The sequence below is a fragment of the Commensalibacter communis genome (genome assembly GCF_947179015.1).
Taxonomy (GTDB): Bacteria; Pseudomonadota; Alphaproteobacteria; order Acetobacterales; family Acetobacteraceae; genus Commensalibacter; species Commensalibacter communis.
Window position 1 is genome coordinate 1 of record NZ_CAMXCM010000008.1, and the last position, 57,671, is coordinate 57,671.

At 34.9% G+C, this 57,671-nt stretch carries 42 protein-coding genes (1 of these 42 running past the window's edge); 16 read left to right on the forward strand and 26 right to left on the reverse strand.

Translation table 11 applies throughout. From position 1 onward, the window contains the following. Nucleotides 1-110: 110 nt before the first annotated feature. On the reverse strand, nucleotides 111-1,115 hold the full coding sequence (iolG, locus tag PQG54_RS10390; RefSeq protein ID WP_271790479.1) for an inositol 2-dehydrogenase: 1,005 nt from the start codon (nucleotides 1,113-1,115) through the stop codon (nucleotides 111-113). 335 nt (nucleotides 1,116-1,450) lie between these two features. On the opposite strand from iolG, the gene PQG54_RS10395 reads away from it, so the two are divergent. Together PQG54_RS10395 and PQG54_RS10400 are read left to right on the forward strand one after the other, a co-directional pair. Next, nucleotides 1,451-1,840: a tautomerase family protein gene (locus tag PQG54_RS10395; protein WP_271790480.1), complete on the forward strand. Its 390-nt coding sequence runs from the start codon at nucleotides 1,451-1,453 to the stop codon at nucleotides 1,838-1,840. 60 nt (nucleotides 1,841-1,900) lie between these two features. Next, a complete protein-coding gene (locus PQG54_RS10400; protein ID WP_271790481.1) occupies nucleotides 1,901-2,935 on the forward strand; it encodes a Gfo/Idh/MocA family protein in 1,035 nt (344 codons plus the stop codon). A 285-nt stretch (nucleotides 2,936-3,220) separates the two neighbouring features. Here PQG54_RS10400 and PQG54_RS10405 read toward each other — a convergent pair whose 3' ends face one another. Next, a complete protein-coding gene (locus PQG54_RS10405; protein WP_271790482.1) occupies nucleotides 3,221-4,045 on the reverse strand; it encodes a sugar phosphate isomerase/epimerase family protein in 825 nt (274 codons plus the stop codon). Nucleotides 4,046-4,144: 99 nt separating this feature from the next. Further along, nucleotides 4,145-5,614: a sugar porter family MFS transporter gene (locus PQG54_RS10410; RefSeq protein WP_271790483.1), complete on the reverse strand. Its 1,470-nt coding sequence runs from the start codon at nucleotides 5,612-5,614 to the stop codon at nucleotides 4,145-4,147. A 536-nt stretch (nucleotides 5,615-6,150) separates the two neighbouring features. On the opposite strand from PQG54_RS10410, the gene PQG54_RS10415 reads away from it, so the two are divergent. From PQG54_RS10415 to PQG54_RS10435, 5 genes are read left to right on the forward strand one after another with little or no spacing between them, the layout of a single operon-like run. Then, nucleotides 6,151-8,055 (forward strand): bifunctional 5-dehydro-2-deoxygluconokinase/5-dehydro-2-deoxyphosphogluconate aldolase, encoded by a 1,905-nt coding sequence (locus PQG54_RS10415; protein ID WP_271790484.1) that lies wholly within the window; start codon nucleotides 6,151-6,153, stop codon nucleotides 8,053-8,055. Between the two features lie 30 nt (nucleotides 8,056-8,085). Next, entirely contained in the window at nucleotides 8,086-9,945 is a 1,860-nt protein-coding gene (gene iolD, locus PQG54_RS10420; RefSeq protein ID WP_271790485.1) for a 3D-(3,5/4)-trihydroxycyclohexane-1,2-dione acylhydrolase (decyclizing), read from the forward strand. A 23-nt stretch (nucleotides 9,946-9,968) separates the two neighbouring features. Beyond that, nucleotides 9,969-10,856 (forward strand): myo-inosose-2 dehydratase, encoded by an 888-nt coding sequence (gene iolE / locus PQG54_RS10425; protein WP_271790486.1) that lies wholly within the window; start codon nucleotides 9,969-9,971, stop codon nucleotides 10,854-10,856. A 10-nt stretch (nucleotides 10,857-10,866) separates the two neighbouring features. Beyond that, nucleotides 10,867-11,667, forward strand: coding sequence for a 5-deoxy-glucuronate isomerase (gene iolB / locus PQG54_RS10430; protein WP_271790487.1), 801 nt, complete (start codon nucleotides 10,867-10,869; stop codon nucleotides 11,665-11,667). Between the two features lie 11 nt (nucleotides 11,668-11,678). Continuing rightward, complete coding sequence (locus PQG54_RS10435) at nucleotides 11,679-12,815, forward strand: Gfo/Idh/MocA family protein (protein WP_271790488.1); 1,137 nt, start codon at nucleotides 11,679-11,681, stop codon at nucleotides 12,813-12,815. Nucleotides 12,816-12,879: 64 nt separating this feature from the next. On the opposite strand, the gene PQG54_RS10440 is transcribed toward PQG54_RS10435, so the two are convergent. After that, the gene (locus tag PQG54_RS10440; RefSeq protein WP_271790489.1) at nucleotides 12,880-13,890 is read right to left on the reverse strand and encodes a ParB family protein; all 1,011 of its coding nucleotides are present in this window, start codon (nucleotides 13,888-13,890) and stop codon (nucleotides 12,880-12,882) included. A 5-nt stretch (nucleotides 13,891-13,895) separates the two neighbouring features. Continuing rightward, on the reverse strand, nucleotides 13,896-15,140 hold the full coding sequence (locus tag PQG54_RS10445) for a ParA family protein (RefSeq protein WP_271790490.1): 1,245 nt from the start codon (nucleotides 15,138-15,140) through the stop codon (nucleotides 13,896-13,898). Between the two features lie 199 nt (nucleotides 15,141-15,339). On the opposite strand from PQG54_RS10445, the gene PQG54_RS10450 reads away from it, so the two are divergent. Together PQG54_RS10450 and repM are read left to right on the forward strand one after the other, a co-directional pair. Next, complete coding sequence (locus PQG54_RS10450; RefSeq protein WP_271790491.1) at nucleotides 15,340-16,209, forward strand: MurR/RpiR family transcriptional regulator; 870 nt, start codon at nucleotides 15,340-15,342, stop codon at nucleotides 16,207-16,209. Between the two features lie 245 nt (nucleotides 16,210-16,454). Then, nucleotides 16,455-17,144: a replication initiation protein RepM gene (gene repM / locus PQG54_RS10455; protein WP_271790492.1), complete on the forward strand. Its 690-nt coding sequence runs from the start codon at nucleotides 16,455-16,457 to the stop codon at nucleotides 17,142-17,144. Between the two features lie 296 nt (nucleotides 17,145-17,440). On the opposite strand, the gene PQG54_RS10460 is transcribed toward repM, so the two are convergent. The 13 genes from PQG54_RS10460 to PQG54_RS10525 form a co-directional block, all read right to left on the reverse strand. After that, nucleotides 17,441-18,379, reverse strand: coding sequence for a LysR family transcriptional regulator (locus tag PQG54_RS10460; RefSeq protein ID WP_271790493.1), 939 nt, complete (start codon nucleotides 18,377-18,379; stop codon nucleotides 17,441-17,443). 530 nt (nucleotides 18,380-18,909) lie between these two features. Beyond that, a complete protein-coding gene (locus PQG54_RS10465; protein ID WP_271790494.1) occupies nucleotides 18,910-20,292 on the reverse strand; it encodes a carbohydrate porin in 1,383 nt (460 codons plus the stop codon). 70 nt (nucleotides 20,293-20,362) lie between these two features. Then, on the reverse strand, nucleotides 20,363-21,298 hold the full coding sequence (locus PQG54_RS10470; RefSeq protein WP_271790495.1) for an ABC transporter permease: 936 nt from the start codon (nucleotides 21,296-21,298) through the stop codon (nucleotides 20,363-20,365). Further along, entirely contained in the window at nucleotides 21,298-22,344 is a 1,047-nt protein-coding gene (locus PQG54_RS10475) for an ABC transporter permease (protein WP_271790496.1), read from the reverse strand. Before PQG54_RS10475 ends, PQG54_RS10470 begins: the two co-directional genes overlap by 1 nt. Before the next feature lie 9 nt (nucleotides 22,345-22,353). Next, nucleotides 22,354-23,955 carry an ABC transporter ATP-binding protein gene (locus tag PQG54_RS10480; RefSeq protein WP_271790497.1) on the reverse strand — a complete coding sequence of 534 codons (1,602 nt, stop codon included), beginning with the start codon at nucleotides 23,953-23,955 and terminating at the stop codon, nucleotides 22,354-22,356. Then, the gene (locus PQG54_RS10485; protein ID WP_271790498.1) at nucleotides 23,952-25,040 is read right to left on the reverse strand and encodes a BMP family ABC transporter substrate-binding protein; all 1,089 of its coding nucleotides are present in this window, start codon (nucleotides 25,038-25,040) and stop codon (nucleotides 23,952-23,954) included. Before PQG54_RS10485 ends, PQG54_RS10480 begins: the two co-directional genes overlap by 4 nt. 54 nt (nucleotides 25,041-25,094) lie before the next feature. Beyond that, nucleotides 25,095-25,949 carry a 2-oxo-4-hydroxy-4-carboxy-5-ureidoimidazoline decarboxylase gene (gene uraD, locus PQG54_RS12465; protein ID WP_370866918.1) on the reverse strand — a complete coding sequence of 285 codons (855 nt, stop codon included), beginning with the start codon at nucleotides 25,947-25,949 and terminating at the stop codon, nucleotides 25,095-25,097. Nucleotides 25,950-25,960: 11 nt separating this feature from the next. Next, a complete protein-coding gene (gene puuE, locus PQG54_RS10500) occupies nucleotides 25,961-26,851 on the reverse strand; it encodes an allantoinase PuuE (protein ID WP_271790499.1) in 891 nt (296 codons plus the stop codon). Then, nucleotides 26,851-28,086: a pyridoxal-phosphate-dependent aminotransferase family protein gene (locus tag PQG54_RS10505; protein WP_271790500.1), complete on the reverse strand. Its 1,236-nt coding sequence runs from the start codon at nucleotides 28,084-28,086 to the stop codon at nucleotides 26,851-26,853. The genes puuE and PQG54_RS10505 overlap by 1 nt, the downstream gene beginning before the upstream one ends. Further along, complete coding sequence (locus PQG54_RS10510) at nucleotides 28,083-29,327, reverse strand: allantoate amidohydrolase (RefSeq protein ID WP_271790501.1); 1,245 nt, start codon at nucleotides 29,325-29,327, stop codon at nucleotides 28,083-28,085. Before PQG54_RS10510 ends, PQG54_RS10505 begins: the two co-directional genes overlap by 4 nt. Then, complete coding sequence (locus PQG54_RS10515) at nucleotides 29,320-30,669, reverse strand: AtzE family amidohydrolase (RefSeq protein WP_271790502.1); 1,350 nt, start codon at nucleotides 30,667-30,669, stop codon at nucleotides 29,320-29,322. Before PQG54_RS10515 ends, PQG54_RS10510 begins: the two co-directional genes overlap by 8 nt. A gap of 2 nt (nucleotides 30,670-30,671) precedes the next feature. Then, a complete protein-coding gene (locus PQG54_RS10520) occupies nucleotides 30,672-30,842 on the reverse strand; it encodes a hypothetical protein (protein ID WP_271790503.1) in 171 nt (56 codons plus the stop codon). A 23-nt stretch (nucleotides 30,843-30,865) separates the two neighbouring features. Beyond that, on the reverse strand, nucleotides 30,866-32,311 hold the full coding sequence (locus PQG54_RS10525) for an NAD(P)-binding domain-containing protein (RefSeq protein ID WP_271790504.1): 1,446 nt from the start codon (nucleotides 32,309-32,311) through the stop codon (nucleotides 30,866-30,868). A gap of 610 nt (nucleotides 32,312-32,921) precedes the next feature. Here PQG54_RS10525 and PQG54_RS10530 point away from each other — a divergent pair. The 3 genes from PQG54_RS10530 to mdoH are packed head-to-tail and all read left to right on the forward strand — an operon-like array spanning nucleotide 32,922 to nucleotide 37,355. Then, on the forward strand, nucleotides 32,922-33,956 hold the full coding sequence (locus tag PQG54_RS10530) for a hypothetical protein (protein ID WP_271790505.1): 1,035 nt from the start codon (nucleotides 32,922-32,924) through the stop codon (nucleotides 33,954-33,956). 5 nt (nucleotides 33,957-33,961) lie between these two features. Then, nucleotides 33,962-35,077 (forward strand): polysaccharide biosynthesis/export family protein, encoded by a 1,116-nt coding sequence (locus PQG54_RS10535; protein WP_271790506.1) that lies wholly within the window; start codon nucleotides 33,962-33,964, stop codon nucleotides 35,075-35,077. A gap of 7 nt (nucleotides 35,078-35,084) precedes the next feature. After that, nucleotides 35,085-37,355 (forward strand): glucans biosynthesis glucosyltransferase MdoH, encoded by a 2,271-nt coding sequence (gene mdoH / locus PQG54_RS10540; RefSeq protein WP_271790507.1) that lies wholly within the window; start codon nucleotides 35,085-35,087, stop codon nucleotides 37,353-37,355. A gap of 22 nt (nucleotides 37,356-37,377) precedes the next feature. Here mdoH and PQG54_RS10545 read toward each other — a convergent pair whose 3' ends face one another. Continuing rightward, a complete protein-coding gene (locus PQG54_RS10545; protein ID WP_271790508.1) occupies nucleotides 37,378-41,667 on the reverse strand; it encodes a calcium-binding protein in 4,290 nt (1,429 codons plus the stop codon). Nucleotides 41,668-42,949: 1,282 nt separating this feature from the next. Here PQG54_RS10545 and PQG54_RS10550 point away from each other — a divergent pair. Next, nucleotides 42,950-43,462 (forward strand): LysE family translocator, encoded by a 513-nt coding sequence (locus PQG54_RS10550; protein ID WP_271790509.1) that lies wholly within the window; start codon nucleotides 42,950-42,952, stop codon nucleotides 43,460-43,462. A gap of 114 nt (nucleotides 43,463-43,576) precedes the next feature. On the opposite strand, the gene PQG54_RS10555 is transcribed toward PQG54_RS10550, so the two are convergent. After that, the gene (locus PQG54_RS10555; protein ID WP_271790510.1) at nucleotides 43,577-44,995 is read right to left on the reverse strand and encodes an aminotransferase-like domain-containing protein; all 1,419 of its coding nucleotides are present in this window, start codon (nucleotides 44,993-44,995) and stop codon (nucleotides 43,577-43,579) included. A 269-nt stretch (nucleotides 44,996-45,264) separates the two neighbouring features. Between PQG54_RS10555 and PQG54_RS10560 the strand changes: the two genes are divergently transcribed. The 3 genes from PQG54_RS10560 to PQG54_RS10570 are packed head-to-tail and all read left to right on the forward strand — an operon-like array spanning nucleotide 45,265 to nucleotide 46,366. Further along, nucleotides 45,265-45,825, forward strand: a complete 561-nt coding sequence (locus PQG54_RS10560) for a recombinase family protein (RefSeq protein WP_271790511.1) — start codon at nucleotides 45,265-45,267, stop codon at nucleotides 45,823-45,825. A 54-nt stretch (nucleotides 45,826-45,879) separates the two neighbouring features. Then, nucleotides 45,880-46,101: a DUF6290 family protein gene (locus PQG54_RS10565; RefSeq protein WP_271790512.1), complete on the forward strand. Its 222-nt coding sequence runs from the start codon at nucleotides 45,880-45,882 to the stop codon at nucleotides 46,099-46,101. A 1-nt stretch (nucleotide 46,102) separates the two neighbouring features. Next, nucleotides 46,103-46,366: a type II toxin-antitoxin system RelE family toxin gene (locus PQG54_RS10570; RefSeq protein ID WP_271790513.1), complete on the forward strand. Its 264-nt coding sequence runs from the start codon at nucleotides 46,103-46,105 to the stop codon at nucleotides 46,364-46,366. A gap of 136 nt (nucleotides 46,367-46,502) precedes the next feature. Here the strand turns inward: PQG54_RS10570 and PQG54_RS10575 are convergent, their stop codons facing one another. The 6 genes in view from PQG54_RS10575 to PQG54_RS10600 are tightly spaced (at most 17 nt apart) and all read right to left on the reverse strand, a layout consistent with a single transcriptional unit that may run on beyond the window. Then, nucleotides 46,503-47,873 carry an isochorismate synthase gene (locus tag PQG54_RS10575; RefSeq protein ID WP_271790514.1) on the reverse strand — a complete coding sequence of 457 codons (1,371 nt, stop codon included), beginning with the start codon at nucleotides 47,871-47,873 and terminating at the stop codon, nucleotides 46,503-46,505. Further along, nucleotides 47,863-48,186 carry an isochorismate lyase gene (locus tag PQG54_RS10580; protein WP_271790515.1) on the reverse strand — a complete coding sequence of 108 codons (324 nt, stop codon included), beginning with the start codon at nucleotides 48,184-48,186 and terminating at the stop codon, nucleotides 47,863-47,865. The genes PQG54_RS10575 and PQG54_RS10580 overlap by 11 nt, the downstream gene beginning before the upstream one ends. A 17-nt stretch (nucleotides 48,187-48,203) precedes the next feature. Continuing rightward, entirely contained in the window at nucleotides 48,204-48,986 is a 783-nt protein-coding gene (locus PQG54_RS10585) for a thioesterase II family protein (RefSeq protein ID WP_271790516.1), read from the reverse strand. Beyond that, nucleotides 48,983-50,098: a saccharopine dehydrogenase NADP-binding domain-containing protein gene (locus tag PQG54_RS10590; RefSeq protein ID WP_271790517.1), complete on the reverse strand. Its 1,116-nt coding sequence runs from the start codon at nucleotides 50,096-50,098 to the stop codon at nucleotides 48,983-48,985. The genes PQG54_RS10585 and PQG54_RS10590 overlap by 4 nt, the downstream gene beginning before the upstream one ends. Then, nucleotides 50,095-55,527, reverse strand: a complete 5,433-nt coding sequence (locus PQG54_RS10595) for a non-ribosomal peptide synthetase (protein ID WP_271790518.1) — start codon at nucleotides 55,525-55,527, stop codon at nucleotides 50,095-50,097. The genes PQG54_RS10590 and PQG54_RS10595 overlap by 4 nt, the downstream gene beginning before the upstream one ends. Continuing rightward, a protein-coding gene (locus tag PQG54_RS10600) for an amino acid adenylation domain-containing protein (RefSeq protein ID WP_271790519.1) crosses the window boundary here: on the reverse strand, nucleotides 55,527-57,671 show its 3' portion. It continues 1,281 nt past the right edge of the window; the window shows 2,145 of its 3,426 coding nt (coding positions 1,282-3,426); the start codon falls outside the window, past its right edge; it ends in the stop codon at nucleotides 55,527-55,529. Before PQG54_RS10600 ends, PQG54_RS10595 begins: the two co-directional genes overlap by 1 nt.

Here is a 57,671-nt window from a genome sequence, read left to right on the forward strand (position 1 = left end):
TTAATCTCTGAATAATATTCATACAGTATAAGTGCTTGGCTCTATTTTACAATAGAGCCAAGCCCCCTTTTCATATAATATAAAATATAACCAAAAAATTAATCTGAAATTTAAATCTCAGCTAAACGAATCACACGGTTTTCAAGAATAGAGCGGCTTGCTGCTTCTGCAAGTATTAATGCCTGTTTACCATCTTCAAAACTGACTTCTGGCTTTTTCCCTTGCTCAACAGCATCTACAAAAACACTAATTTCGTTATTAAATGCTTCGCCATAACGATCAATAAAAAAATTCATCAAAGCTGGTTTTTGATCTGTAAAATGTTCATTATACAAACGCATATTGTTCATCGGATGATTTTCGGAAATAGCCATTCCTTTAGACCCAAAAGCCTCTACACGTTGGTCATATCCGTATACTGCACGGCGTGAATTATTAATGATGCATTGTTTTCCAGAAGCTGTTTTCATGACAATAGTTACTGTATCATAGTCATGACAACGTTCCATTAAAGCGCTATTAACAAGACGAGAACCTGTTGCAGAAATTTCTGTAATATTTTCCCCAAGGATAAAACGTGCCATATCAAAATCATGAATGGTCATATCACGCAAAATACCGCCTGATACTTCGATGTAAGCATCAGGTGCCATGTCTGGATCACGTGAAGTAATAATCACTTGGTGTACATCTCCAATAGCTCCTGCTTCGATGGATTTTCTCACAGCACGATGACCTTTATCAAACCTTCGGACAAATCCAAGCATAATTGGAATATCAGTACCTTTAATTTTTTGTTCGCAAGCTTTTACACGATCCAAAGATAAATCAATAGGTTTTTCACAAAAAATGGCCTTTTTAGCCGCAACAGCTTGTTCAATTAAATCAGCGTGGGTGGCAGTCGAAGTCGCAATTAAAACGGCGTCTACTGCAGAAGAGGAAAACACATCACCCACAGATTGGAATTGTTTAACATAATGTTTGCCAGCAACTTCTTGTGCAGCTGCAATATTAACATCGAATACACCTGCTAGCTTTGCTTTGGGATGAGCGACAATATTATCAACATGCATACGGCCGATACGACCTGTGCCAAGGACAGCAATATTTAGCATTGGATTTTCTTTCGTTGATTAAATCGGTATTAAATACTTTCCTAAAATAGAAAAATATTTTTAAATTTACGATCTATTATAATTTTTAGATAATGAAAATTATGTGAATAATGATCTTCTTTTTGATAGTTATTATGCTCAAGAATAATCAATTTACATAAATAATTCAGATCATTAGTAGGTCTTTTAAGTAACTGCCTAAAATTTAATTGTATCAATTAAATTTTGCAATCACGTACAATTTATTAAAAATGAAAAATTTTTTCTATTTTGAGTAAGATATATATTTTATATTTACTATTCGTTATATTTCATTAAACTCAAAAGGGTTAAAAATGCCTCTTATTCGTATTGATGTTGTCGAAGGTAGAAACCAGCAAGAATTGAATATGTTAAAAGAAACAATTCATCGTGCAATGGTGATTGCTTTTGAAGTTCCTGAACGAGATAGATATCAAATTTTAACACAGCATAAACCTGGATTTCTAGTTGCCGAAGATACAGGATTGGATATTCCAAGAACTGATAAATTCGTTTTAATCCAAATGATTTCCAGACCTAGATCCGCTGAACAAAAAAAGAAATTCTACAGTCTTGTTTGCCAGTTATTAAAAGAAAATTGTGGAATTGAAGCCTCTGATGTGATGACGAGTATTGTTGTGAATAGCGACGAAGATTGGTCTTTTGGATTAGGAAGAGCCCAGTTTTTAGAGGGTGATTTATAAGCGCCTTCTTAAAAAACAAACAAACCGTAATTTACGCGTAACCTTATAAGGAGATTGACGATGAATACGACAAACCAACATGATAAAAAGTTAAGAATTGGTGTGATTGGGACTGGTGCTATTGGTGTCGATCATATTCGAAGATGTACACATACATTATCTGGTGCGGAAATCGTCGCCGTAAGTGATGTAAACATAGATAACGCAAAGAAGGCTGTTACTCCACATAACCCCAATGCCAAAGCCTATGAATCGGGTCATGATGTGATTAATGCAGAGAATGTCGATGCAGTCATGGTTACTTCTTGGGGGCCAACGCATGCCGAATATGTTTTATCCGCAATTAAAGCTGGAAAATTTGTATTTTGTGAAAAACCATTAGCAACAACAATCGAAGATTGTGACAAAATTATTCAAGCTGAACAAGCGCATGGTAGTCGTTTGGTGCAGGTAGGATTTATGCGTCCCTACGACAAAGACTATCGTGCATTGCGAAAAATGATTGTTGATGGTGCTATTGGCACGCCTTTGATGGTTCATGCGGCACATCGTAATCAAAATGTCGGGGAAAACTATGTGACGAGTATGGCAATTTTCGACACATTGATTCACGAACTTGATGTATTAAGATGGTTATTAGATGATGATTATATTTCTGCACAAGTTATTTTCCCTCGTCAAACAAGCCATACACACGCCAAATTACGCGATCCTCAAATCGTTCTATTAGAAACAAAATCTGGCGTTCGTATCGATGTAGAAGTCTTTGTTAACTGTCAATATGGATATGATATTCAATGTTCTGTTGTGGGTGAAAAGGGAATTGTTAGTTTACCAGATCCTGCTGCGGTTGCATTGCGTTCTGATGCAAAATTATGCACTCCAATTTTAACAGATTGGAAAGAGCGTTTTATTGATGCGTATGATATCGAAATCCAAGAATTTATCGATGGATGTAAAACTGGCAAAATTAAAGGCCCGAGCTCTTGGAATGGATATGTTGCTGCGGTTGCTGCCGAAGCTTGTGTCAAAGCACAAGAAACACAAGCAATAGAAGCAATTTCAATTCCAGAACGACCCGCAATGTATAAATAACTAATTCAACTTAAAATTTGACTTATTTATCTTCTAACTATTAGATGCACATAAAAGTATATTTAAGGATCCAATGAACAGTTTAATAACCATCAATCTATAAAAATGGTTTTAAAATTGTTCATTGATTTTTTAGGATATTGTTGAAACTATTAAGATTATTATTAATGTTGATGCCAGACAGTCTGCATAGTGAATGACGACATAATAACTTATTAAACAAATCACACACATGTCACGTTCAAAATTATATAATATTAAATTTAGTCAGGATATTTGTTAATATCAATTATTGAATGCACGAATGGCATTCACTGACTTTTTTAACTGTTGTTCTAAAATCTCTTTGAAACCTTCTCCTTTATTCGTATTGAATGGATCTGGCCCTGGTGCAGCAATTTCGAGAATAATCGGTCCCTGATATTGAATATCATTTAATGCTATCATTTGCGATGTAAAATCAGTATGCCCTTCACCGATAGCACCACGATTAGAATCTGCAGCATGATAAAGGCCAATATATTCTCCGGCTTCCCGTAAAGAAGCCGCCGGATTAGCCTCTTCTATATTCATATGATAGGCATCTGCAAGCAATCTTAAATTGGGGGATTTTACATGTTCGATCAAATTAAGACCTTCTCTTAATGTACGAACTTGATGGCTTTCATACCGATTTAATACTTCAAAAACAATTTCTGTATTAACCTGTCGCGCCATGTTACAAATTTGTTTTATACTTTCGACAAGAAGATTATTTTCCTCCTCTTGGTTACTAACTGGTCGTATACGTTGTACTAATCCATGACAAGAAATTAATGGAGGGCTAGGCGTTTGATTTATTTTCAATACCCAATCAATTAATTGCTTATAATAATCAACAGCGTCTTGTCGAATAATCCGATCAGGATGGGAAATATCAGCATCACCAGGAGTAATAGAAAATATTTGCAATCCTTGATCTGCAAATATTTTACCAGCTTGCACAGGATCAATCGAGTGAATATTCCCATGTAATTCAACACCATTTAATCCAATGTCTTTTACACGGCGTGCAGTTTCTTCAATCGGTTCATTGTCAAAAATCCACGTACAACATCCAATATTACGCATATTAGCCTCTTATTTTAAAACTGATTTGAAATTGATGATGGAATCATATTGCCTCCACCCTGTTAAAAACAGGGTGAAGGCAATATAAATAAGTTACTTTTATAATGCTTTGACAGGAATCTGATTTCTCATTTGTTTTTTATTTTTACGATCCAACCAAATTTGTTGTATTTCTTCCAAACTACGTCCTTTGGTTTCTGGAACAAAGAAGATCACAAAGAAAGTTCCTAAAACCCCCATGATTCCGTAGATAATAAATGGAAAACCATGATTGAACACCGCATTCAAAGAAGCATTGCCATCCATTATTTTAAAGGACCAAGAAACAAATAAATTCACTGTCCATTCGATAAAAACAGCTAAGCTCATTGCTCGGCCTTTAATGGCTGTTGGAAATAATTCTGCCAATAAAACCCAAGCCATTGGCCCCCATGAAATTGAAAAGCTGGCACAGTAAAAAAGAATCATAAAGACAGCAATCATACTGTTTAACTTAAACATAAAAGTTGCAGCCAGCCCCAGCATAGCTATCGCTTGTAAAATACTACCAACGATTAACAATGGCTTTCTACCAACTTTATCAACCATTTTCATGGCAATTAAACAGAAAATTACAGTGACTACCCCAACAAAAATTGTTTGGAATAATGCACCTCTTTCGCCAAAACCCATATTTTTGAACATTTCTGGAGCGTAATACATAACTGCATTAATTCCAACTAATTGTTGGAAAGCAGCAACCCCAATCCCCACAAGAACTGCAGCTGCACCAAATTGAAATAAAGATCCCAATTCGATATTTTTATTAAGGCTGCTTTTGATTTCCGCAGCGGTTTGATGAGCCTCATTTGGATGGAAAATATTATGCAACACTTTTAATGCATCTTCGTCACGATTTTTTAACATCAACCAACGAGGCGTTTCAACCGCAGGAACCAATAACAATAAAAAGATAAAGGCTGGAATAATTTCCGAAACAAGCATAATTCTCCAGCCTGTTGTCATCAACCAATCATGATCTCCAAGGCTAGCAATAAACCAGTTTACGAAATAAACGCCTGCTTGACCACTTACAATCGCAATCTGATAATAGATAATCAAGCTACCCCTAATTGTTGCAGGGGCGATTTCAGAAATATACATAGGCGCTAATGTTGATGCAATACCCACCCCAATACCGCAAATAATACGATAAAATATAAAAGAACACACAATAGCCACAGGATCATGCAAAGGATATATAATGCCATATTCAGGCCAAGCTGAACCCACTGCTGAAATCACAAAAAGAATAGCTGATATAAACAACCCTCTTTTACGACCCACAAAATCTGCAACAAATCCACTGATGATACTACCAAGCATACATCCGACAAGTGCGCTAGCAATAACAAACCCAGAAATAAAATCTTCCCAATTATTCGTAAGATTTAATGGTCTAACCAATTGATGGTCAATCGATGCCACAGCACCAGAAATAACAGAGGTGTCATATCCAAATAATAACCCCCCCAATGCTGCAACCAAAGTTGTTTTTGTAATAAAATTTCTTTTTGTTGAATCAGACATAGATCTTTACTCTTTCATCTAGAAATATTCCTTAAAACTTTAAAAGAATATTTTTAATCCTGATAAAAAGGTCATTAATTAACCTTAACCAAAAAGCAATTTGCAACCTTATTGAATCTTATCTTTACCTAAAATAATTTCAAACTATGAAGAAAACCGCACCCACTTACTTGATTATAGAAAAATTTTTCTACAAATCGCGATATATTGTAATTATTATATAAAATTTGAATTTTCTTAATAAACTTTTTGTGTGTTTATTGCTGAAATTATATATTTTTGAAAAAATATTTCTAAAAATTTATATAAATCCGCAGTTTTGTAACATTTTCCAATAGCAACAATCCAATAATAACTTTTTCTTGAACAGAAAAACCATCTAATTTTAATTTGAATAGCAATCACAAGACTGTGAAACATAACCGTTCACATCTTTTTTATTATTCAAATATAGCGGTATATCGTAAATTTAAAATTATTTTTCTATATTTGCGAAAAAATAGAATTTTTTTATTATTATTGTTGGAGAATACTTCATGACCAATGGCGAACTGGATATTATCACAATAGGAAGATCTTCTATTGATCTTTATTCTCAACAAATTGGCTGTCGTTTAGAAGATACTTCGTCTTTTAATAAAGCTGTTGGCGGATGCCCAGCCAATATTGCCATTGGTACTGCTCGTTTAGGATTGAAATCTGGTGTCATCACCCGTGTCGGAAATGATCATTTTGGACATTTTATTATCCAACAAATGCAACGTGAAGGCGTCAATACAAAAGGAATTCATCAAGATCCTGAACGATTAACGGCTCTGGCCATTCTGGGCATCAGAGATTCCGAACAATTTCCTTTGTTATTTTACAGAACTGATTGTGCGGATGCGGCTTTATCAGAAGAAGATATTCATGAGGATTTTATTAAAACAGCCAAAGCTATCGTTGTAACAGGAACGCATTTCGCCAAAGAAAACAGCGAAAAAGCACAACGTAAAGCAATGAAGCTAATCCATGCTCATGGTGGAAAAGTCGTCATTGATATTGATTACCGACCTAATCTGTGGGGGGTTGCATCAATTGGTGATGGTGAAGCGCGCTATGTCCGTTCAAAAGAAGTCACTGAAAAATTATTGTCGATTATACCTGAATGTGATTTGATTGTCGGAACAGAAGAAGAACTTCATATTGCCAGCGGTTATGAAGATACTATTCAAGCCATTCGTCATATTCGTAAAATTGCCCCAAAAGCAACGATTGTTTGTAAACGTGGTCCTATCGGCTGTGTTGTCTTTGATGGTAACATTCCAGAATCTTTGGATCAAGGAATCAAAGGAAAAGGCTTTAAAGTTACCGTTTGTAACACGCTTGGAGCTGGCGATGCGTTTATGTCTGGTTTCTTAAGAGGCTGGTTAAAAAACGAACCCATCAATATTTGTTGTACTTATGCGAATGCCTGTGGGGCGTTTGCCGTTTCTCGTTTACTTTGTTCCCCAGAATATCCAACGTTTGTTGAGCTAACACATTTTTTAAACCAAAACAGTCATGATCATTCTATTCAGCAAGATCAAATGCTGACCCATTTACATCAAGCAACCACTCGTCCAGCCCAAGCAACACCTATTATGGCATTAGCATGCGATCATCGCTTACAATTAGAAGAAATGGTTGATGAATATGGCGTTTCTCGGGACAAAATTAGTGAGTTTAAAATCTTAACCATCAAAGCAGCCGCCTTGGTTGCCAAAGGTCGACCTGGATTTGGAACCTTTATGGATGGTCGCTATGGTCAAGAAGCATTATTTTTGGCATCCCATGAAAATCTATGGATTTCTCGCCCCATTGAATATCCAGGTTCGCGTCCACTTGATTTTGATGGCAAAGGCAGCCTAGGGGCACAATTATTGTCATGGCCAGCGCAACATACCGTTAAATGTCTTTGCTTTTATCACCCAGATGATCCTGTCGAATTAAAAAATAAGCAAATCAGGGAGCTGGAACGCGCCTATGATGCCTGCCAACGCTTACAACGTGAATTATTAATTGAAATTATTGCAGGCAAAAATGGCCCATTAGACAGCCAAACTATTGCAACGGCTTTACAACAACTTTACGACGCAGGCCTTAAACCAGCATGGTGGAAATTAGAGCCACAACAAGATCAAGCCGCATGGAAAGCCATCAATAACGTAATTAAACATAATGATCCATTTTGTCGTGGTGTTGTTGTCCTTGGGCTGGATGCCCCTCTGGAAACTATTACGCAAGCTTTTCAAGCAGCTGCACAAATCTCGTATGTCAAAGGGTTTGCAGTTGGGCGTACAATTTTTGGAGAGCCTGCACGTCAATGGTTTACAAAACAAATTAATGATGATGAAGCTATTCAAAAAATGGCTGATACTTTCCAACAACTCGTTGATGCTTGGCAAAAAGCAGCTCAATAATATTCCCCAGACAGGTTAAGGAGAACAATAATGAAAACAATACGTCTTACAATGTCTCAAGCTTTGGTCAAAGCAATGATGGCACAAAAAATCAGGCTCGATGATGGCAGTGTTCAACCTTTCTTTGCGGGAATGTGGGCGATCTTTGGTCACGGAAACGTTGCAGGCCTTGGTGAAGCTTTGCATGAAGTAAAGGATCAATTCCCAACCTTCAGAGGGCAAAATGAACAAGGAATGGCACATACAGCAATCGCTTTTGCCAAAGGCAAACGTAGAAAACAAATCATGGCTTGTACAGCATCCATTGGCCCAGGATCATTGAATATGGTTACTGCTGCTGGGGTAGCACATGCTAATCGTTTACCTATTCTCTTATTACCCAGCGATGTATTTGCTACGCGTTTGCCAGATCCTGTATTACAACAGCTTGAAGATTTTGGCGACGGCACCGTTTCCGTTAATGATAGCTTTAAACCGGTTTCCAGATATTTTGATCGTATTACTCGACCCGAACAAATTGTTCCTGCGTTTCAACGTGCAATGACCGTTTTAACCGATCCAGCAGAATGTGGACCTGTAACGCTTTCTTTGTGTCAAGATGTGCAAACAATGGCATGGGATTTCCCAGAAAGTTTCTTTGAAGAACGTATTCATTATATTCGTCGCATTCACCCTGATCCAAGTGAATTAGAAACGGCGAAAGATATTTTATTAAAGGCTAAAAACCCTTTAATTATCATAGGAGGCGGCGTTGCGTATTCTGGGGCAGAAAAACTTGTTGAAGATTTTTGTAATAAGCATGGCATCCCTGCTGGTGAAACCAATGCTGGAAAATCCGCAATTCCTGATCAATCTCCTCTTAATGTGGGAGGTATAGGCGTATCTGGAACAGCTGTTGCAAATACGTTGGCAAATGAAGCAGATGTGATTCTTGCGATCGGAAGTAGGTTGCAAGATTTTACAACGGGGTCATGGGCGGTCTTTAAAAATCCTAATCTGAAGATTATTGGGCTGAATATTCAAGCTTTTGATGGCACTAAGCATAATGCTTATCCATTAATTGGGGATGCCAAATCAGCCTTGGAGTTGTTAAGTAAGCAAATTGGTAATTATAAAGCTGATCAGGCTTGGACTGAAAAAGCCAGAAGCTTAAAAGCAGATTGGTATAAAACCGCCGATAAATATATGGCTCTTCCTGCCCCAACCGCAGAGAAATTACCCAGTGATGCTCAAGTCATTGGGGCAGTCATGCGTTCTATTCCAGATAATAGCATTGTGGTTTGCGCTGCGGGTGGTTTGCCAGGTGAATTACAAAAACTATGGCGTGCCAAACAAAGTGGTGGCTATCATATGGAGTATGGCTTCTCTTGTATGGGGTATGAAATCGCTGGGGGGATTGGAGCCAAAATGGCAGAACCCGATCGCAATGTCGTTGTGATGGTAGGCGATGGTTCTTATATGATGTTAAACTCAGAAATTGTTTCCTCTATTATGCTTGGGATTAAGATCACAGTCGTTTTATTAGATAATCTAGGTTACGGATGTATTAATCGCCTGCAACAAGTTTGTGGTGGCAAGCAGTTTAATAATATGTATGTCAACACCCATCATAAAACATTGCCAAATATTGATTTTGTCCTACATGCCAGAGGATTAGGGGCAATCAGTGAAAAAGTTTCCTCTGTTCAAGCATTACAAGAAGCCTTGAAAAAATCAAAAAAAAATGACCGCACAACAGTGATCGTTATTGATACTGAAGCGGTAAGTATCACCGAAGAATGTGGCTATTGGTGGGATGTTGCTGTGCCAGAAGTTTCCAAACAAAAAACAGTCAATGAAGCCTATGAAGCCTATCTCAACTATAAAAAAAGCCAAAGACATTGGAACTAACCATTCAACAAGGAACAAAGAGTATGACTATTCGTATTGGTGCGCACGCAATTTGCTGGTCTAACGATGATATGCCTGAACTAGGTGGCGATATTCCTCTGGATACTTGCCTTTCGGAAGCCAGTCAAATTGGCATTGAAGGCATGGAAATGGGAAATAAATTTCCGAAAGAAGCCAATGCTCTAAAACAAACATTAGGGAAATACAATCTAGACTTAACCAGTTGGTGGTTTTCTGGGGCTTTGTTACTGCGTTCTGCCAAAGAGGAATTCGCGGCAATACGTCCTCAACTTGATTTATTAAAAGCAATGGGATGCGATGTTGTTGTTTATGCTGAAACTGCCAATACCATTCAAGGGCGGCGTGATATTGGGGTCGCACATCGTCCTATTATGGAAAAAAGCCAGTGGCAAATTTATTTTGATAAATTGAATGAATTAGCAAAATTAACCTTGGATTATGGGATTAAATTGTCTTTTCACCATCACATGGGAACGATCGTTCAATCTGAAGAAGATATTGATCGTTTGATGCATTCTACTGATAAAGAAGTTTATCTTTTACTTGATACAGGTCATGCAACATGGGGTGGCGCTGATCCTATTCGTTTAGCCAAAAATTATGCAGAACGTGTAGCGCATATTCATACCAAAGATGTTCGTGAAGATGTTCTTAAAAAAGCGAATGCTGAAAATTGGCCATTCTTAGACGGTGTTTTACAAGGCGTATTCACCGTTCCTGGCGATGGTAGTGTTGATTATGTTGAGTTTTTTAAACCATTCCAAAATTACTCTGGTTGGATTGTGATTGAAGCAGAGCAAGACCCTGTCAAAGCTAATCCATTTGAATATGTTACCAAGGGATATAAACATCTGATTACTTCGTTAAATCAAGCTGGTATCAAGAAATAAGGAGCTTCTGATGAGTAAATTATTAGTTAAACCACATGCACCAGATGCAGAAGGGATTGTCACACGCATCACGCCTCAAAGTGCAGGATGGAAATATATCGGGTTTGAAGTTGCTCACTTACAAGCTGGGCAAACTCTTGCTAGAGATGGTAATGATAATGAAGTTTGCTTGGTCATTATTACTGGAAAAGCCGACATTTCAACCGCTGAAAAAAGTTTCGGTATATTGGGTGAACGTATGTCCGTATTTGATGGCAAACCTTCGGCAGTATATGTGCCTCCTCACATGAAATGGACAGTCAAAGCAACCACCCATCTTGAGATCGCGATTTGTCAAGCACCTGCTAAAAAAGCCGTTGCGCCTTACGCGATTAAAGCTGAAGACATTGAAACCGTTAAACGAGGCAGTGGCACCAACGTACGTTACGTCAATAATATGCTGACAGATACAGATCCATCTGAAAGTCTATTAGTTGTAGAAGTGATAACCCCAGGAGGAAACTGGTCAAGTTATCCACCACATAAACATGATACCCCCATTGAAGGTAAAGAAACTTATTTGGAAGAAACTTATTATCATCGTAATAAACGTAAAGGAGGATATGTGTTCCAACGTGTTTATACGGATGATCGCTCTTTAGATGAAACCATGTCTGTCTATGATGGGGAAACCGTGATGGTTCCGAAAGGCTATCATCCTGTGGGTGCGCCTCATGGGTGTGACTCATATTATTTGAATGTCATGGCAGGGCCAACCAAACAGTGGAAATTTAGCCAAAGTCCAGATTTCGCAGATATTGCTTTTCAATAGGAATGAAGATAATGAAACAAAAAGAAACCTTAGGCGTTGGTGTTATTGGTAGCGGTTTCATGGGTAAAGCCCACGCATGGGCTTTTGGAAATGTAGGGCGTTTTTTTCCTTTGAAACAAGAGCCAATTTTAAAAATATTAGCTGATATTCCATTAGATAAAGCTCAGGCTGCTGCAAAACAATTGGGATTTGAGAGCGCCACAAATGACTGGAAGTCTTTAATCCATCATCCCGAGATTGATATTGTTTCTATTACTACACCTAATAATTTACATACACCAATGGCTTTAGAAGCTATTGATGCAAAAAAAATTGTTTATTGTGAAAAGCCTTTGGCGACCACTTTGAATGATGCGATTAAAATGACTAATGCTGCCGAGAAAGCAGGGGTTATTACTATGGTTGGATTTAATTATTTACGTAATCCTATGATGATTACTGCCAAAGAAATTATTCAAAGCGGCGAAATTGGTGAAATTACGGGCTATCGTGGTATTCACTCCGAGGGGTTCATGGCGAATGCTGCCCCTTATAACTGGCGTTGTGAAAAAGATCAATTTGGCGGGGCTTTAGGGGATATTGGCTCTCATGCGTTAGCAACTGCACGGTTTTTATTAGGTGAATTTGACTCTGTTTGTGGAAAATTAGATACGATTTATAATTCTCGCCCTACTTCTGATGGAGGCTCAAAGCCTGTTTATACAGACGATCAAGTTAACACGTTAATTCAATTTAAAGACCACAATTTTACTGGCGTTGTGACCTCTTCATGGTTAGCCACAGGATGGGAAATGCATCATGGGTTTGAAATTTGTGGCAGTAAAGGCTCTTTGATTTTTGATCAAGCAAGATTTAATGAGTTACAAATTTATAAGGGCGATCAAAAAACAGGGCGTCGTGGCTTTACAACCATTGTGGCTGGACCAGAGCATCAAGGATATGGTGAGTTTTGCCCTGCTGGTGGACATCAAATTGGATTTAATGATCTTAAAACGCTAGAAGTTGGGAAGCTAATGGGATGTATAGAAAAAAATATACAAACCGATTTTAATTTCAGAGATGCTTTGACCATTGTTCGTATTTCAGAAGCAATTTCTATTTCATCTACTGAAAATCGTTGGGTTAATTTAGACGAAATTGCTTCATAAATTATCTTAATGATCAAATTTCTTTGGCGAACAAGGGGGTTGTTTTTGCCAAAGAAATTTATAATTAACGATTTGCTCCTTTTGTATTAAGATGATTAATAATCATTTGTTCAATCTCTTTAATCGTATTTATATGTATTCGATTAAATTCAAATTTTACTTTTCGACCGTTTAAATTACGACTAATTCTTGCATATTGATCTTTATTTTCAAACGAAACGAGCTCTTTTGTTTCCCAAAGGGCTTCTTTTTGATCATTAAGTATATTTTTGATATTCATCATTAAGTGATGAATTAAATAATGTTGCTGCTCTTCTACCGCTTTAATTGTTTCAACATCTATTTTAGATTGAGCATCTTGACAAATTTTTTGCAAGTCCAGTTCGTTTTTTTCTGCTTCTTTTTCAATTTTAGCTAATTTTGAATAATAACTATTCGGTATACCCTCAGCATCTGGGAAAATTCGAATAAGTTGTTCGTTAATTTTTGCGGCCTGTATGCGCTTTCTTATCGTTTCTGTACTTGTATTTAAATATGCTGCTAACTCTTCATTCGTAGCAAAATTTAATTCTTGCATTTGCTTTAAATATTGTTGTCCAACTTCTCGATAGGAAAATTTTTTACTACTTTGTGATGCATTAATAATTTCATAGATTTCTTTTGAACTTAATTCATCGGTAATGACCCATAAAGGCAGATCTTGTTTTGTTTCTATACAGCAATAGCGTCGGCGGCTTCCTTCGATCAAATAGTATTTATCTTGTTGTTGAATGGCAATCCCTTCTTTATCAACACCACGTTCTCGAATTTGTTCAATGATATCTCGCACAGCTTGATAATCCAAAGCCGTTTGATTTCTTGGATTTATCATATGAACGACGGTGTCTGATGCAACCTTATTTCCTGGAATAATAACGTGTTTGGCGTCTACTTTACGACCATTCGAAAAGGTAAAAGAACGTTTTAAATTTATTGTATTCTTTAGTGAAGATAAATTATTTTTCTGTTCAAAACTGGTTCTTTTATGACCATGTAAGTAAAGATTTTTATTTGTTCCTCTTTCTATCTCAGACATCGATATTACTCACTTTTTAAAGAGATTGTTTTAATTTCATTAATAAACTGTTGATAGACTGAGTAGACAGACATTTCTGCGATATCAAATTGTTTAGCAGAACAAAATTCTTCTGATTTTTTGATATCTAATATGGTTCTTCCTTTTTCTGCAGATACCACGAAAGCCTCTGAATGTTTGATATTTGTCGTTAAGAATTTATCCTGCACAGTTCTTACTAATTTTGCTAATGTTCGTGCTTCATGTTGGCTTTTATCATCTACATTAACGGCTAATACTTTAAACCATTTGATATTTTTCCCTTGAGAAGGAAGCTGCTTTAATCGTTCAGCAATCGTCAACATATAATTGGTGGTTGATGCAAAATCATATTCACGAGGTGTAATTGGAACTAACAACGCATCTGCAGCTTCATTAATAGACCAAATAATTGGGGAGTCTTGGGGTGGTGTATCAATGAAAATTAAATCATATTGAGATTTTAAAATTGGCAAAACAGTATCACGAAAACGAACAAGTAATTTATGTCTTTCTTCTTTACTGATTCCCCAATAGGTATCCGTAAAACGATCATCTGTCGGGAAGGCTGTAATAACGTCTAAATTGGGTAAATGTGTGCTAAATGAAATTTTAGAAATAATGGTTTCTTCTGAATAACCAGATTGAATATATTGTGCATAATCCCCTTGTGGTTCATACTCTTTTAATAAAATATCTGTAATGGTTAAAAAGACATCATCTTCATTGATTGAACGAATAAGATTATTACCGATAGATCCTTGTGGATCTAAATCAATAATACAGATACGGGCATTTAAATGGAGATCTAATGCTGCTGCGGTTGCTAAGGTGAGAGTTGTTGTGCTTTTGCCTGTACCTCCCTTATGATTTTCAGTAACGATTATTCTTGCTTCATATGTGTCTTTATAACGAGGTTGTTTTAATTCATTCATAATGGATTGAATATCAAAACGTGTATAAAGGTGGTTTTTATTTTGAAAAATGGGATTTCCAATAATTTCTTTATGTTCTAAGTCTGTTAGGATTTTACTGAATGTATTTCTCGATTTACCAAAAAAATCGGCAAGTGCTTTTTTATTCATGCAATGATTATAAATTAAACGATCTAATCCATCGATTTGTTCGTCAGATACATTCACTTGTGTTGTTTCAATAACTGAGTCTTTTAAGGATAATTGTTCTTGTTTCATTCTTTGCCCAATGGCAGAGATCTCATTTAATATATTCATTTCAAAACCTAAATATTATCAATTTAACATATAAATGTAAAATGATTGCTTATTTGAATAAAATATCATTTTAATGCCCAATTTTATTTTTATTGATGAAATAGCGGTTTGTAAATTACTTTTTTATATATTTAGATGTAATTTAAAGGATAATCCGTTTATATTTAAAATATCAGATATATTTTAAAATAGGTTTTTTATGGAACAGGCTTTTGAAAATAAGATAAAAAATGATGAAAATACATTATTACCGCATGATTTTTATAGTTTGCATCAATTAATACTTGATCGAAAAACGAGCTTTTCAAAACGTTTGGTTCAAATAGCTGATTTTTTACTAGTAACACCTTCTTATACAATTGCATTTGGTAAAATTACTGAAATTGCACAAGCAGCAGGGGTGCAACCATCAGCTCTAGTTCGTTTTGCAAAAAGTCTTGGTTACAGTGGTTTTTCAGAGTTACAATCTATTTTTAGAGAACATGCAAGTCGCTTTTGGCCAGATTATTCAGAACGAATTGAAAATATAAATCATCAAGATTTAAATAATGAAGCTATCACTCAAAAGAAGTTATTAAGTGGTTTTATAGAATCATCTCATCAATCTTTAAATATTTTAGAGCATAATATTAATTACATACACTTAGATAAAATGATTGATATGTTAGCAAATGCAGAAACAATTTGTTTTGTAGGAACAGAACGCGTTTATTCAATTGTAATGTATATGACATATGTTTTTCGTCGAGCAGGTATTAAATGTGAATATGCTGATGACGCAGGTGGTCTTGCAAGAAATCAAATTGAATTACTAAGTAAAAAAGATGCAATATTAACGATTAGTTATACTCCTTATGCATCTAAAACATTAGATTTAGTTTTTTTTGCTAAAGATTTGGGGATTCCAATTGCAGCTATTACTGATTCTTCTTTTTCCCCATTAGTACATAAAGCCAATACTTGGCTTGAAATAACAGAGTCTAATTATTCAGGTTTTAGATCTTTAACTGCTACATTTGCTATTGTAAGTATGTTAGCGATTGCAATTAATACAAAACGTAAAAAATAACTTTATCCACAGAAAAAATGTTTTAAGTCTTTTAAAATCTTTTAAAGTCTTTTACCTATATATAAGATTTTATTTTTAAACGATAAATTTGCTTATTTGACACCATTTTTCGATCTATATGACACCATTTTTCGACCTATATGACACCATTTTTCGACCTATATGACACCATTTTTCGATCTATTGACATCAAACTTATACAATGGTTGTATAAGGTAAATAATCGTTAAGTGGTGTTATGGAATATGAAGGAAATAATTGTCAAAGATAATGTATTAATTAATGCCAGCTATGATCTTGATTTAGTTGAACAAAGATTAATTTTATTAGCGATTGTTGAGGCTAGAGAAACAGGTAAAGGAATTAATGCAGATAACGCGTTAACGGTTCATGCCTCAAGCTATATGAATCATTTCCATGTAGAGAAACACACTGCTTACTTTGTTATGAAGCAAGCTTCTGAGAATTTATTTGAACGTCAATTTAGCTATCAATTCACAAATGAAAAAGGGAATTTAGAATTTGTTAAATCAAGATGGGTCAGTGAAGTCCGATATGTAGAGAAAGAGGCGCTTATTAAATTAATATTCTCCCCATCAGTTGTGCCATTAATTACACGCTTAGAAAAACATTTTACAAGTTATGAGCTAAAGCAAGTCAATCGATTATCGAGTAGATATGCCGTACGTCTGTATGAAATGTTAATTGCTTGGAGAAGTTTAGGAAAAACACCTATTTTTGAATTACAGGAATTTCGTTATCAATTAGGCATTCAAAAAGATGAATATAAACGGATGGAACTGTTTAAAAGACGCGTATTAGAAGCGGCTATTATACAAATTAATAATCTTACGGATATTGTAGTAAAATATAAACAGCACAAGAACGGTAGGGTTATTTGTGGCTTTAGTTTTACATTTCAACAAATAAGGTAATTGCATATGACACCATTTTTCGACCTTTTGTAACAAATTCGTTATGTTTTACAAATTATTAACAAGATTATGCGAGGGATTTTTCTTAAGCAGAATTAATTTAACACATTAATGATTTACATTTCTCTGTAATTAAACTACACATTTAAACTATTGTTTCATTTAATATGTCATTATTGTTCTCATCAATAAATCCTGTATTGAAAAATATTTAGAGGATGGACCTACAAAAGACTATTTAATATTTATATTAAGTCAAACTTTGTTTTCTCACATTTATGATAAGACCTGCTTTTTTATATAGATTTAAAATTGTGATTTAAATAATTTTGGATAATTTGTAAAATGATATTTACAGAGTAGGTTTGTTGTTTATCCTTCACAATATACACTCCTAATAATGTTCTTGTTTCTTTATTTTGTATTGGTATACGAATAAAATCTTCTTTTTCTTGTGTGGATATCGTGGTTAATCTCGAACAAAAAGCTAATCCCATTCCAGCTGCAGCCATTTTAATCATTAAATCAATAGAGTTACTTTCCATGCGAATATTAAGATTTTCTTGTAGATTTTTTAATAGTGGATAAATAGTCTTATATAAAGATAATGAAGAGGATGGCATGATTAATGGGTAAGATACACATTCAGACAATGTAATATTTTTTTTCCCTGCTAAAGCATGTTTAGTATGTACGATAGCATCCATTTTGACTGGCTGAGAGATAATATTTTTAAGGTTTTGCGGCTCACCTAAATTCAAAGCAACACCAATATCTAAATATCCGGCATGTAATGCTTCGAAAATTTCTTTCGATGACCCTGTATTCACCTGTAATCGAATGGTGGGATATGTAGTAGTTATTTTATTAATAACATATGGCATAATTTCATTTGCAGCGCTCTCAATAACCATAATATTGATTTTCTCGTCTTTAATTTTGTGCAAAGCTAAAATACGATTTTCTATTCTCTTTAAATCTTCCATCACTACCATGATATGGCTAGATAAAATATCTCCTGCTTGCGTTAAAACCATACCATGAGCATGACGTTCAAATAATGGTACACCTATATTTAATTCAAAATTTTGAATTTGGCGTGTTAATGCGGATGGGGTAATACGTAAATGTCTTGCTGCAGAACGTACAGATCCATAAGTTAGAATTGCTTGAAAATAAATAAAAAAACGAGAATATAAATTTAATATTTTATGAGAAAAAGGATGTATATTCATATCTATCCTAAAACTTAAATTATAATATCAAATTAAATATTTTTAAAAGAGCATTTATACCTATTTTATGATTTTTTTATTGGGGTACGTTATTAATTAATTCGAATGATCGTTAACTAAATGTTTATGGACAATAAGAAGTAGTGTTTTTTTATAAAAATATACTTGAATAATATTTTTGTTCGTAGGTAATAATAAATTTGTGATGAATAATACATTCTTTTAATCTCTTAATTGTTAGAGTTGTAAATTTTCATGTATTCGCCAAATAACATCAAATGGAAAGTTCAATACCATGTATTTATTTATAAATATTTGTAGGTAGAAATCTTGAAAAATTCCTTACTAGATAGATTTCAGGACAAATAGGGGATTATTTTACTAAAAGTATAAAGTGTGTTTATTCGTTCAAACAATAAATTACTTATTTGTCTGACATCTATCAATGATCTATTGATATTAATTTCTTCGATACAATCGCAGGCGATAATCAAGTGACCAAATTATATAATTAAAACTGATTGAGCATACTAAAAAATAACATTGGTTTTTAATGCGATAACAGCAGCATCCGGATAAACGTTTTTTGTCGCAGCAACATGGTGAAAATATTGAAAAACGGGTACAACAGTAAAACTTTTATAAATTGGAATGCTATAATTTGCTTCTAACATAATTGCGCTTGATTGAACCCCAGGCGCACGGTTTAAAAAAGGAAACTCTACAATATTATTATTCATTCCTTGTGATTTTTGAAACTGTTGTGCGCGGTTTAATCCCTTTGGAACTTTGTAATATGTTAACATGACTCCAAATTGTTGATCTGGCTTTTTTTTCCAAAAACCTCGATTAATAAATCCAATATTATAAGAATCTTTAATTATAGATGTGGTTGGAGAATCATGCCCCCAATTGGCCAAGATATAAATGCCATGATCTTTTTGATCATCATTGCGATAAACCATTTGATCGATCATTACCCAAAACTGTGTTCGATTATCCGTTTTTCCGGAGTTGGTTATGTGTGATGACCACGTATTAAAACGGCTAGTATCAAAACCTCCTCCAATACGATAATATCCTGTTAGACGATTTCTACCGAAATCTGGGTTATAACTAAATTCAATTGGGATATATGCACCTGTAGTATATTTTGCATCCCAGTCCCAACCATTTCTCCCGCCCTGAGGCCAAGGTGCACTTTCAAATCCGCCTAATTGCACATATGATTTAGGAGAAATATTATATAAAATACGCATACCCCATACAGCTCCTGGCCAACTAGGAAATCCTTGCTGCGCAACTGCCCTAGGATGTCCACAGGTTGCCAATGAAATAAAATCACAAGCAAATGGGCTAGCGGCAAATTCATTTCCTGTACTGACACGACCTAATTTAATATCTAGCTTTTTATTCCACAATTTTTGTTCTGCATAAAAAACATACATACGAATTAATGCTTGATGAGGGATGTAAACCTCTTGAGATTGAATAACAGAATCTCCAATATAATCATAACTTGTGCTTCGGCCTGTAAAATTTAAAGCAACGGCATGCGTTGAAAATCCTTTAAATCCTGACAATTTTTCCCAATCCACATCCAACGCAAAAGTCATTTGATGTGCGTAATTTATCCCTTTTTTACGCCCACCACTGACGACAGCAGATGTTTCTGAAATCCAATTCGATCCAAAATGAATTCCATACTGATTTAAATATGAATTTATTTTTCCAAGGAATAACTCATCGTGAATACTTGATTTTGTATTGTCTGAGTTTGTTGGGGTGGTAGCTGATTTCTTATAGAATGATGTGGTTCGTGCGTAGGATTTATTGCAATCTACAATATTACAAAGAAAAACACTACTCCATCCGACAATAAAAGATAATTTACATCCTAAAATATTGCTCATTCGCTGTGCCTTTCAAGTTTTTAAAATAAATGTGAAATAATAAAAATTTTTTACCCGTAAAAAAAGTAGACTATCGATTGGAACGAAAAAATGGCGTGCATAAAGCAGCTGGAGCACGCCATTTCTTAGAATTATTTTTAGCCAAAAATGAAGGGAAAATTGCAAATATAATTGCAAAGATATATAGTAAACTATTCAAAATTACAGGTGGTATGGGCCAGTTAAATACTTGTCCTTCAAATCCAATTGCTGTTATAAATCCAAAAAACACACCCGATAAAATCATATAAACCAATCGATATCGCCCCAGCATCACCAAAGCAATAGCAATCCATCCTTGTCCAGCAATCAATCCCCCTGACCATGTAAAAACAGAGGCAAGGATCAAATAGCCACCCGCCAATGTACCCAATATCGTTCCCAAACAACTATAAAAAAAGCGGATACGTGTTACTGGAACCCCAACAGCATCAGCAGCTTCTGGATTTTCTCCAACGGCTCTGACATTTAACCCATGTTGGGTTTTGAAAAAAACTACATATATTGTTAATGGAATAATGATATAAATCAGATATACCATAATATTTTGAGAGAAAACAATGTAACCTATTGTAGATATTGAGGATAAAAAAGGAATAGGCATTGGTTGCAAATGTTCAGTAGCTATAATTCCTTCATAGGGTTTACCAATAAATTCCGCAATACCGATCCCCAGCATTGTAAAGGCCAATCCACATAAAACTTGATTAGCTTTAATGATAATTGCGCAAATTGCAAAAATAATGCCGCATATAGCCCCCACTCCACAAGTAATTATCAACGCTATCCATGGATTATGAAATGACAAAACGGCTATAATAGCGGTCACTGCACCTAAGGACATTAAACCTTCTATACCCAGATTTAATACCCCAGATCGTTCAGAAAGCCACTCTCCAATTGAGGCTAATACGATACCGCCTCCATTAATAATTGAAAAATATAATAAATTAGTTGCAATATCCATTATATTTCCTTTTGCTTGGGATATATTTTGATGTATTGATAATGTGCTAGCTCATCCGCAATGGCAATTAGCAGCAATAACAGGCCTGTAATAATCAGGGTTATTGCGTTATTTAATTGCTGTGTTTGTAAAATAATGCTCGTATTTAAGATAAAGGCGATCAAGAGAGCAGAAGGGATTAAGCTTAGAAAAGAGTTTCTTGCCAAAATAGAAACAACAATCCCCAAATATCCTAAACCATTTGATATTCCTGGTTGTAATCGATGAACAGTACCAACGACCTCTAACATTCCTGCTAATCCTGAAAGACCACCAGAAATTAACATAATGATAAATAGATATTGATTGACAGAGAGCCCGATATAATGTGCAGCTTGTGTGCTTGCCCCACACACCCTAAGTTCATACCCCCATTTTGTGTGGGTTGATACCCAAGCTAATATAAATACACAAAATAAGGCTATTAAAATGCCAATATGAACATTTCCCCACAACAAAGGTAAATGAATAGGAATAATTGGGCTTGAAGTGAAACTACCTGCTAAGGGACCAGTGACACAATAAATGATGATAAACGTGGCTATAAAATTTAACATTAAAGTGGTCAGGATTTCATTAACTCCAGCATATATTTTTGCCAAAGTAGGAACGAGGATCCATAAAACGCCACCCGCAATTCCTGCCAGACCAGCAAGAACTATGCATAACCATCCAGAAAAATTACAATGTAGTCCAACCCAAGTGGACATAAGAGAGCCTAATAAAAACTGTCCTTCAGCACCATTGTTAACAATCCATAGCCGAAATGCCAGTAAACATGCAGCCCCTGTGAGTAATAAAGGGGTAACATATAGTAAAATACCCTCTAGTCCAACACGGGTGCCAAACGAGACTGATAAAATCATATAAGTCAAAGATAAGGGATGAAAACCATATCCCCATGCTGTCAATACGCATAGTAATAAAATAATCGTAAAAACAAATATGCGATATAAAGTAACAAAAGAGAGGGGGGCTATGGATAATCTACGTATATATGTTTGCATTCTATTCCCTCATTGACTCTGTAAGGGATCAATCTTTTTCCCTCCAATCCACAAACTTAACTGTTCTTGTGTTATTTTATTTGCATCCATCACACCCATCAGCTCTCCATTACATAAAACCCCGACCCGGTCTGACAAAGTAAGTATTTCATCTAGGTCTTCTGAAAATAATAACACTGCTATATTTTGTTCTCGTAGCTTAAAGAAATACTCCTGCATTTGCGTTATCGATCCTATATCCAGACCACGGCTCGGATATACAGCGACCAGCAAAGAGGTTGTGATTTCTTTTTCTCTATAGCTGACTAATTTTTGTTGTGTTCCGCCAGACAAATTATTGATTTGGGACGACATATCATGGATATGTATTTGTGAGTTCTTAATCATGTTCAATGCTTTTTGATAAGCTTTGCGAGGCGAATAGAAAAAAGAACTTCCGACAGGCTCTTTGAAATAGGTGCGCATTAATAAATTATGGCTAATATCTAAATGTGACATTAAGGCCGTTTTTAAGCGGTCTTCTGGAATATGCCCGATCCCTGCTTTGGCAAAGATTTTAGGATGTGGTTTAGTTATTTCTGTATTTTTAAGAAAGATTTTACCTGATGAAGGTTTTGTCATTCCCGTTATGATCTGACTTAATTCTCTTTGCCCATTGCCAACGACCCCTGCAATTCCTAATATCTCGCCTGGATATACATCAAGATCTATATTTTTAAGTGTTGTTACTTTTTGGCTGTTTTTAACGCTTACATTGGATAAATGAATAAAGGGCGATTGTTCTTGATACAGATTTTTTGATTTGGTTAATGTGGACGAAATTGATTTCCTATCATTTTCTATCATTTTATTGGCCAGAAATTGAGCAGTACATTTCTCAGTTTTGTAAGTGCCTATTTTTTGTCCATGACGCAATACACTGACCGTATCTGAAAATTGTAAAACTTCTTCTAATTTATGGGTAATAAAAATGACGGCATTTCCATGTTGGCGGAATTTAGATAGTGAAACAAATAATTGTTTTATCTCTTTAGGGGTTAAAACGCTTGTTGGCTCGTCTAAGATTAAAATTTGAGCCTTACGTGATAAGGCTCTTAAAATTTCCACTCTTTGTTGTTCACCTGCAGAAAGATCGCTAATGATTGCATCTGGGTTAACGTAAAAACCAAATTGATCAAATAAAATTTCTAATCGCTGGCGCATCATTTTTTGAGAGATAAAAACTCGTTTGGTTTTTTCTCCAAAGTAAATATTTTCTGCAACAGTAAATGCTTGTACCAATTTAAAATGTTGGTGTACCATACCAATGCCAATGGAAATAGCTTCTTGAGGTGAAGCGAAATGATGCCCATATCCATTTACAATAATTTCACCCTCATCAGGTTGGTAAATGCCACTTAGAATATTCATCAAGGTAGATTTACCAGCACCATTTTCACCAATAATCGCATGGATTTCTCCTGGAAAAATATCTAGATCAATTTTATTATTCGCAATAATCTGAGGAAAAAACTTACTAATTTTCCAAAATTTAATTAATGGGGGATCCCCTGGGCGCAGTTGAACTTGTGACTTAACAAATTTCTCTGTAGGCTCATAATGATTGGTCATAATCCTGTTACTCCTTCAACAGCCCAATTCCATTGATACAAATCAATATTTTTCATTGTTGTATTAGAAGTAACTTTTAATTGCCTTTTGTTATTATAAATTGGTCCTTGAAAAGGATTGTAACCTCTTAGTATATTTTCATATAGTGCAGTAGCTTGATAACGAATTGTACTCGAAATAGATGTTCCCCATCTAAAAATATTATAATCTTGCCCTAGTTTTAATAAAACAGGCTTAGAATTCCACGTTCCATTCATTCGTTGTTGAATTTGTTGAATATACATATTGCTAAAATCACATAAAATAGAATTAATATATGCCTTAGAACGAATAGGCGGTGTCATATTATTATATAAAAATGCCTTGATGTTACGTTGCTCGGCAACACGTAGATAAGACATATCATTCATAATACTTAACAATATATCGCATCCTTGGTCGCATAGAGCATTCGCTGCTTGAATAGTCACTTTGGGATTAAACCAAGATCCAGTATGAATGACTTGTACGTTAATTAGAGGGTTTATTTTTCTTGCACCTAACGTAATCGCATTGACTGCAGAATACACACTAGGAATAGGAAAAGAGCTGATGAATCCGAGTTTATTTGTTTTAGTAATAAGGGCTGAAATATATCCAAAAATATAAAATGCATACCAGTGATCTAGATAAAACCATCCAAGGTTAGCAGTGGTTATGTGACCATTGCATTCTGTAAATGAAACATTTTGTGCATAATTTGAAACATCATGTAGAAAATTATCATAGTTAGAGTTCGTTATAATCATTTGAACGCCTTCAGCGATTAAATACCGAAATAAGCGTGTAGCCTGAATAGAGTAGGGAACGTTTTCTATAGAAGTAATACGTAATTTTGGAAAATATTTAGAAACCTCAAGTCTTCCTCTCTCATGTAATGTGCCCCATCCTCCATCTGTTTTTGGACCGCTATAGCAAAAAGCAATAGATCCATCTTGTGGTAAAAGACTTATAGAAGATAAGGGCGTTGTTTCTGCTTGAGCATATGAAGGTAGGAAAAAACTTCCTATTCCTCCTATAAAATGACGACGTTTTAATATTTCCATAAACATCCCTATCTTTAATTAATTTATATCAAATAGAATATTCTTTTGTATATGTTAGCTTCCTCTATAAGTAGAGAACCCATACGGAGATACCAACAGAGGCACATGATAGTGTCCTTTCCCTTTGGCCAGCCCAAAGTCAACTCTGATAATATCCAAAAAAGGTGGGTTGGTTGTAGGATAGTTTTGTTTTTTAAAATAATCTGCAATATAAAAAGCAAATTGATAAGATCCTGGTTTTAAAGGGTCTGTTAGATTTGATAGGTTACATCGCCCATCATGATTTGTTTTTCCTTCAAAAATAATTATTTCGTTGTAATATAAGACGATTTTAACGTTGGGAGCGGGTGATCCTGATACTAAGTCTAAAATATGGGTAGAAAGGGATAATTGAAAGTTAGATTCTAAGTTTAATATAACGTTTTGAACTCGGTATGAAGCAATCTGTATAATCTCATTGATTGCCGTATCGATTTCCTGTTCTGAAGATGACTGTAGTCGTGTTCTCAAAGCGTGAATGATCGCGGTATAATTATTATGATTTGTAACACAAACAACAAAAGGAAAATTAAATTTATTTTTATAAGCTTCGTTAAGTTCGATTAGTTTTTTTCGTTCTTGATTTGTTAAATTACGTAATTTAGCTCGATTTTGTTCATTTTGAGATTCAGTTGTCAGTCTAATTTTGTCGTATCCGAGTTCTGGATGAGAACGTATGAGAACTAATTTTTTCTCAATATCCGCTTGTTGAACAATATCACCCATGATATTTACCATTTGTTCAACACTTGCAAATGGTCGGTAATTTACAATTGCTTGGGCAACCCAAGGAGAATGTTCAAAAACATTTTCAAATTGTCGTATAAATTCATCAACAGATAATTGATTAATGATTTGAATAACTGTCATTTATTGTAACCTTACACAGGGAAATAGTTAAGCCAATGATTGGCAATATCTAATCGAGACGCGATCCAGATGCGATCTTTTGCCAAAATATAATCTAAGAATTTCGATATGGCACGTGCTCTGCCTGCTTTGCCAACAATACGACAGTGCAATCCAATAGACATCATTTTTGGCGCTCTTTCCCCTTCTTCATATAATTGATCGAACGTATCGCATAAATATTTAAAAAATTGCTCTCCTTCTGTAAATCCGTTTAATGCAACGAAACGCATATCATTTACATCTAATGTATACGGTATAATAAGTTGTTGTTTACCAAACGCATCGCTATAATAAGGAAGATCATCACAATATGAATCGGAATCATAAACAAATCCCCCTTCTTCTACGATAAGGCGCGCTGTATTGGGACTATTTCTGCCTTGATACCATCCCAAAGGTCGATTGCCTGTTAATCTAGTATGTAAGTCAATCGCTTCATAAATATGTTCCTTTTCAACCGCTTCAGGAACATATTGATAATCAACCCAGCGCAAACCGTGGCTAGCAATATCCCATCCAGCTTTCACCATTGCTTCTACGGTTTTTGGATTTTGCTCCATGGCTTTGGCAACCGCAAAAACTGTTAAGGGAATTTGTCTGGATGTAAATATATCATGTAATCGCCAAAATCCTGCTCTTGAGCCATATTCATATAGGCTTTCCATGGCCATTGCACGCATTCCTTGAATAGGTGCTGCCCCAATCATTTCTGATATGAAATACTCAGAATGGCGATCTCCATTCAATATACAATGTTCACCACCCTCTTCATAATTGATGACAAATTGCACAGCAACTTTTGCTTTATTTGGCCATTTAGGATCGGGTAAATTCCCGCCATATCCAATCATATCTCTCATTATTGATTTCCTTCATAAACAGCAAATGCGGCGTCTATTGCTTTGCCTGGGATAATTTCTAAACCAGCACGTCTTAAAACTGTTTCAAAAGCCATCAAGGTGTGAAACACCTTATGGGGTCTAGCATTATGACCCATGGTACCTATACGCCAAATTTTTCCTTTTAAGGGTCCAAACGCGCTTCCTATTTCAATCTCGAAAAGATTTCGCATTTCTGCTCGAATTTGTTCGCCGTCTATATGATTAGGGATGTAAATACCAGTTACATTATACATTCTGGTTTCATCATTACCAAATAAAGCTAATCCCATTGCTCTTGCCCCCTCTGATATTGCTTTGGTTGCTAAACGATGGCGTTTGAAACAATTTTCTAAACCCTCTTCTAGGATAATGCATGCTGCTTCACGTGCAGCGTATAGCATACTTGTTGCTTCTGTATGATGGTTCAGACGTTTTTCAGACCAATAATTCATTATCATTGCAAGATCAAAATAGTTTGATCCTATGCGACTACGCTGAGATCGCTCTTGACTGCCTTCTTGTAATCCTAATTCGGTATGGGCTCGGGAAAAAATAAACTCTGCCGCACGATCAGAAATGGTAATTAATCCACATCCAGGGGGACCCCCCATTGATTTTTGTAGACTTGCACTGACGATATCGATACCCCATCGATCTGTATCAATAGGCATTGCCCCTAAAGTTGCTGTGGCATCAACATAAGAATATACATTATATCGACGACAAATTTCCCCCACGCCTTCCAATGGTTGCGCTGTTGTAGTTGATGTATCCCCATGAACACAAGCAAACACGTGAGGTTTATGTTGAATAATTGCTTGTTCAATCTCTTTTAAAGAAGCGACTTCACCCCATGAATAATCAAGCATTATCGTTTTTGCACCAATGCGTTCAGAAATTTCTGAAAGTAATAAACCAAAACGACCATTATTAATGATTAACACTTTATTTTCAGGCTCGCATAAAGAAACCAATGCTGCTTCTATTGCTGCACGAGCTGTGCCATTAATAAGCAACGTCCATTGATTGTCGGTCATGAAAACATCGCGATATAATGCCATGGTTTCATTCATATAAGATGTCATTTCTGGATCAAATTGTCCCAGCATGTCCGCAGCCATAGCGCGTAAAATACGGGGATAAGTATTACTGGGGCCGGGTCCCATTAATAAACGTTGAGGTGGATCAATTTGTGGGAATATAGTTCTAGTCATATATTATCTTCTTTTAATTCAATAAAGTGGATCATTGTTTGTAAAGCTGCCGTCACATCCTCATAACGAACCGTTTCCTTTGGAGAATGACTTATACCATTAGGTGATTGAATAAATAACATCGCTGTTGGAGCTAGATGGGATAAGATCATCGCATCATGACCTGCCCCGCTGGTTAGATATCGCACTGGTAATTTCAAATGTTGTATTGCTTGCTCTAACAACGACATAAGATTTTTATCACATAAGGACGCGGATAAATCATGTTGAATGAGGAATTCATGATCCAAACACCTTTTTTGACAGATTTTCTCGACTATTTGTTCAAATTGTTCTGCGAATTCATTACGTTTTTCATCCGTAGGAGCACGTAAATCGACAGAGAAAACGACTTGTTCTGCAATAACGTTTGGTGCGCCTGGAGTAACTGTTATTTGCCCAGTCGTAATTACAACACCTTCTTGTTCTGCTTCTTTTACATACTGTTCTGATAAGTAAATAATTTCGGCAGCACCAGCCATTGCATCTTTTCGTAAATTCATACTTGTTGTGCCTGAGTGCCCAGCTTGCCCATTGATTAAAATTTGGAAGCGATATTGTGCAGCTATACCTGTAACAATCCCTAAAGGCAGTCCTTCTGACTCTAATACAGGTCCTTGTTCAATATGAGCTTCTAAATAACCAATTACATTTTCAGAATAATAGCGAGCCTTTTGAATATTTCGATAATCTAAACCAAAATCTTTGAAAGCTTGTTCAATAGAAATGCCCTTTTTATCTTTTAAGCCTTGTGGAAGCGTATTTAATACACCAGCAACAGATTTAGACGTTAACATTGCCATCGGAAAACGGGAGCCTTCTTCATCCCCAAAAGCAATGACGTCAATAGCAAAGGGAAAGCGTTTTTGTTGTCGATTAAAATAATCAATAACTTCAATACCTAGCATGATACCCAAATTACCATCAAAACATCCCCCATTTCGAACAGTATCAAGATGTGAACCAATAATAAGTATTGGATCATTTTTGGTTCGTCCTGCATATCGACCAACTAAATTTCCTGCTGGATCGATATGTGTGGTCATACCCGCTTGATTCATCCATTGTGCTACTGCGTGTTGCGATTGTTTATATTCATTACTAAGATATGCACGAAACAAATATTCTGAGGACTCACTATAAGGTGGTTTTCCTAAGGCTCTACATCGATCAGCAGCTCGTTTTCCATATGCGTTAAACATTATATATTCCTTGTTGCTGAATAGATGCTTTTGCTATCCCTTTGGCTTCTAATAATGCACCAAATTCAAACAAAATATGTTCATTTCCTGGTTTTGCAACAATTTGTAATCCGACTGGCAATTTTCCTGTTCTATTCAATGGTAAAGATAAAATAGGGCAACCGCTAAGGCTTAATGGCTGTGTGTAAATTCCCAAATTCACTCGAGCAGAGCTTTTCTTCCCATCAACAAGAACTGTAGGATCATTAATAAATGGAGCCGTACATCCTGTTGCAGGAGCAATCAAAAGATCATAATCACCAAAAATTTTATGTATATAATGTCGAAACCATTTTTCTATTTTTTTTGCCTGTAAATAAGTGGAAACAGGCAAGAGTGCGCCAGCGATGAAGCGGTCACGTGTAGCAGGATCATATTTTAAAGGCTCTTTTCTTAAATAGGGTAAATGCAGGGTTCCTCCTTCCGATGCTGTAATTAAAAATGAAGCAGCCCTAACAGTTTCAATATGATCTAACGTGAGATTGTAGGTCTCAATTCCTATGCTAGTGATTTCTGTAATTGCATTTAAAATCTCTTGATCGACATCTCGTTCAAACCATCCTTTTAATCGTGCGATTTTTAGAGAAGAAATATCTTGCTTCCCGTGATCCTTACGATCTGATAATATGTTAAAAATACACTTCAAATCGTGGATGCTGCTGCAAAATGGACCGATAGTGTCGAGCGTTTCAGAAAAAGGATATACCCCTTGCAAAGGAATAGTATTATATGCTGGTCTAAGCCCCCATACACCGCATAGAGATGCAGGTACCCTTATAGATCCATTCGTATCTGATCCCAAAGAAAAAGCCATCATTCCAGCAGCAACCGCAGCAGCAGAGCCTCCAGAAGAACCTCCCGCAAATCGCCTTGTATCATGTGGATTTTTGGTAATTCCATAATGTGTATTATCTGTTACAAATCCGTATGCAAATTCGTCCATATTTAAAGTAGCAACTGGAACAGCCCCAGCATTGCATAATCGTGTAATGACAGTAGCATCTTTGAGTGCAGGGGCGTGATCTGCTAATAGCACTGAGCCTGCTGTTGTGGTGATATTTTTTACATCAAATAGGTCTTTAACTCCAAATGGTACACCAGCCAACGGGCCAGGATCTTTTCCTTGAGCGACCAACTGATCAATATGCTGTGCAGTGGCCAATGCCCTATCTTTTAATGTTATCGTAACACTTCCAATAAGTGGATTATATTTATCAATCGCATTTAGAGAGTCAGATATTATCTGTGTTGCACTATAAGTAGCAGAGCGAACATTTTTTGAGATTTTCTTTATTAAATCCAATATTATTCCTCCACATCAATAGTAGGCACTGTGAAGTGATGAATTAGTTTACTACGACTGCTCAAAAGTTCTGTATTGTTTTTTACTCCTTTTAAACATTCTTTTGGAATATCTAGAAGGATGGTCTGCGAAAGACTTTCAATTTCTTGATAAAGCAAATCAGCCATTTTCATTGTTGAGTTTCCTTTACTGTTGTTTAAGAAGGTGGGTTTAAATCAACGAGTTCCTTAACGTCGTAATCCAACAAACTTTGAAGATGATGTGCTTGATCTTCGAGGAATAGGCCTTTACCTATGCTTTTAATCAAACGATCTACCCCGAAATACATGCCACTAATAGATGCACCAGCAAGTCCCATACTAATCAATGATCCAAAGGTAAAATTATAAATGCTAGATAACATTTCCTTGTTAGGATCATTTTTATTTTTAGGAAGAAATTGATAATTCTCGGTTAAATAAGGATAGGATCCTAATACTGTATTTTCCATTCCTGCATTTGGTGTATAACGGTCGCTCCATAATGCAACAGAGGATGCATAAGACGCCGTTTCTGGACGCGCTGTTAAATCAATGGTGAAACCCGTTCCAATAATTAAAAAATCAAAAATCATTTTACCTGTTGTTGTTTCAATATGAATTTCATTGTTAACTAGCTCTACAGATTTCCATTGACAATCTGTGTGATAAGCAAAATTTTCATGTTTACGACAACGCCAGAAAGTATCCTGGGGAGGCGGTTGGTTTAAATCACAAATACGTTGCATAAACGCCCAACGTTTATCATCTGGTAAATAGGGGTAGTGGCATAAAAATCCTGTTTGTTCCATCCAACGATGTGGATTAACGGATGGAATAGTTTTACGCCTTAAACATAAATCAACCCGACCAACATCTTGTTCTAAAGCAGTTGCTGCATTATCAAATGCTGAAGCCCCGCCTCCTAATACACCGATGCGCTTCCCTTTTAATTTACTAAAATCAATCGGCTCAGATGTATGTGCATAATATTCCTTAGGCAATGTTTTCAAAAAGTCAGGGCTGAACCATTTACCATTGCCATCAATGCCAGTTGCCAATACTATTTTACGTGCATAAATAGTGTATTCTCTATCAAGATGATCTTTAAATAAAAGACTAAAGATACCACTATCCCATTGGACGTTTATACAATGGCGATCACTTTCAACAGGCAGTTTATTAATATCTCGAAACCAGTCTAAATACTCTTTCCATGTTTCTTTTGGAATTTTGTCTAACATTTGCCATGCCTCTTGACCAAAAGAAGCCTCATACCATGATCTAAATGAAAGATTAGAATATCCTAATTCAGGACCTTTTAGATATTTAGGGGTTCGTAATGTGATCATACGGGCAAACGTTGTCCAAGGACCTTCTTTTCCTCGAATAGCTTTGTCAAAAATACGGATATTGTGGATGTTATGGCGCAATAAACCAAATCCAATAGCTAATCCCGCTTGTCCAGCACCTAAAATAGCAACGTCTAAAACATTTTGATCATTATATTTTTTTTGAACACTCCAATTTTTATTGGGAAAGCTCATACAATCTAAATCATATGTTATTGCTTTTTCTAATTCAGCTAAAGAAGAGAATATTAAAGAGCTGTTAATTTTACTCATTACAAATCGCCTTTGATATATATTTGTATTATTAGGACTTGTTAATGAGTAGAAAATGAATTGATTGACTTGTCTAGAAACAATAAAGTCGTCAGTTGTTTCCAAAAAAGCAACAGTGCTCAGTTGAGTATGTCATAAATTTGTTATTTAGTTGTAACAATATCTATAAATAGGATCATTATATTGTTGATTATTTATTTTGTGAACTTAAGATCTTTGCAATTTCTTGTTACGATGTTTTTTTATTGTAATTCATTATAATCATTCAATTTTTTTTCATTTTAATTGTAGAATACATTCATTTGAAGATCACGTTATAAATAGACTGTGTTTTTGAAAGATTTTTTCTAGCTATACGAGAAATATTTTTTTTCTGTTTCTTGACTGTGTATAAGAACGTCATAGTATGTATTTAACTTGAAATATCATTTAATATGTATAAATTTCAATATATTATAAGAATAATTTATTTTTTAAATATTTTGATTAAGAATAATTAAATATCATTGTTATAAAAAAATTATTTTGATTATTTAATGTAATATGCTACTGTAGGTAGAAATTTTCTAGTCAATTATAATAAAAATTTATAAAGTATTGATTATAACATATGAAATATAAGCATCTATTAACAGTTAAACAATTTTATGTAATTAGTATTATTATAAATGTCGTATTTTGGTTCTTGTTATTATCTTCGATTTATACTTCCGACACAATTTTACAAATCAGAGAAGTAAAAGAAAATAATTTTGATTTTAATGGTCATTTATCTGGAAATTACGTACCATCAATCGCAGGTTGCTATATGTTTTCTGAATGGTTAAGGTCAGAAAAAGCATACGAGCTTCTTACTAATCAATTAGACGTAAAAAGCATTTATAAAAAAGGAGATTTATTCACTAAATTTGGTGGTATACATGATCTTTTTATGCATGGTGATCGTTCTGAATGGTCTTATTTTAACAAAAACCTTACAATAAGCATCAATAATAACAGCAATACAATAAACATTAATTTATCGAGTTATAATAATGAAGATTCCAAAAAAATATTATATGAAATAATTACTATTGGAAAAGAATTTTTACAATCTTCTCATAAAGAAGAAGACCAAAAATTAATTAATTACATTTCTTTTTTATCCTCTTCTTTGGATCGTGATTTAAAAGAAACAAACACAATATTAGGAAATTATATAAAAGAGGGAATATCTATTTACCCAAAAGAAAATTATTTAAATAATTTACTTATAAAAAATATTATCGAAAATAAGTTAATGGATTTAGATATAACACTAAATTCAATGAAAACGTTAACTTTTCCTGTATACCAAGCCAAAATAGCGCAAAAAGTATTTATCCAAGAAGAATTAAATAAATTGTATTTTCACGACATTTTTCAAATACAAAATAGTGAAAAAATGGAAGATATTTTAAATAAAAAGCATTTTATAGAAAATTTAAAGCAAAGTATAGAACAGAAAAAATATATGTTACAAAAGAAGAATTATATTGACCGATATCAAATTACTGTAATTAGTCCTCCGTCTCTTTTGATTGAAAGATCTGGCCCTTACCGAGTTAAAGGTTTTTTTGCAACTCTTTTAGTTATTTCATTAATATATTGGTTAATAAAAGAATGATGATAATGAGTATTTTACGCCTAAGTATATTTATATTTCTTTCTTTAATTGTTTCTGGATGTAGCCTTCCTAGGGGAGGTCCCTCATCATCATCAATTTTGTCGACGTTTAAGGGAAAAATTATAACTGTTGATGAATATCAAGCTCAAAAGCTAGATAAACAAGTTACTCTTGAGAATAAATTATTTGTGCAAAAAAATTTAGATGCATTAATGTTACCAATTGAAAATAAAAATTTAATGATTAAAATTGGTGACAAATTAATTGTTACATTAATGAGCTTTTCACCCGATAGCATCATTGATCAAAATCAAGAGCCAATATCAGCAGGGTTTAATAAAAGAGAATTAGGTACATTCACAGTTGATTATAATGGTAACATTAATTTACCTTATATTGGTAATGTTTATATCAATAATTTAACTGAAAGTGCTGCACGAAACCTTATCCAAAGTAAGTATAATAGTAATAATAGTGTTGTTAATCCTTATGTAATTATAGCTTTAGAAGAAAATGGTGCCAGTGGTGTTACTGTAACAGGGGATATCGGAGCACCAAAAATTTTATCTTGGCAACCAGGGGGAATGAAACTAGCAACTGCACTTACATTAGCGCAAAATGGTAATACACGAACTATTAGTAATGAGGCTAGCAAAGATAGTACAAATAAAACCATGGTCAACGTTATTAGAAATGGAGCTCAGTATTCAATTCCATATGATTTGGCTTTAAAGAGCGATATTAATCTTGCACCATCGGATAAGATTATTGTTAAGAGCGCACCCCAAGTTCGTACCACCTTAATAGGGGGTGGTATTTTAAAAAATGGAATTTACGATTATTCTAGTCAACCTGCATTACTCGATGCTATTGCTAGAGCTGGCGGTTTTAATCCAAATAATGCTGATATTTCTAATGTTTTCGTTTTTAGAAAAGATTATGATAATGATTTAAAAATATATAGATTTAAATTTAATGATGGCCACGGTATGGCAGCAGCAGCATTTTTCCCAATTTTTGACAAAGATGTAATTTTTTCACCAGAATCCCCGATTGTTCCTTGGTTACGGGTTTTAAACATAGCTTTCCAAATGGCACTGCCTGCTGCAATCATAAAGTAAAATTATAATGTTCGAAAAAGATATTATTGATAGTTATATTAATGCTTATACTCGTCTTGCACCTTCATTAAACAAAAATTCTTTTACTTCTTGTAAGACTGTAGATGAGTTCTTAGAAGAATTAAATAAAACAGATATCAATGTAAAACCCTTATCAACTAAACGTATTTCCTTAGGATCAAAAAAAATTAATCCTAAGGAAACAAAATCATTTAAACAAATAATAAGGGCTGGTGGGAAAGAAAATAATTGTGAATGGCAAAAAAAAGTAAAAAAACGCAGGATACTGGTTGTTTTTTTATCTTTATTTTTTTCAACTATATTATTTTATATATCTGCATCATCTTTTATTAGCAATTTAGATTCTAATTTTATCAAATATTTATTTTGCGTTATTTATTTTATACTTACTTACAGTGCAAGCTCCAGCTTGTTCAAAATGATTGTGGGGAATATAATCTCAAAAAAAGATAATTCTTTTAAAAAATTAAAGGATGATACTCAATATAAAGAAAACACAAAAATTGCCATTTTATATCCTGTTTATAACGAAGATCCTGCACGTGTTGTAGCAAGCATTATGGCAACTTGGAAAGGTCTGCTTGAAATTCAAGATATTGATAAACACTATGATTTTTACATCTTATCTGATACACGATCAATCGAAAGTCGTATTTTAGAAGAAACTGCAATTATTCTAGCAAAAAAAGAATTTAAAAATATTCGATTATATTATCGATGGCGTTCGATTAATACTAACGCAAAACTTGGTAACATAATGGATTTTTTAAGACGTTATTCAAGTCTATATAAATACATGGTTGTTATGGATGCAGATTCACTCATGAGTGGCAAAGCAATACATAAAATAGTTTCTATTGCCGAATCAAATGATCAAATTGGAATTATTCAAACTAATCCAAAGCCGATTTTACGTACGACTATTTTTGGTCGTATGTTGCAATTCTCTTGTTGGTTTTATGGAATTCCATTTTTTAAAGCTATTCGACATTATTATTTAGGAGATGCTTTTTATATTGGACATAATGCTTTAATAAGAGTGGATGCTTTTAGGGAACATTGTGTTTTACCGGCATTGGATGGCATCCCACCATGGGGAGGAAAGCCATTAAGCCACGATCTAGTGGAAGCAGGCTTAATGGCAAAATCAGGTTTAGAAGTCTGGTTTTTACCAGAAATTGAAGAAAGTTATGAAGAAATCCCAGCAAACATTATAGCATTCTTAATTAGAGAACGGCGCTGGATGCAAGGTAATCTTCAAAATTTACGTGTGGTTTTTGGCTTTGGTTTAAAAAATGCACACAGAGATTTACTTATTGCCGGCTTTATGTCTTATTTCTCGTCAATTTTATGGTTCGTTTTTACTTTTATCGTTGCTATAACTGGTGTCAGCTTTAATACGAATTATCAAGATGGTGTAAATCATATAAACATCAAATTAGACACTGTTATCATGCTTTATTATGCATTAATCCTTTTGTTTGCTCCAAGATTAATCGGAATGATATTTGTAATTCTTACCAAAGAATATAAAAATTTTGGTGGATATATATGGGTTTTACTATCTTGTTTATTTGATACCATTTTTTCAATTTGTTTTGCACCTATTGTAATGGTGTTTGTAATGAAGTTTTTTATTATGTGGATTAAGTCCAAACCTATAAAATGGGGTAATCAGGATCGTGGGGATGATATTTTACCGTGGAGAACTTGTTTTGCAGAGTTTTCGTTGCCAATGATATCAGGAATTGTACTCCTATTATGGATCAGAATGTCTGAACTATCTCAATTATGGTACTATAACGATTACTATAACTTTTTTATTCCTGAACTTTCTTTAAACAACAGATATCTGTGGTTTCTCCCTATTATTATCGCGCTTATTTGTAGTCCTTTAACAGCACGTTTAAGTTCTGCAACCATAAGATCAAAGAAATTTTCTAAAATTTTCCTTATTCCAGAAGAGATTAAACAATCTTCAATCATAACCAATATGGAAATATATTTAGACAAGATACAAAAAAAACTACCTAATTTTAAAAACGAAAGAGAAGCAATTGATTTTGCTTACACAGATCCAGAATTTTTTATTTATCATTATAATTTTACTTTCAACAGAAAAGTAAAACAACTTCCTTTATTAAATAATCAGGATTTGGGTCATTATGAAATATTAAAAAATGTCTTTAATCATAGAAAACTTTTTTCATATTATCATTTAAATATTTCAAAAAAGAATTTAAATATGGGCTCTTAAGGAAAGAGCCCACACTTAGAATTTAAGCTTTGTTTTGTAGTACGATATCAGAACTATGTGTTAAAGAGGTATCAATTGATGTTAATGGTATCGCTTGACTTTCTGTAACGGTAGGAGCGTGCTGGTCGATATTTTTTTGACTTATTTTTTGTGCACCCATATCAAAAGCTTGTTTGGTAGAGTTATCATTTTTTCCAACCCAGTCATTAATATTAAAATTATCAACTTTATTATCAATGGGCAAGAGAGCCATTAGTTGATCGTTATTTAACGTTTGATCAGCGAATTGGTATTCTTGCACACGGAAACTATTACTCGGGTCGAAATAATATTGTAATCTAACACTATCATTTTCACCATATTGAATAACAAGATCATTGCCTTCAATAGATGTGCCACTAACGTCATTGCTTGATATATCTTTAAATTGTATTACAGATTTATCTGCGGGGTTAGTTACATGGTTGTAAATAGTATCGTGACCATCACCTTTGGAAAGAACGTAGGTATTGGATCCTTCATCGCCAGCCATATAATCATCACCAGTGCCACCAATTAATGTGTCATTCCCAGCACCTCCATAGAGACTATCATTTCCAGCACCGCCATTGATGACATCATTACCAGCACCACCATAGATGGTATCATTGCCGATACCACCAGTGATTTGATCGTCTCCATCTTGAGCATCTACATAATTATTACCATCGCCAGTTTGAACGATGTCATTTCCATTACCACTATAGAAATTGTTGTTTGATGCGTCACCATTGATTTGATTGCCACCATTACCAAATTGATAAGAGGTATCACTGCTTTTCACATCAATGGGTAAAAGAGCCATCAGTTGATCGTTATTTAATGTTTGATCGGTGAATTGATATTCTTGCACACGGAAACTATTACTTGGGTCGAAATAATATTGTAGTCTTACGCTATCATTTTCACCATATTGAACAACAAGATCATTGCCTTCAACGGATGCACGTGTAACATCTTTACTTGATATATCTGTAAATTGAACAACAGATTTATCTGCGGGGTTAGTTACATGGTTATAAATGGTATCGTGACCATCACCTTTGGAAAGAACGTAAGTATCTGATCCTTCATCGCCAGATAAATAATCATCACCAGCACCACCAATTAATGTATCATTTCCAGTGCCCCCATAGAGAGTATCATTTCCAGCACCGCCATTGATGACATCATTACCAGCACCACCATAGATGGTGTCATTGCCAATACCGCCAGTAATTTGATCGTCTCCATCTTGAGCATTTACATAATTATTACCATCACCAGTTTGAATAACGTCATTTCCATTGCCAGTGAAGAAGCTATTATTGGATGCGTCACCATTGATTTGATTGCCACCATTACCAAATTGATAAGAGGTATCACTGCTTTTCACATCGATGGGCAAGAGAGCCATGAGCTGATCGTTATTTAGAGTTTGATCAGAAAATTGATATTCTTGCACGCGGAAATTATTACTTGGATCGAAATAATATTGTAATCTTACGCTGTCATTTTCACCATATTGAATGATAAGGTCGTTCCCTTCAATAGATGCACCAGTGACATCTTTGCTTGATATGTCTGTAAATTGTATTACGGATTTATCTGTTGAATTAGTTACATGGTTGTATATGGTATCATTTCCAGCACCTTTGGAAAGAACGTAGGTATCTGATCCTTCATCACCGGATAAATAATCATCCCCAGCACCACCAATTAATGTGTCATTTCCAGTGCCCCCATAGAGACTGTCATTCCCAGCGCCGCCATCAATGATGTCGTTTCCAGCGCCGCCATAAAGACTATCATTGCCTGAACCGCTATAGATTTGATCGTCCCCATCTTGAGCGTCTACATAATTATTACCATCACCAGCTTGAATGATATCGTTTCCATTGCCAGTGAAAAAGTTATTATTGGATGCATCACCATTGATTTGATTACCGCCATTACCAAATTGATAAGAGGTATCGCCAGTTTTTACATCGATGGGTAGGAGAGCCATCAGTTGATCGTTATTTAATGTTTGATCTGTGAATTGATATTCCTGTACGCGGAAATTATAACTTTGATCGAAATAATTTTGCAATCTGATACTATCGTTTTTTCCATATTGAATAACAAGATCATTTCCTTGAGCATATGCGTTGCTAACATCTTTACTTGATATATCTGTAAAGTGTACTACAGATTTATCTTCAGGATTAACGACACGATTATAAATGGTATCATTGCCAGAATCTGTAGAGAAAACATAGGTATTGGAACCTTCACCACCTGATAAGTAATCATCTCCAGTACCGCCAATTAAAGTATCGTTTCCTGCACCACCATAAAGATTATCATTATTGGCACCACCATATAATAAATCATCTCCAGCACCACCATAAATGGTATCATTTCCAGTACCACCTAAGATGGTATCGTTTCCAACACCGCCATCTAATATATCATTTCCAGCACCACCATCAATGACATCATTCCCAGTACCTCCATAGATGGTATCATTTCCAGAACCGCCATAAACATGATCGTCTCCGTCTTGAGCGTCTACATAATTATTACCATCGCCAGTTTGAACGATGTCATTTCCGTTACCACTATAGAAGCTATTATTGGATGCATCACCATTGATTTGATTACCGCCATTACCAAATTGATAAGCAGCGTGTCCTGTTTTTACATTGATTGGTAGGAGAGCCATTAGTTGATCGTTATTTAGCGTTTGATCGGTAAATTGATACTCTTGCACACGGAAACTATTACTTGGGTCGAAATAATATTGTAGTCTTACGCTATCATTTTCACCATATTGAATGATAAGGTCGTTTCCTTCAATAGATGCACCAGTAACATCTTTGCTTGATATATCTTTAAATTGAACAACATCTTTATCTGTCGAGTTCGTTATATGGTTATAAATGGTATCATTACCATCACCTTTGGAAAGAACGTAAGTATCTGATCCTTCATCGCCAGATAAATAATCGTTGCCAGCGCCACCAATTAAAGTATCGTTTCCTGAACCTCCATAGAGACTATCATTACCAGCACCGCCATTGATGACATCATTACCAGCACCACCATAGATGGTATCATTGCCAATACCGCCAGTGATTTGATCGTCTCCATCTTGAGCATCTACATAATTATTACCATCGCCAGTTTGAACGATGTCATTTCCATTACCACTATAGAAATTGTTGTTTGATGCGTCACCATTGATTTGATTGCCACCATTACCAAATTGATAAGAGGTATCACTGCTTTTCACATCAATGGGTAAAAGAGCCATCAGTTGATCGTTATTTAATGTTTGATCGGTGAATTGATATTCTTGCACACGGAAACTATTACTTGGGTCGAAATAATATTGTAGTCTTACGCTATCATTTTCACCATATTGAATGATAAGATCATTGCCTTCAATAGATGCGCCAGTGACATCTTTACTTGATATATCTGTAAATTGAACAACAGATTTATCTGCGGGGTTAGTTACATGGTTATAAATGGTATCGTGACCATCACCTTTGGAAAGAACGTAGGTATTGGATCCTTCATCGCCGGCCATATAATCATCACCAGTGCCACCAATTAATATATTATTCCCAACGCCCCCATAGAGGCTGTCATTACCTAAGCCTCCATCTAGTATATCATTTCCGGAACCACCATAGATGGTATCGTTTCCAGCACCCCCATAGAGACTATCATTCCCAGCACCGCCATTGATGACATCATTTCCAGCACCACCATAGATGGTGTCATTACCAATACCGCCAATAATTTGATCGTCTCCATCTTGAGCATCTACATAATTATTACCATCACCAGTTTGCACGACGTCATTTCCATTACCACTGTAGTAGCTATTATTAAATGCATTACCATTGATTTGATTTCCACCATTACCAAATTGGTAAGTGTTGTTGTCAGTTTTCACATCGATGGGTAGGAGAGCCATCAGTTGGTCGTTATTTAGCGTTTGATCGGTAAATTGATATTCTTGCACACGGAAACTATTACTTGGGTCGAAATAATATTGTAATCTTACGCTGTCATTTTCACCATATTGAATGATAAGGTCGTTTCCTTCAATAGATGCACCAGTAACATCTTTGCTTGATACATCTGTGAATTGAATAATGTCTTTATCTTCAGGATTAGTTACATGATTGTATATGGTATCGTGACCAGCACCCTTGGAAAGAACGTAGGTATTGGATCCATCTCCTCCAGATAGATAATCATTTTCAGGAGTACCGATTATTTCTATATTTGAACTCATAAATTGTTTCCTTAAAAATTAATAACAAATCGATATTATTATATGAACATTATAATTTTTAAAATGAAACATATTAAATGGGTCTGTAGAACAAAATTATACTCTTGAGCCATTGTGTTGTTTAAAATCAACATAAATCTTAAGTTTTATTAACTTTGTTAATTAAATATTAATATTTATGTTGATTTTTATACAAATATATTTACCAAAAACGTTCCGTTAATCGCCTTCGTTTTAAAAAACTACATGAATAATTGTATTGATAGTAAAAAGATAAACATCAAAAAATGTTTAGTTGGTAAAGGTTTGTTACATATTTCTTCGTTGAAGCCACATAGCTGATATTGCAGCCAAAAAACAATCACTTAATTTATTAATACGACACTTATATTGTAATCATTCAAATGCCTTACGAGATAGTTGATTAAGGTGTTTAGATGATTAGAGGATATTATTATCCTATCATAACAGGCGAGCCAGTCACGGTATGGAGGTAAAAATTGATAGCTTTGTCCGCTAATGACAGTGAATAGGCATTATTATATTTAACAGCAACATTTAGACTTATATATACTCTTGATAAGCTAATAAAAAAGTAATCATGTTCATTTATGTATTTATATTTCGGATGAATATAAAGATATATTCTTCAATCAACTTAGACATTATCTCAAGCAAATAACATCTATTAATAATCGTAATTTATATATTGGAAATACCTCAAATAACCATAGTTGAAGTTACTTCTTAAAAGGATGTAATCAACAATATATTCAACGGTATATTATAAATTATATTGATGAAAGGGGTTTTCTTTTATTAGTTTTATGCTTAACCAAGATATAAGCCATATTAGGCCAAGTGCACCTCAATAAAAAGCCAGTTCTAAGCAAAAATTCGCCAATACTTAATATCTGTTTATTAATATTAAGCATTGTAATGTTATCTGTACCCCCTTTTTTTTTACACCTGTGCATTTTAAATTTTCGTGAATTTCTTGATAATTTATTAGGCTGAATTATTGGAAGGGTGGAATGTCCAGATTATTTTAATTCTGACATATATACAAAGATTTCAAAATTATTTGATGGAACTATGCAGTTGAAACTTGAAAGATTCGATCTTATGGGCTCGATTAAAATGAAAACCGTGTTGCATATTATATTTTATCTTGAGCAAAAAGGTCTAATAGGTCCAGATGCCGTTTTAATTCAATCATCATCCGATAATCTAGTTATTACTTTATCAGCAGAATAATTTAACTTTTAGAAACTGTAAATTTATGATCCATTTTTTTGTTTGGTTACAATTTTTAACCTTTATAGTGCCTTTGGTTTTTAGCCCTGGCCCAGGCAATACAACGTTTGCAGCAATGGGTAGTCAATATAAATTTGCTGGTACAATGCGGTTTTGGATGGGATTTGAGCTTGGTGATATTTTCTTGTGTTCGATATATGCTTTTGGTCTTGGTGAGTTAATTCATCGTTTTCACTCTATTGAAATAGGATTGAAGTGGGCTGGTATTGCTTTTTTGTTCTATTTAACTTGGACTTTTGCAAGATCAGCAATTCATCCCTCGAAATATATAGAGAAAAACACAACACCTGCATTAGGATTTGTTGATGGTTTTTTGTCAGTTTTTCTTAATCCCAAAATACACACTATGCTTCTAGCATTATTTTCTCAATTTGGTGCTTTGAATTCATTTTCACAACTTTCACAACTCACTCTAGGTTTTTTGATTGTTTCAATTATCGGGCATGGTATTTGGATCGCTGGCGGACATTTTTTTTAAGCCGCTTTCAATCCAACACAGCTCAAAGAGTTATAAACAGTGTTTTCGCCCTCTCAATTGCATGGACGGCTATTACAATGATTTAACTTGAGACTAGAGATGTTTATACTATAGCTAACTAAGATGATTTTTCAGACTGTTAATTAAAAAGGTTAAGTTGGTGATATCTTTTTTGTTCATTTTAAGACCAGTGCACAATCTAACAAAATTAGTATTAGTTTTATCTAAAAAGAAGATGTTTCCACTTGGCACAAATGTTTTATTGCTAAGACAATATTTTCTGTAGGTCTCCATGTTAAATTCTTTATTTAGTTTTATCCAATGAATGAATCCAGCTGTAGGTGGTGTATAACTAAGGATATTTTCTGACCTCATGGCTATAAGGTCTTTCATGAATTGGTTATTCTTCTTAAATACACTTTGAAGATATACTATGTGTGGCGTATAATAGCCTCGCTTAAGATATTCATCTAATATTTTTTGTGTGATGCTACTAACTGTACTGTTATTTAATAGCTCTGCGCCGAATATCTCTTTTCTAAATTTACCTGGCAGACACCATCCCACACGAAAACCTGGAGATAAAGTCTTTGAAAAGGACGAAAAATATATAACTATATTATCATCATCTATTGACTTAAATGGTTTTGGGCGATCTGGTCCAACCATAAGATCATAAAAGATATCATCCTCGAGAATTGGTATCTGATAAGTTTTCATCAATTTATAAATCGAGTTTCTGGTGTGGGTAGTTAAAGTTCGACCAGTTGGATTGTGGATTGTTGGGTTTATATAAAATAAACCAATATTTTCCGTTTTAAGAATTTTCTCTAAGTTTAAAATATCTATTTCATCGCCTGTATCGGATAGGGGGATAGTAACAGCAGGTAATTTATTCGATTCAATAAATTGAATAATGCCATAATAACAGGGAACGACCAGCAAAATTTTTGAATTTTGATTAATTACGTTTTTAAGGATAGTACCCAAACTTTGAGTGTCACCAGAGGTAATGAGAATGTCGTCGGCATGACAATGTATACCTCGATTTACCATTAAAAAGCTCAAACGGTTTCGCAAAGATGGCAGACCTGGGCTGGGTATGAATTCTTCTTCAAAAGATGAGGAGCCTGTAATTATAGCTCTTAGGCATTTCTGTATATAGCTGTGTGGCGCAAGGGATTTATCCAGAACTGCATTTGAATAATTATACATACCATTTTTAGGGTTGTAATAAAGCAATTCGTTAATTTGATCACTTCTTGATGTCGAAATATTTGGTTTTCTCAATATTATGCACTGGTTATTTTTTAGTGTAAAAAAATAACCAATGCGCTGTTTTGAATATACCAATCCATCTCTTTCTAATTGTTCAATTGCCCTTAACACAGTTGTTTTACTACAACCGAATTTCATGATCATATCATGTATGGATGGTAATCTTTCTTGCCTTCCATCCTCTATATGAATTGAATTCCGTCTCTTCACTAAGTGGCTATATATTTTTTTCCATTTGAACGTTTTTTTACTCAAATCTGGTTCACTCTTTTTCAAAATTTGATAATTATGAGTATAATATATTTATATGGGATAATTATATATTATTATCATTCTGTCGCAAATTTTAAAGTAAATATTTTTGATGATTTAACAATCATTGTTCGTTTTTAAATACACTTAAAAGAATACCTTCGTATAAATACAAAAGCCATTGAAATATGTATTCTTTTAAATTGATTAATTTAAGAACACATGTTAATAGGTAAACATCTTAAACTTAAAAGAATACAATAGAGAATATTATGAGTGATATTGGATATATTAGAGTAAGCTCCGAATATCAAAATACAGTAAGACAGCTTGATGATGTAAAGCTTGATAAAGTCTTTATAGATAAAACTAGTGGTGTTGATACACAAAGACCGCAGTTACAAGCTATGTTAGAATATGTCAGAGAAGACGATATTATCCATGTTCATTCTATCGATCGACTAGCAAGAAACCTTAAAGACTTAAATGAATTGGTGGATAATCTAAATGCTAAAGGAATTACCATTCATTTTCATAAAGAAAATTTAATCTTTAAAGATGATCAAGATCCTATTAAAAAGCTGATGTTCCAATTATTGGGGAGTTTTGCTGAATTCGAAAGAAGTTTAATTCGAGAACGACAAAGAGAAGGCATCGCCAAAGCTAAACAAGCAGGGAAATATAAAGGTCGAAGGAAAACAATTAATAGCGAAGCCATCGTAGAGGCTATGAATAAAGAAGGGGCTAGTTACCGAAAAACTGCTAAAGCTTTAAATATTAGCCTCTCAACGGTCCAAAGAGTAATGAAAGAATACAAACACTTAATATTATAGTCTTGTTTTCTTTTTATGATTGTATTACATATGTAATATATAAGGAGAACTATCATGTCGATGTTAAATATTAGAATAGACGATAATATTAAATCTGAACTACAAGAAATAGCAAAATTAAAGAACATTTCTCTATCTAGTCTTGTTTTATCTGCTGTAAATGAAATGGTAGAAAATGAGTTTGATTATAATCTTGCAGAGATGGCGGATAAACGACGTAAATCTAATGAGCTTAATTTTGATATAGAAGATTTATATCAAGAATTTGGTGTTTAATGTGTTTAAGATTGTTTATGAAAAAGGCTTTTATAAAGATTTAAAATCTTTTGATAAGCAACAAGCACGTTTAATATTGGCGTGGATTAAGAAAAACCTTGATGGTTCTGATAATCCAAAAGAAAAAGGTAAAGCACTCACTGGTAACTTAAAAGGTTATTGGAGATATCGTATTGGAGATTATCGTCTTATTTGTGAAATACAAGACGAAATATTGATTTTAATATGCGTTGCTGTTGGTCATCGTAAAAATATCTATAAATAATGGATAGTGAGAAATATTTGGCAATTCATTGATATACGCACTGACTATCTTTTTGGAATGGCTGTTAAGTTGTTGGTACATTACATGAAAATAGTATGATTAACGTAAAAAAATTACTAAATAATTTTTGCAATCCTTAGTTTTTAATTGCGTTAATCATTGTTGTGAATTTAAGGTGCGTTTCTTGAAACTCACTTTCACATTCAGAACCAGCCACAATACCACATCCAGCAAATAGCGTTGCCTGCTTATCTTTAAATAATCCTGAGCGTAAAGCAACCATAAATTCCCCGTTTCCATCTGAATCAATCCAACCAACAGGGCCAGCATACCATCCTCGATCTATCTTTTCATGATCTCTTAGAAAACTCATTGCTGTTTTAGAAGGTATTCCACCTACTGCTGGGGTTGGATGAAGTTGACTGATAATATCTAAAATATTTTTATTGCTTTTGATCTGACCTTTAAAATTTGTAATTAAATGTTGAACATTAGGTAATTTATGCAGTGACGGATTATCATCCATATGAATATCAGAGCATAGAGATGTTAATGTATCTTTGATTGTATTGACAACAAGCGCATGCTCGGTAACATCCTTTATACTACGCAACAATTTCGATCCCAACACATAATCTTCTTCAGGGGTATTTCCTCTTGGTGCAGTTCCAGCCAACGCCATTGTTTGAAAATATCCAGATTTTGCAGAAAATAAGATTTCTGGCGTGGCTCCTACAAAATAAGAATGATGTCGACTAAAAGCAAATATACAAGCTTTTGGATTATTTGAGCGAAGTTTATTAATAACTGTGCTCAATGAAATTGGTTGATCTGTTTTCAGATGAATAGAGCGAGCAATGACAACTTTTGTTAATTTTTGTTGACGAATATCATCTAAGGCTTGATGAACTAGATTAGACCAATTTTCTTTTATGCTCGTTTCATCTTGTAAATTGCATTTTACTGTTGATTGTAACGGTGTAGATGGCTTTTTTAAATTAATTTGTGTCCAGAATTTCTTTAATTCTATTAGGCGATTTTCAATATTTGATTGTGGTGTAACAAGGTCAGATATAATTAAGTCATTTGCTTTTGTTAAATTGGAATAAATCAATATAGAAGGAATGGTTAATACTGCATCAGGAAAATCTTTCCATAATTCAGAATGGCATTGATGTATATCAAAACGAAAGCCTCCAATGGCTATTGGTCGACCATTTCCTGTGGTAATGGCATCTGATATTAACGCTTTCCATGCATCGGAAATTAATGAAAAACGATTAATTCCTTTGGCTATTAACTCGTGGGCGATACCAAACCCAATCAGTGAATGCCCACTATTCCCTAACCATAAATTAATGTCTGAACGTTCTTTGTTTTTTTCTAGCAAATCAAGAATATTTGGAGAATCTATAGATAACCTTGTGACAGAAAGAACATGACGATTCAATTGCTTAGCTTTTTCTTGCGCTAGGACCAAAGATTTATGAATGAGATCAAAATCCATCTTTTTTCTCCTTCGTCTTATCGAGTTCTCGCCAATGTAATATTTGTGTATTGATATACCATTGAATAATATGTTCGAATAATGCTGTTATGAATTCGCTGGATATTTTTGCTTCTTGAGCCCAAGACCGACGATCTTTTAACATGACTTTAACACGCTCTGGTGCTGGTATATCTGCCTCTGTTTTCTTATAATTTGCCGCAGTAAGCACATAACCCAGTCTACGAGAGAGCAAAGTAATAATTTCTTTATCAATGGCGTCAATTCCAACGCGCACATCTTCAAGATTTTTACATTGATTAGGGGCTTTCATTTTACTAATCCTTATATTTATGGAAAACTATTGCCATAGGAATGGTCAAATAGACTAAGCTTACTCGTGATAAGTTCGATTATTTCTTTAAAACGAGTATTAATAAAAAAATGCTTGCCTTTGAAAGAATATATATCAAGCTTATGCTTTGTATAAGCAGACCAATCGAGAGCTTCTTGATAGGTTGCTTCTGTATCATTATCTCCAACTAAAATAGTAATAGGCATTGATAAAAGTGTTGGTGTTTCCGTTGAATATGTTTCAATGGCTTTATAGTCATTTCGAATAATTGATAAAATTATTTCGCGTAATTCTTGATTTTCAAAGACTTCTCCGGAGGTTTCCGAGACACGTATAACTTCTCGCATTAACGCTTCATCCGTTGAACAATGAAACATAGTTTTACGAGTTTTTGTTGGTGCTGTTTGTCCAGAAATGAATAAATGCTCAATAAACACGCCATTTTTTTGGAGCATACAAGCAACTTCATACGCAATTGTCGCACCCATGCTATGTCCAAATAGAGCGATGTGACTGTATTTTTGCTTTTGAATAGTAGTTGATATTTCTGAAGCAAGATTTTTTATGTCTGAAATAGGTTTATCATAAATGCGATCTTCACGCCCTGGATATTGAACGCCAATCAAATCAATAAAAGAAGGAATAAATTGTGCCCAAGAACGAAAAGCCCCAATGCTCCCCCCAGCATGAGGGAAACAAATTAATTGTAATTCAGAAGAACTATGATTAGTGATAGGTCGAAGCCAATCAGAATGAATGGTTTTGGTATAGAAATTCATAAAACCCCTTCCTCTTCAACTGTATTTTTATTAAAAGTTATATGTTTAAAATCGGGTATCCATTGTTGAATATCTTTAATGGTTGTCTGCGGGGAAAGAATATTTGCAGCGTAATGTATTCCTATGGGAACATCATCTTTACAAATTGCTAATGCAGCACTGGCAGACACAGATGCACTTAACTTTGCACCTGAGCCCGCGTGAATAATACTGCTCATTATACAGGATTGACCGTATTGTTTACCTTGCATTTCAATGGCCAGTAACTGAAAAGGCGTTCGACCAACAGTATCCAAAGCATTTGCTTTGATTAATCCTTCAACAAATTCATTTGGAACAAGTTCTGTTTTATTATTACTCATTGCAATGACTGAAATATAATCGAGAACATGTTTATCAAAGAAAATATTAAACCAGTCACCATGTTTGATACTTAGATCTTTACATATATGAACCAATTCATTGCTTATAAAAGGATAAGCATCAAAAGGGGGAACACCAGAAAGCTCTCGGGATACAAATGGAGAATATGGACTTGATTTAATGCCTCCTGCTCGAATACATGCCCCTCCACGACCAAACCCATTAGAAAGACTAATGATAAATTCTTCAGCACCAGCAGGAGAAAAATAATCTATTCCTCCAGAATATCCAACAATTTGGTCAATCTCATCAAAATTCTCTGCTAAATCCCGAGGCAGTAAACCAGAAAGCCCAGGTAACATTCCTGCTGCTAGAATAGCGGAAGTATTTTGATTTTCATGGCTTACAAGAAGATTATAAAGCGTTTCGTCCCCACTTGGATCGATATAATGGGCACCAACCTCCAGTGCTACCGAGGCAATTTGATCCAAAATACGATAACTTGGTCCGATACAATTAATAATAATGTGGCAATTTTCACAAAAATGAACAATATCTTCTTTCTTGGTAATATCGACTTCTGTAATTTCAATCATATTGATATTATCTTGAAATAATATTTCTGCTTTTTGCTTATCACGCACCGCAAGATTTAAACGGCTATAATTGAATAGATTAGCCACTAATTCTCGACCGATAAAACCTGTTGCACCGACAATACCAATAGACGGTATATTCTTCGTCATCATTTCTTTTCCTTAATTTGTAAGCCAAGTGCTTGAGCAATAGAAGCAACATATAAGGAAGACATACAACTGAAATGATCTCCAGGAACGTCGATGATATTTAACCCGTTTGAACAAACAGCAGTCCAATAATTAGACATTTCATCATTCATTTTGGGTAAAAATTGTGTTTCACCTGTTTGACGAACAAAGATCATTTTACCGTCATAAGGCTCAGTATGATGGCTTGCAACTGCAGCCAAACTGCCTTTAATAAGCTTATATTGACTAGTAATACGCTGAATATCGCTGAATTCTGTTCCTGAATGACGCATATTATTTTGGATTGCTTCAAGGCGTTCTTGTTGAGATTTTTGAGCTAATGCAAGGATAGATTTTTTTATCTCACCACTACTATGTTGTGCTGCTTGTAGCAGAGCATTTTCTGGAATTTTTTGTGGATTTTTATCAAGAATAGATTGAATAAGCGTTTGCATACCAAGCTCGTCTTGGGGGTACCCAATTTCGAATAGATTTGCTTGCATAACCCTAGCAAACACATATTCTGCTAGCAAATCATCTTCTATAATAAATGGTACGCGATAGCTGCTAATAATGCTCAGCTGCTCTACATGAATACCAATTGCTGGTAAACGCCTCGCTATTTCTGTTGCCAGTAATCCACCCAAACAATATCCTACAATGTGAAGTGTTTCCCCATTTTGAATATTTTTTTCAAGTAGCTCAACAAATTCATCTGCTAATGTAGAAATGGCTGTTTGTGGCTCTTTCATCAAAAGCGCATTTGGTGTTGTTAATGCTAAACCAATCACAGATTGATCATCTTTAATCTTCTCAAGAAGATTTAAATAAGGAGCCAATGTTCCACTGCCATCATGCACAAACAATAAGATTGGCTTTTTAGATCCTCGTTTCAACTCAATGAATTGAATTTGATTATTATCCCCTATGTTTTGTTGATTTTTCTCTAATAACGTGGCCAAAGCACTGATTGTAGGTTCATTAAGAAGTTGTCTTAACAAAATGTCCCATTCTACTTTACTGGCTGCGGGTATTTTATCTCTAAGACGTGCAATGACTTGTGCAATTAATAAAGAATCACCACCCAACTCAAAAAAACTTTGATCGATGCCAATATCATTAACTTTCAGTAGTGAAGACCAGATTTCTGCAATTTGTTTTTCAAGCTCACTCTTAGGTTTCTCACCCACAGTTTTATGCTGTTGATGTTGGTTTACAGCTAATTTTGCAAGAGCTGCACGATCTATCTTAGCATTCGTAGTCAAAGGCATCTCATCAAGAATATGAATATCTGAAGGAATCATGTAATCAGGTAGATATGTTTTTGCATGTTGTTTAACTTCTGCAAGAGAAATAGATTTCCGATCTGATTTAAAACGGGCTGCAAATACATGCTGACCTAAATCTGGGAAAACATCATGCCCAGCAGGTATTCTAACAAATTCGGTTGCACCAGCTTCTTTTAAATAATGTTCCCATTGTTCAGTTGTTAAAAATGTTGTTTGATGCTCGACACGACAATCTGTGAATCCTGTGAGCCCTTCTTTGAACTCCATAGAAGTCATAATTTGATAGTTATCTTTGGTCGCTTCTATAAAAATTAACCATCCACCCGGAACCAATATTTCACGTAAGCGCTTTAGCACATTGAGCGCGTGCTGTGAATTGTGAAGAACATTGGCACATAAAACAATATGACAAGAATTTGGCTCAATTCCTTGGGGTACGTGATCGGTATTAATGTCAAATAATCCATATTTGACCCATGGGAATTGATTCAGTTTTTTCTCAGCTTCGTTTAAAAAGTACTGAGATACATCTGTAAAAAGATATTCAACATTACGATTATTAAGCGTCGGTATCAGATCCATACTTGTTCCACCAACGCCTGCACCTACTTCTAATAATCTTGTTGGTCCATCATTAAGGGAAATAATCTGATCAACCAAAGCGCAAACCGCACCATTCATGATCTGACTTACAAGATTATTACGATACGCACCATCAGCGACTTCGGTTTTTCCCTCTGGAAATAAAAGATGAAGAGGATCTATTTCATCTCTCATTAACCCATCAAGGTTGTTATGACTGAGTTCTATATAATTAAGAACATCATCCCCCCATTTAATTTCTTGGTTTAATTCTTTAATTCTAAACCACAATAAATCGACGGAATGATGGTCAACATGGTCTTGACAATAATAATGACCAGAATCATCAAGTCCAAATAATCCCTCTTTTACCAACACATTAAGCCAACGCTGCAAAAGAAAGATATTGCGTTCTGATACCTGACAATTGTGGATTATATCCTCAAATTTACCTAGTTTTTTGATTGAATTATCACGGCAAATCATTCTTGCCATAGAATAGAGAGAAACTTTCTCCAACGTTACGGCCAGCTCTTTAACTTTTGCAAGATCCATATTTATCGTAAGATTTTGAATAATATTTTGAGTAGCAGGTTTGATTTGAGAAATAGATTGATCCTTTGTCTCAACAATCTTACTTTTGATAAATCCAACTAAGCGTCGATCATGATTACTTTCTCCTAATACAACAACAGCTGCGCCGCCAATATCTGGATGTTTTTCTAAAGCTGCTTCAATTTCAGAAATCTCAATGCGATGCCCACGAATTTTTACTTGAAGATCTTGCCTGCCAAGAAATTCGATATTTCCATCAGAAAGATAACGTCCAAAATCGCCAGTACGATATAGACGCTCTTTTGTGACAGGATGATAGATAAAACGCTCTGCTGTTTTTTCAGGATCATTTAGATAACCCAAAGCCAGCCCTTTGCCTCCTATATAAATTTCACCGACCACATAATCCGGACATGAGCGAAAACTTGCATCTAAAATATCAAAAGATTGATTAGAGAGCGGTTTACCATAAGGAATACTCTTCCAATTTTCCGGTACATCTTTAATTGGATAGTAAATTGACCAAATCCCAGCCTCAGTTGCACCGCCTAAGCTGATTATTCTCAAATCAGGAATAAAAGAACGAATACGTTCAGGCAAAGATATCGGAATCCAATCCCCTGAAAGCAAGGCAACACGTAAAGATGACAAAGCTATATTCGTAGAAGCCCCTTGTAGATATTCCGTTAAAATGTCAAGTAAAGCGGGAACAGAATTCCACAGGGTAATTTGCCATTTTTCAACTAAATTTGCCAAATATGCTGGATTACTGCGTCGAGACGCTTCTGGTAAAATTAATGTTCCACCAACCCCTAAAACACCAAAAATGTCATAAACTGATAAATCAAAATCAAAGCTCGCTAAACCTAAAATACGATCTTGATGCCCTACATCAAAACGTTCATTAATGTCGTCAATCGTATTTTTTGCTGCCTCATGTGTAATCATAACTCCTTTTGGCAATCCCGTTGAGCCAGAGGTAAAAATAATATAAGCAAGATCACTTGGTTTTCGTTCAGGAATAGAAAATTGCTGAGGTTTTTCATCCAGAAGAATATCAGTAACATTTATAATATGGTTTGTAACACCATGTAATTCTTGTACAAGTCGATCATCAGCCACTAAAACACGAGGAACTTTTGCTGATTGTATAATCGCATTACGCCTTGCTGGGGGTTGACTAATATTAATAGGCAGATACACACCACCAGCTCTAAGAACCGCAAAAACAGCGATAATCTGTGCAATATTCTTGTCAATAATAACAGCAACCAATTCTCCTGGTTGCATTCCTGTTTCCATTAACTTAGCAGCTAGCCTATCTATTTTTAATGTTAATTGTTTATACGTAAGCTGATTATATGCATCAACGAGAGCAATTTTTTCTGGATATTCTTTAGCTCGCTCAAAGAAATCTTGATGTAATAAATGATTTGATAATGGTCTTAAAATAGAATTAACTTTTGATCGACGTTGTGATTGCTCATCAGGAATTTCAATATTAATTGGTTTGTTCCAATATTGTTCATCAGAAGCAATGTTACGTACAAATTTCTTAAAAGTGTGAAACATATCCGAAACAATATAATCGGCAATTACACCATCACGTATATCCCAATTAATAACTAATCCATCTTCGCTAGGGCCCACTTGGCAATCAATTATAATTTGTGGCGTTTGTGTAATACCATACGCCAGTCTGGCGCCAGGAAACAGGCTGGTTAAAGTATCAGATCCTGTTGAAAGTGAACTGGTAAATGCAATAGGATAAAGAGAAGCCTCCCTGCCACGACGACGAGTAAGTTCTCGTAATACTTCAATTCCAGAAAAATCGGCATGATCGAGATCAGACCATAATTGCTCTTGAAGCAATGCAACTTGTTCAGCAAACGAACAATCTGATATTAAATGAACATTAAGCAATTCAACTGAACTAAAATCACCAATGACTTTGTTGATATCAGGATGAATCATCGTACGTTGCATTGTCGTAAGGCTGAGGCCGAAATGCGTTTGTGCCGACCAACGCCCGATGATTTCAGCATAAATGGTTAAGATCGTAGACGATAGACCAACACCATAATTGGCTGCCAGCTGGCTCAAAACATTGACTTCTGATTGATTTAATATAAATGTTTTTCTTGAAAAAGTTGAACCAATAACATTACCAGTCAAAGGTAATGTTGGGGGCATTGGAAAATCATCCAGTTGATTAAACCAATATTGTTTATCATTACGATATTTTTGACTTTCCGTCATACGACGTTGTGCTAAGACATAGTCTCTAAAAGATATTTGAGGTGCCGGCGATGTTGATTGTTCAAAATATTTACGACTTAACTCTTGTAACAATAAGCGAGCACTTTGGAAATCACAGACAAGAAGATTGATTGAAGCATGAAGAAATGCATGCGTATCCCCTAATGTTACTTTTAACTCTATTAATGGCCACTGATCCGGGGACGCATTTCGATGGGATAATAATAACCTGAACTTTTCAACAGCCTCAACCTCGACTCCCCTTGGCTTCCCACGAACGTCGACAACTTCAATTTTATAAGGAGGCACTTTTGGTAAGATACTTTGACTACCATTACTATGAATAATCGCTCTTAACATATCATGAGTATAAATTAAGTCATGCCAAGCAGATTCAAGTTTCTCAACATTAAGCGTTTGAAATTCGAACTCAAGATATCCATGACATGCAACACCACCAAGTTCAAACCCTTGATTACGACCAAGAAGATAAGCTGATTGTAGATCTGTTAATGGAAAAGGTTCATAACGTCCTGCAACATCTGTTTCAATTAGCGTATTATTTTGTTTGATAAGATACTGTAAAATATCTTTTTTTTTCTCACGAAGTTTTGCAAGTTGACTTTCAGACAACATACCAGCAGGGGCACGATACCGTAATTGTCCATTATCTTCCCAAAGTTCAATACCTGATAATTTTAATTCTGAGATAAAATTGTCAATCATTACAAAACGCCTTCTTCTAACGATAAATCATTCTTTTGTATTGTTGCTTTAATAAAATTAGCCACCCCAGCAACAGTAGGTTCTGCAAGAAAGACACGGAGCGGTAATGTAATATGATATTTTTGATTGATTTTGGCGGTAAGGCGAGCTGCTTGCAGGCTATTTCCTCCGATCCTAAAGAAACTATCCTGTCGGTTAATTTTAATATCGCCCAACACATCTTGCCATAATTTTACAAGCTCAATTTCTGTATCACTACAAGGAAGCTCTTCAACTTCTTTATTATTATGGATTGCTTGTTCTAAAATTGGAACAATGCTGTTTCGATCAATCTTGCCATTCGTGGTTAAGGGCAATGTATCAAGAATCAAAACCGTTACAGGAACCATATAATCAGGAAGTTCATTTCTGACGAAACTTAAAATTTCTTTTTCCGTAATAATCGAAGATAAAGTGACGATGGCTGCTATATTCTGATTGGCACCCATTCCTATAATCGTGGCAATTGCACGAACAACAAAAGGATGTCGCTCTAAAGCAATTTCAATTTCTGCAAGTTCTATACGATATCCACGAACTTTAACTTGTTGATCTAGGCGACCAAGAAATTCTAACGTACCATCTGGCCAATAACACCCACGATCACCCGTTCGATACCATCGTTCATTATTAACAAATATAAACCGTTCACTACTTAACGTTAGATCTCCTTTATATCCACATGAAAGCCCATCCCCTCCAATCCAAATTTCACCAGGAACAAAATTTGGACAATCTTGTTGTTTATGGTTAACAATGCGAAATTTTTGATTAGGTAATGGAAACCCATAAGGAATTGACTGCCAATCATCGGGAACCTCTTTAATTTCCATAAAATTAGACCAAATCGCGGCCTCAGTTGCGCCCCCAAGCGCTATAAACAAAATATCTTGTTGAGATATTGCTTTCATGCGTTTTGGAAGATCAAGAGGAACCCAATCGCCAGAAACCAACACCAATCGAATAAATTCGAGTTTTTTATGAGGCTCCATAGATAAAATCGCCATTTCTAACAAGGCCGGGACGCTGTTCCAAACGGTAACTTGATGTTGTTGGGCCAAATCAAGCCAGAGGGATGGCTCTTTACGTTGTTGGTCGTCTACGATGACGAGTGCACCACCAACAGACAATAATCCAAAAATATCAAATACGGATAAATCAAATTCTAAGGCAGATAATCCAATCGCTCGATCTTTTGCATTGATATTGAATTTTTCATTAATCGCAAAGATCGTATTCCATGCCGCCTTATGTGTTATTTCAACCCCTTTTGGCTCTCCCGTTGAGCCAGAAGTAAAGATAACATAGGCTGAATCATTCACATTTCCTGTTGCAATACTAGCAAGGGGAGAAGCATTCTTTGCCAAATGAATATCTACACAAAGAACATGCTCAGACCATCCCTCCCACTTCATTCGTTCTGAAATTGTGATAACTGCCTTAACATTCGCACGCTCACATATTTTTCGCGTTCTGATTGCAGGTTGATCCAAAGAAATCGGTAAATAAATTGCATTGAGCGATAATATTCCAAGAACAGCACCGATTTGATCTACTCCGCGTGGTAAAGCAATCGCCACCACATCACCAGAACCAATATTCGCTTTTTGTAATGCGCCACCTATTCGTAATGAAAGATCCGCAAGATCACGATAGGAAACAGATCCAAAACTGCCTGTGATTGCGATATAATCAGGATTAATCCTAGCATTTAAAAAGAATCTTTCATGAATTCTATTTATTGGATAAAGGTTCGTTGTATTATTCACTTGGTGGCGTATTTGATTTTGATCAAATGGGATCGGTAAAAATACAGGTTGCTTCCAATCATCAATAATCAAAGCCCTTATGAGTTTTTCATAAGCATTAAACATGGCATCAATCATGCCTTTTGGAAATAATTCTTCTACAACATCCCAGTTTAACAAAAGACCATCTTTCGTTGGATAAGTTTGATGATCGATCCATACCTGGGGTGTTTGTGAAATCATCCATGTCGCCTTTCCAAAAGCCTCTTCTACTTCTGGCTTGATAAAAGGATCCCCTAAATTACATGCAAATACCACTGGTGCAATTCGAGCATGTCCTTGATCAATACGAAACAT

Excerpts from the sequence above, each read along its gene's own strand:
- iolG (WP_271790479.1), bottom strand. The coding sequence starts at position 1,115 with ATGCTAAATATTGCTGTCCTTGGCACAGGTCGTATCGGCCGTATGCAT.
- PQG54_RS10395 (WP_271790480.1), top strand. The coding sequence starts at position 1,451 with ATGCCTCTTATTCGTATTGATGTTGTCGAAGGTAGAAACCAGCAAGAA.
- PQG54_RS10400 (WP_271790481.1), top strand. The coding sequence starts at position 1,901 with ATGAATACGACAAACCAACATGATAAAAAGTTAAGAATTGGTGTGATT.
- PQG54_RS10405 (WP_271790482.1), bottom strand. The coding sequence starts at position 4,045 with ATGCGTAATATTGGATGTTGTACGTGGATTTTTGACAATGAACCGATT.
- PQG54_RS10410 (WP_271790483.1), bottom strand. The coding sequence starts at position 5,614 with ATGTCTGATTCAACAAAAAGAAATTTTATTACAAAAACAACTTTGGTT.
- PQG54_RS10415 (WP_271790484.1), top strand. The coding sequence starts at position 6,151 with ATGACCAATGGCGAACTGGATATTATCACAATAGGAAGATCTTCTATT.
- iolD (WP_271790485.1), top strand. The coding sequence starts at position 8,086 with ATGAAAACAATACGTCTTACAATGTCTCAAGCTTTGGTCAAAGCAATG.
- iolE (WP_271790486.1), top strand. The coding sequence starts at position 9,969 with ATGACTATTCGTATTGGTGCGCACGCAATTTGCTGGTCTAACGATGAT.
- iolB (WP_271790487.1), top strand. The coding sequence starts at position 10,867 with ATGAGTAAATTATTAGTTAAACCACATGCACCAGATGCAGAAGGGATT.
- PQG54_RS10435 (WP_271790488.1), top strand. The coding sequence starts at position 11,679 with ATGAAACAAAAAGAAACCTTAGGCGTTGGTGTTATTGGTAGCGGTTTC.
- PQG54_RS10440 (WP_271790489.1), bottom strand. The coding sequence starts at position 13,890 with ATGTCTGAGATAGAAAGAGGAACAAATAAAAATCTTTACTTACATGGT.
- PQG54_RS10445 (WP_271790490.1), bottom strand. The coding sequence starts at position 15,140 with ATGAATATATTAAATGAGATCTCTGCCATTGGGCAAAGAATGAAACAA.
- PQG54_RS10450 (WP_271790491.1), top strand. The coding sequence starts at position 15,340 with ATGGAACAGGCTTTTGAAAATAAGATAAAAAATGATGAAAATACATTA.
- repM (WP_271790492.1), top strand. The coding sequence starts at position 16,455 with ATGAAGGAAATAATTGTCAAAGATAATGTATTAATTAATGCCAGCTAT.
- PQG54_RS10460 (WP_271790493.1), bottom strand. The coding sequence starts at position 18,379 with ATGAATATACATCCTTTTTCTCATAAAATATTAAATTTATATTCTCGT.
- PQG54_RS10465 (WP_271790494.1), bottom strand. The coding sequence starts at position 20,292 with ATGAGCAATATTTTAGGATGTAAATTATCTTTTATTGTCGGATGGAGT.
- PQG54_RS10470 (WP_271790495.1), bottom strand. The coding sequence starts at position 21,298 with ATGGATATTGCAACTAATTTATTATATTTTTCAATTATTAATGGAGGC.
- PQG54_RS10475 (WP_271790496.1), bottom strand. The coding sequence starts at position 22,344 with ATGCAAACATATATACGTAGATTATCCATAGCCCCCCTCTCTTTTGTT.
- PQG54_RS10480 (WP_271790497.1), bottom strand. The coding sequence starts at position 23,955 with ATGACCAATCATTATGAGCCTACAGAGAAATTTGTTAAGTCACAAGTT.
- PQG54_RS10485 (WP_271790498.1), bottom strand. The coding sequence starts at position 25,040 with ATGGAAATATTAAAACGTCGTCATTTTATAGGAGGAATAGGAAGTTTT.
- uraD (WP_370866918.1), bottom strand. The coding sequence starts at position 25,949 with ATGACAGTTATTCAAATCATTAATCAATTATCTGTTGATGAATTTATA.
- puuE (WP_271790499.1), bottom strand. The coding sequence starts at position 26,851 with ATGAGAGATATGATTGGATATGGCGGGAATTTACCCGATCCTAAATGG.
- PQG54_RS10505 (WP_271790500.1), bottom strand. The coding sequence starts at position 28,086 with ATGACTAGAACTATATTCCCACAAATTGATCCACCTCAACGTTTATTA.
- PQG54_RS10510 (WP_271790501.1), bottom strand. The coding sequence starts at position 29,327 with ATGTTTAACGCATATGGAAAACGAGCTGCTGATCGATGTAGAGCCTTA.
- PQG54_RS10520 (WP_271790503.1), bottom strand. The coding sequence starts at position 30,842 with ATGAAAATGGCTGATTTGCTTTATCAAGAAATTGAAAGTCTTTCGCAG.
- PQG54_RS10525 (WP_271790504.1), bottom strand. The coding sequence starts at position 32,311 with ATGAGTAAAATTAACAGCTCTTTAATATTCTCTTCTTTAGCTGAATTA.
- PQG54_RS10530 (WP_271790505.1), top strand. The coding sequence starts at position 32,922 with ATGAAATATAAGCATCTATTAACAGTTAAACAATTTTATGTAATTAGT.
- PQG54_RS10535 (WP_271790506.1), top strand. The coding sequence starts at position 33,962 with ATGAGTATTTTACGCCTAAGTATATTTATATTTCTTTCTTTAATTGTT.
- mdoH (WP_271790507.1), top strand. The coding sequence starts at position 35,085 with ATGTTCGAAAAAGATATTATTGATAGTTATATTAATGCTTATACTCGT.
- PQG54_RS10545 (WP_271790508.1), bottom strand. The coding sequence starts at position 41,667 with ATGAGTTCAAATATAGAAATAATCGGTACTCCTGAAAATGATTATCTA.
- PQG54_RS10550 (WP_271790509.1), top strand. The coding sequence starts at position 42,950 with ATGATCCATTTTTTTGTTTGGTTACAATTTTTAACCTTTATAGTGCCT.
- PQG54_RS10560 (WP_271790511.1), top strand. The coding sequence starts at position 45,265 with ATGAGTGATATTGGATATATTAGAGTAAGCTCCGAATATCAAAATACA.
- PQG54_RS10565 (WP_271790512.1), top strand. The coding sequence starts at position 45,880 with ATGTCGATGTTAAATATTAGAATAGACGATAATATTAAATCTGAACTA.
- PQG54_RS10575 (WP_271790514.1), bottom strand. The coding sequence starts at position 47,873 with ATGGATTTTGATCTCATTCATAAATCTTTGGTCCTAGCGCAAGAAAAA.
- PQG54_RS10580 (WP_271790515.1), bottom strand. The coding sequence starts at position 48,186 with ATGAAAGCCCCTAATCAATGTAAAAATCTTGAAGATGTGCGCGTTGGA.
- PQG54_RS10585 (WP_271790516.1), bottom strand. The coding sequence starts at position 48,986 with ATGAATTTCTATACCAAAACCATTCATTCTGATTGGCTTCGACCTATC.
- PQG54_RS10590 (WP_271790517.1), bottom strand. The coding sequence starts at position 50,098 with ATGATGACGAAGAATATACCGTCTATTGGTATTGTCGGTGCAACAGGT.
- PQG54_RS10595 (WP_271790518.1), bottom strand. The coding sequence starts at position 55,527 with ATGATTGACAATTTTATCTCAGAATTAAAATTATCAGGTATTGAACTT.